This is a genomic window from Agrobacterium deltaense RV3 (assembly GCF_900013505.1).
In the GTDB taxonomy this organism is placed as follows: domain Bacteria; phylum Pseudomonadota; class Alphaproteobacteria; order Rhizobiales; family Rhizobiaceae; genus Agrobacterium; species Agrobacterium leguminum.
Genome location: NZ_LT009746.1, coordinates 926,834 through 984,201 on the forward strand (window position 1 = coordinate 926,834; position 57,368 = coordinate 984,201).

General features: G+C 59.4%; 52 protein-coding genes and 1 tRNA gene (2 of these 53 running past the window's edge). 19 read left to right on the forward strand and 34 right to left on the reverse strand.

What is annotated here, in order from left to right; translation table 11 throughout:
• Window positions 1-303: the 5' end (the start) of a LysR family transcriptional regulator gene (locus AGR7B_RS18615; protein ID WP_065656623.1), read on the reverse strand. Its footprint begins 585 nt before the window's first position; 303 of the gene's 888 nt are visible here — the first part of the coding sequence; the start codon lies at window positions 301-303; the stop codon falls past the left edge of the window.
• 196 nt (window positions 304-499) lie between these two features.
• On the opposite strand from AGR7B_RS18615, the gene AGR7B_RS18620 reads away from it, so the two are divergent.
• Complete coding sequence (locus AGR7B_RS18620) at window positions 500-1,429, forward strand: DMT family transporter (RefSeq protein ID WP_080857553.1); 930 nt, start codon at window positions 500-502, stop codon at window positions 1,427-1,429.
• Here AGR7B_RS18620 and AGR7B_RS18625 read toward each other — a convergent pair.
• Complete coding sequence (locus AGR7B_RS18625; RefSeq protein WP_080857554.1) at window positions 1,398-2,324, reverse strand: DMT family transporter; 927 nt, start codon at window positions 2,322-2,324, stop codon at window positions 1,398-1,400. The two genes, AGR7B_RS18620 and AGR7B_RS18625, sit on opposite strands and share 32 nt — an antisense overlap.
• Window positions 2,325-2,517: 193 nt before the next feature.
• On the opposite strand from AGR7B_RS18625, the gene accB reads away from it, so the two are divergent.
• From accB to AGR7B_RS18655, 6 genes are read left to right on the forward strand one after another with little or no spacing between them, the layout of a single operon-like run.
• Entirely contained in the window at window positions 2,518-2,982 is a 465-nt protein-coding gene (accB, locus tag AGR7B_RS18630; protein ID WP_065656626.1) for an acetyl-CoA carboxylase biotin carboxyl carrier protein, read from the forward strand.
• Window positions 2,979-4,370 carry an acetyl-CoA carboxylase biotin carboxylase subunit gene (accC, locus tag AGR7B_RS18635; protein WP_080857555.1) on the forward strand — a complete coding sequence of 464 codons (1,392 nt, stop codon included), beginning with the start codon at window positions 2,979-2,981 and terminating at the stop codon, window positions 4,368-4,370. Before accB ends, accC begins: the two co-directional genes overlap by 4 nt.
• Complete coding sequence (locus AGR7B_RS18640) at window positions 4,367-4,807, forward strand: acetyl-CoA carboxylase biotin carboxyl carrier protein (RefSeq protein ID WP_080857556.1); 441 nt, start codon at window positions 4,367-4,369, stop codon at window positions 4,805-4,807. Before accC ends, AGR7B_RS18640 begins: the two co-directional genes overlap by 4 nt.
• The gene (gene pxpB, locus AGR7B_RS18645; RefSeq protein WP_080857557.1) at window positions 4,804-5,517 is read left to right on the forward strand and encodes a 5-oxoprolinase subunit PxpB; all 714 of its coding nucleotides are present in this window, start codon (window positions 4,804-4,806) and stop codon (window positions 5,515-5,517) included. Before AGR7B_RS18640 ends, pxpB begins: the two co-directional genes overlap by 4 nt.
• The gene (locus AGR7B_RS18650; protein WP_080857558.1) at window positions 5,514-6,512 is read left to right on the forward strand and encodes a 5-oxoprolinase subunit C family protein; all 999 of its coding nucleotides are present in this window, start codon (window positions 5,514-5,516) and stop codon (window positions 6,510-6,512) included. The genes pxpB and AGR7B_RS18650 overlap by 4 nt, the downstream gene beginning before the upstream one ends.
• Before the next feature lie 25 nt (window positions 6,513-6,537).
• Entirely contained in the window at window positions 6,538-7,305 is a 768-nt protein-coding gene (locus AGR7B_RS18655; RefSeq protein WP_080857559.1) for a 5-oxoprolinase subunit PxpA, read from the forward strand.
• A gap of 148 nt (window positions 7,306-7,453) precedes the next feature.
• On the opposite strand, the gene AGR7B_RS18660 is transcribed toward AGR7B_RS18655, so the two are convergent.
• The 4 genes from AGR7B_RS18660 to AGR7B_RS18675 are packed head-to-tail and all read right to left on the reverse strand — an operon-like array spanning window position 7,454 to window position 11,401.
• Entirely contained in the window at window positions 7,454-8,557 is a 1,104-nt protein-coding gene (locus AGR7B_RS18660) for an ABC transporter ATP-binding protein (RefSeq protein WP_080857560.1), read from the reverse strand.
• Window positions 8,558-8,566: 9 nt separating this feature from the next.
• Window positions 8,567-9,643 (reverse strand): ABC transporter substrate-binding protein, encoded by a 1,077-nt coding sequence (locus AGR7B_RS18665; protein WP_065656633.1) that lies wholly within the window; start codon window positions 9,641-9,643, stop codon window positions 8,567-8,569.
• Between the two features lie 25 nt (window positions 9,644-9,668).
• Window positions 9,669-10,472 carry an ABC transporter permease gene (locus AGR7B_RS18670; protein ID WP_003519698.1) on the reverse strand — a complete coding sequence of 268 codons (804 nt, stop codon included), beginning with the start codon at window positions 10,470-10,472 and terminating at the stop codon, window positions 9,669-9,671.
• Entirely contained in the window at window positions 10,469-11,401 is a 933-nt protein-coding gene (locus AGR7B_RS18675) for an ABC transporter permease (protein WP_065656635.1), read from the reverse strand. The genes AGR7B_RS18670 and AGR7B_RS18675 overlap by 4 nt, the downstream gene beginning before the upstream one ends.
• A 430-nt stretch (window positions 11,402-11,831) precedes the next feature.
• Here AGR7B_RS18675 and AGR7B_RS18680 point away from each other — a divergent pair, with 430 nt between their 5' ends.
• Window positions 11,832-13,034, forward strand: a complete 1,203-nt coding sequence (locus AGR7B_RS18680) for a pyridoxal phosphate-dependent aminotransferase (protein WP_078052162.1) — start codon at window positions 11,832-11,834, stop codon at window positions 13,032-13,034.
• A gap of 10 nt (window positions 13,035-13,044) precedes the next feature.
• Window positions 13,045-13,737 carry an SDR family NAD(P)-dependent oxidoreductase gene (locus AGR7B_RS18685; protein WP_078052163.1) on the forward strand — a complete coding sequence of 231 codons (693 nt, stop codon included), beginning with the start codon at window positions 13,045-13,047 and terminating at the stop codon, window positions 13,735-13,737.
• Window positions 13,738-13,800: 63 nt separating this feature from the next.
• Here AGR7B_RS18685 and AGR7B_RS18690 read toward each other — a convergent pair whose 3' ends face one another.
• The 11 genes from AGR7B_RS18690 to acpP form a co-directional block, all read right to left on the reverse strand.
• Window positions 13,801-14,706 (reverse strand): LysR substrate-binding domain-containing protein, encoded by a 906-nt coding sequence (locus tag AGR7B_RS18690; protein WP_080857561.1) that lies wholly within the window; start codon window positions 14,704-14,706, stop codon window positions 13,801-13,803.
• A 125-nt stretch (window positions 14,707-14,831) separates the two neighbouring features.
• Window positions 14,832-17,036, reverse strand: a complete 2,205-nt coding sequence (locus tag AGR7B_RS18695) for a methyl-accepting chemotaxis protein (protein WP_080857562.1) — start codon at window positions 17,034-17,036, stop codon at window positions 14,832-14,834.
• Window positions 17,037-17,320: 284 nt separating this feature from the next.
• Window positions 17,321-18,820 carry an FGGY-family carbohydrate kinase gene (locus AGR7B_RS18700; protein ID WP_065656640.1) on the reverse strand — a complete coding sequence of 500 codons (1,500 nt, stop codon included), beginning with the start codon at window positions 18,818-18,820 and terminating at the stop codon, window positions 17,321-17,323.
• A complete protein-coding gene (locus tag AGR7B_RS18705) occupies window positions 18,813-19,655 on the reverse strand; it encodes a class I fructose-bisphosphate aldolase (RefSeq protein ID WP_065656704.1) in 843 nt (280 codons plus the stop codon). The genes AGR7B_RS18700 and AGR7B_RS18705 overlap by 8 nt, the downstream gene beginning before the upstream one ends.
• Window positions 19,656-19,657: 2 nt before the next feature.
• Complete coding sequence (locus AGR7B_RS18710) at window positions 19,658-21,382, reverse strand: glycerol-3-phosphate dehydrogenase/oxidase (RefSeq protein WP_080857563.1); 1,725 nt, start codon at window positions 21,380-21,382, stop codon at window positions 19,658-19,660.
• Between the two features lie 120 nt (window positions 21,383-21,502).
• Window positions 21,503-22,501: an aldo/keto reductase gene (locus AGR7B_RS18715; RefSeq protein WP_080857564.1), complete on the reverse strand. Its 999-nt coding sequence runs from the start codon at window positions 22,499-22,501 to the stop codon at window positions 21,503-21,505.
• Window positions 22,498-23,472 (reverse strand): sugar-binding transcriptional regulator, encoded by a 975-nt coding sequence (locus AGR7B_RS18720; RefSeq protein ID WP_162934198.1) that lies wholly within the window; start codon window positions 23,470-23,472, stop codon window positions 22,498-22,500. Before AGR7B_RS18720 ends, AGR7B_RS18715 begins: the two co-directional genes overlap by 4 nt.
• Before the next feature lie 41 nt (window positions 23,473-23,513).
• Complete coding sequence (locus AGR7B_RS18725; RefSeq protein ID WP_080857565.1) at window positions 23,514-24,515, reverse strand: ABC transporter permease; 1,002 nt, start codon at window positions 24,513-24,515, stop codon at window positions 23,514-23,516.
• 12 nt (window positions 24,516-24,527) lie between these two features.
• The gene (locus AGR7B_RS18730) at window positions 24,528-26,048 is read right to left on the reverse strand and encodes a sugar ABC transporter ATP-binding protein (RefSeq protein ID WP_078052168.1); all 1,521 of its coding nucleotides are present in this window, start codon (window positions 26,046-26,048) and stop codon (window positions 24,528-24,530) included.
• A 70-nt stretch (window positions 26,049-26,118) separates the two neighbouring features.
• Window positions 26,119-27,135, reverse strand: a complete 1,017-nt coding sequence (locus AGR7B_RS18735) for a substrate-binding domain-containing protein (RefSeq protein WP_035264955.1) — start codon at window positions 27,133-27,135, stop codon at window positions 26,119-26,121.
• Between the two features lie 349 nt (window positions 27,136-27,484).
• Window positions 27,485-27,754, reverse strand: coding sequence for an acyl carrier protein (acpP, locus tag AGR7B_RS18740; RefSeq protein WP_080857566.1), 270 nt, complete (start codon window positions 27,752-27,754; stop codon window positions 27,485-27,487).
• A gap of 515 nt (window positions 27,755-28,269) precedes the next feature.
• Between acpP and AGR7B_RS18745 the strand changes: the two genes are divergently transcribed.
• Genes AGR7B_RS18745 through AGR7B_RS18770 form a run of 6 tightly spaced genes read left to right on the forward strand, consistent with a single transcriptional unit; the run spans window position 28,270 to window position 35,095 of the window.
• Window positions 28,270-29,313, forward strand: coding sequence for a LacI family DNA-binding transcriptional regulator (locus AGR7B_RS18745; RefSeq protein WP_080857567.1), 1,044 nt, complete (start codon window positions 28,270-28,272; stop codon window positions 29,311-29,313).
• Window positions 29,314-29,329: 16 nt separating this feature from the next.
• The gene (locus tag AGR7B_RS18750; protein WP_080857568.1) at window positions 29,330-30,940 is read left to right on the forward strand and encodes an FAD-dependent oxidoreductase; all 1,611 of its coding nucleotides are present in this window, start codon (window positions 29,330-29,332) and stop codon (window positions 30,938-30,940) included.
• 29 nt (window positions 30,941-30,969) lie between these two features.
• Entirely contained in the window at window positions 30,970-32,229 is a 1,260-nt protein-coding gene (locus AGR7B_RS18755) for an ABC transporter substrate-binding protein (protein WP_080857569.1), read from the forward strand.
• Window positions 32,230-32,277: 48 nt separating this feature from the next.
• The gene (locus AGR7B_RS18760) at window positions 32,278-33,204 is read left to right on the forward strand and encodes a carbohydrate ABC transporter permease (protein ID WP_080857570.1); all 927 of its coding nucleotides are present in this window, start codon (window positions 32,278-32,280) and stop codon (window positions 33,202-33,204) included.
• Window positions 33,194-34,036 (forward strand): carbohydrate ABC transporter permease, encoded by an 843-nt coding sequence (locus AGR7B_RS18765; RefSeq protein ID WP_078052174.1) that lies wholly within the window; start codon window positions 33,194-33,196, stop codon window positions 34,034-34,036. The genes AGR7B_RS18760 and AGR7B_RS18765 overlap by 11 nt, the downstream gene beginning before the upstream one ends.
• 15 nt (window positions 34,037-34,051) lie before the next feature.
• Window positions 34,052-35,095: an ABC transporter ATP-binding protein gene (locus tag AGR7B_RS18770; protein ID WP_080857571.1), complete on the forward strand. Its 1,044-nt coding sequence runs from the start codon at window positions 34,052-34,054 to the stop codon at window positions 35,093-35,095.
• Between the two features lie 89 nt (window positions 35,096-35,184).
• Here the strand turns inward: AGR7B_RS18770 and AGR7B_RS18775 are convergent, their stop codons facing one another.
• The 6 genes from AGR7B_RS18775 to cpdR form a co-directional block, all read right to left on the reverse strand.
• Window positions 35,185-36,795 carry an ABC transporter ATP-binding protein gene (locus tag AGR7B_RS18775; RefSeq protein WP_162934199.1) on the reverse strand — a complete coding sequence of 537 codons (1,611 nt, stop codon included), beginning with the start codon at window positions 36,793-36,795 and terminating at the stop codon, window positions 35,185-35,187.
• 1 nt (window position 36,796) lies between these two features.
• A complete protein-coding gene (locus tag AGR7B_RS18780) occupies window positions 36,797-37,927 on the reverse strand; it encodes an ABC transporter permease (RefSeq protein WP_065656648.1) in 1,131 nt (376 codons plus the stop codon).
• On the reverse strand, window positions 37,920-38,843 hold the full coding sequence (oppB, locus tag AGR7B_RS18785) for an oligopeptide ABC transporter permease OppB (protein ID WP_035265000.1): 924 nt from the start codon (window positions 38,841-38,843) through the stop codon (window positions 37,920-37,922). Before oppB ends, AGR7B_RS18780 begins: the two co-directional genes overlap by 8 nt.
• 54 nt (window positions 38,844-38,897) lie before the next feature.
• The gene (locus AGR7B_RS18790; protein ID WP_078052177.1) at window positions 38,898-40,493 is read right to left on the reverse strand and encodes a peptide ABC transporter substrate-binding protein; all 1,596 of its coding nucleotides are present in this window, start codon (window positions 40,491-40,493) and stop codon (window positions 38,898-38,900) included.
• Window positions 40,494-40,822: 329 nt separating this feature from the next.
• A tRNA-Val gene (locus tag AGR7B_RS18795) sits at window positions 40,823-40,897 on the reverse strand.
• 82 nt (window positions 40,898-40,979) lie between these two features.
• The gene (gene cpdR, locus AGR7B_RS18800; protein WP_003497910.1) at window positions 40,980-41,342 is read right to left on the reverse strand and encodes a cell cycle two-component system response regulator CpdR; all 363 of its coding nucleotides are present in this window, start codon (window positions 41,340-41,342) and stop codon (window positions 40,980-40,982) included.
• 182 nt (window positions 41,343-41,524) lie between these two features.
• Between cpdR and AGR7B_RS18805 the strand changes: the two genes are divergently transcribed.
• Together AGR7B_RS18805 and hisN are read left to right on the forward strand one after the other, a co-directional pair.
• A complete protein-coding gene (locus tag AGR7B_RS18805) occupies window positions 41,525-42,409 on the forward strand; it encodes an N-formylglutamate amidohydrolase (protein ID WP_003519728.1) in 885 nt (294 codons plus the stop codon).
• Window positions 42,410-42,729: 320 nt separating this feature from the next.
• Entirely contained in the window at window positions 42,730-43,506 is a 777-nt protein-coding gene (gene hisN / locus AGR7B_RS18810) for a histidinol-phosphatase (protein WP_065656651.1), read from the forward strand.
• 21 nt (window positions 43,507-43,527) lie between these two features.
• On the opposite strand, the gene AGR7B_RS18815 is transcribed toward hisN, so the two are convergent.
• Window positions 43,528-44,469 (reverse strand): alpha/beta fold hydrolase, encoded by a 942-nt coding sequence (locus AGR7B_RS18815; RefSeq protein WP_078052178.1) that lies wholly within the window; start codon window positions 44,467-44,469, stop codon window positions 43,528-43,530.
• A gap of 380 nt (window positions 44,470-44,849) precedes the next feature.
• Between AGR7B_RS18815 and hspL the strand changes: the two genes are divergently transcribed.
• Entirely contained in the window at window positions 44,850-45,332 is a 483-nt protein-coding gene (gene hspL, locus AGR7B_RS18825) for a heat shock protein HspL (RefSeq protein ID WP_080857572.1), read from the forward strand.
• A 68-nt stretch (window positions 45,333-45,400) separates the two neighbouring features.
• On the opposite strand, the gene AGR7B_RS18830 is transcribed toward hspL, so the two are convergent.
• A complete protein-coding gene (locus AGR7B_RS18830) occupies window positions 45,401-46,420 on the reverse strand; it encodes a bile acid:sodium symporter family protein (RefSeq protein ID WP_080857573.1) in 1,020 nt (339 codons plus the stop codon).
• Window positions 46,421-46,518: 98 nt separating this feature from the next.
• Between AGR7B_RS18830 and AGR7B_RS18835 the strand changes: the two genes are divergently transcribed.
• Window positions 46,519-47,379 (forward strand): LysR family transcriptional regulator, encoded by an 861-nt coding sequence (locus AGR7B_RS18835; protein WP_080857574.1) that lies wholly within the window; start codon window positions 46,519-46,521, stop codon window positions 47,377-47,379.
• 5 nt (window positions 47,380-47,384) lie between these two features.
• Here the strand turns inward: AGR7B_RS18835 and glpK are convergent, their stop codons facing one another.
• From glpK to AGR7B_RS18880, 9 genes are all read right to left on the reverse strand, one after another.
• Complete coding sequence (glpK, locus tag AGR7B_RS18840; protein WP_080858169.1) at window positions 47,385-48,884, reverse strand: glycerol kinase GlpK; 1,500 nt, start codon at window positions 48,882-48,884, stop codon at window positions 47,385-47,387.
• Between the two features lie 69 nt (window positions 48,885-48,953).
• Window positions 48,954-50,675 (reverse strand): ABC transporter substrate-binding protein, encoded by a 1,722-nt coding sequence (locus AGR7B_RS18845; protein WP_003519735.1) that lies wholly within the window; start codon window positions 50,673-50,675, stop codon window positions 48,954-48,956.
• 75 nt (window positions 50,676-50,750) lie between these two features.
• Window positions 50,751-51,044, reverse strand: coding sequence for a DUF2160 domain-containing protein (locus tag AGR7B_RS18850; protein ID WP_003519736.1), 294 nt, complete (start codon window positions 51,042-51,044; stop codon window positions 50,751-50,753).
• A gap of 2 nt (window positions 51,045-51,046) precedes the next feature.
• Window positions 51,047-51,967, reverse strand: a complete 921-nt coding sequence (locus tag AGR7B_RS18855; RefSeq protein WP_035261093.1) for a carbohydrate ABC transporter permease — start codon at window positions 51,965-51,967, stop codon at window positions 51,047-51,049.
• A gap of 3 nt (window positions 51,968-51,970) precedes the next feature.
• Window positions 51,971-52,837 carry a carbohydrate ABC transporter permease gene (locus AGR7B_RS18860; protein WP_065117167.1) on the reverse strand — a complete coding sequence of 289 codons (867 nt, stop codon included), beginning with the start codon at window positions 52,835-52,837 and terminating at the stop codon, window positions 51,971-51,973.
• A 2-nt stretch (window positions 52,838-52,839) separates the two neighbouring features.
• Window positions 52,840-53,910 (reverse strand): ABC transporter ATP-binding protein, encoded by a 1,071-nt coding sequence (locus AGR7B_RS18865; RefSeq protein WP_078052183.1) that lies wholly within the window; start codon window positions 53,908-53,910, stop codon window positions 52,840-52,842.
• Window positions 53,911-53,922: 12 nt separating this feature from the next.
• A complete protein-coding gene (locus AGR7B_RS18870) occupies window positions 53,923-54,993 on the reverse strand; it encodes an ABC transporter ATP-binding protein (protein WP_078052184.1) in 1,071 nt (356 codons plus the stop codon).
• A gap of 36 nt (window positions 54,994-55,029) precedes the next feature.
• Window positions 55,030-56,553, reverse strand: coding sequence for a glycerol-3-phosphate dehydrogenase (glpD, locus tag AGR7B_RS18875; protein ID WP_080857575.1), 1,524 nt, complete (start codon window positions 56,551-56,553; stop codon window positions 55,030-55,032).
• A gap of 108 nt (window positions 56,554-56,661) precedes the next feature.
• On the reverse strand, window positions 56,662-57,368 hold the 3' portion of the coding sequence (locus AGR7B_RS18880; RefSeq protein ID WP_020812079.1) for a DeoR/GlpR family DNA-binding transcription regulator. It continues 67 nt past the right edge of the window; 707 of the gene's 774 nt are visible here — the last part of the coding sequence; its start codon lies beyond the right edge, outside the window; the stop codon is at window positions 56,662-56,664.

Below are 57,368 nucleotides of genomic sequence, written 5' to 3' on the forward strand. Positions count from 1 at the left end.
GGAGGGGATGAGGCTCAGCCGGATCACCCTCTCATCCAGATAGGCCATGGCCCGGATTTCCGCTTCCGCCTGCCGAACCTTCTCGGTAATCTCCCGCGCATGGGAAAGCAGGACTTCACCCTTTTCCGTCGCCTTCACACCGCGCGCCAGCCGGTGCAGCACTGGAAAACCAACCAGCCGTTCCAGTTCCGTAATGTGATGGCTGAGCGCCGGCTGGGCTATCCCCAATTGCCGCGCCGCCGCCGACATGGAGCCGCAATCGGCAATCGCGACCAGATATCGCAGCCTGCGCAAATCCAACATGCCCGCTTAACCTCCCGCCGGTTAGAAATGCGATCATGACACCAAATCACCGCGGGGGCCTAGGGGAAAAGCGTCGTCCGGTGGTCCTGCCGGTCTTCAAGAGAGTAATGGGGTAAGACAAGATTCTTATGACAGCCGGCTAAGGCTTTTCTCAATGTCTTGCCCATGACACGGTCTTGCTGCGATGGGGAGCGGGATGAATCCTAAGACCGGAATTTTGCTCAAGCTGACGGCCATGCTGGCATTCACAGTCATGTCCGCCTGCGTGAAGGGCCTGGACGGGGCGATCCCGGTCGGCGAAGTCGTTTTCTGCCGGGGATTTTTTGCCCTCATTCCCCTCTGTCTCTGGTTCATCGCCTCCTCGGAGCGGATAACCGTGCCGGCCAAAAAGAACATCGGCAGCCTGCTCGCGGGCAGCTCGGCCGGGCTTGGCGGCATGTTCTTCGGCTTTCTCGCCCTCGCCTATCTGCCGCTGGTGAATGTGACGGTGCTGAGCTACACGACACCGCTTTTCACCATCATGCTGGCGGCGCTGCTGCTTGGCGAAAAAGTGCGGATATATCGCTGGTCCGCCGTACTGACCGGTTTCATCGGTGTCTTCATCACGCTCTCGCCGAAACTGATCTTCGATGCCGCCTCAGGCCCCGCTCAAATCGACAGCGTCGCGATGATCGGAACCGCGCTGGCGTTGACCGGTGCGCTTTGCGCAGCCTTTTCCTCCATCGCCGTCCGCCATCTGAACAGCATCGAAAAGCCGTCGCGCATCGTGCTCATCTATACGCTGACGGGTGTGGTGGCCGGCCTCGCCACGCTCGGATTTGGATGGAAGATGCCGGATTTTCACCAGTTCCTGCTGCTCGCCGGCGGCGGCCTTGCCGGCGGCATCGGCCAGATCGCCATGACGCTGAGCCTGCGCCACGCCCAGGCCTCGCTGCTGGCGCCGTTCGATTACACCACCATGATATGGGCAATCGCCCTCGGTTATCTCTTCATGGCCGAAGTGCCGACGGGTGCGACCATCATTGGCGCCTTGACTGTCATCGCCGCCGGGCTTTTTGCGATGTGGCGCGAAAACCGGCTGGCGAAACAGGCTGTCAGGGAGCCGGTAGCGTCAACTGTTCCGTAACGCGCTTTTTGTGCAGCCGCCTTTCCCGCCACAGCGTGAACAAACCGGCGGCAACCACGATGGAAGCCCCCAGAATGGTCGTCAGGGCCGGAACCTGATCCATGAAGGCATAACCGATCAACAGCGCCCATATCATCGTGGTGTAATCGAACGGCGCCAGCAGCGAGGCCTCGGCATAACGCAGGCTGAGCGTCACCAGTATCTGCGCGATACCGCCAATAAGACCGGTGCCGATCAGCAGGGTCCATTGCCACGCGGTCGGCATTTTCCAACCCATGCCGATGCTGGCAAAGCCGATGACGGTTGTAAGCAAAGTGAAATAGAAGATGATCGCTCCGGTATTTTCCGTCTGCGTCAAATGCCGGATCTGGATCATCGATATGGCGGAGAAAAAAGCCGCCGCCAGACCGAACAGGCCGCCGAGCATGGCGACGCCAGAGCCGGAAGCGACATCCGAAACATCGAAGGAAAAATGCGGCGACAGGATCAGCACGATACCGCAGAGCCCGACGACCACCGCCGTCCAGCGGTAAATCCTGACGACTTCCTTCAAAAGCAACACCGCCAGAATGACGGTAAAGAGCGGTGTTGCGTAGCTGATGGCCGTCGCGTCGGCCAGCGGAATGTAGGCCAGCGCCAGATAGCTGAAGACCATGCCGCCGGTGCCGGAAAAACTCCGCACCAGATGGCCGCCAATATGGCTGGTTGCCACCTGCCTTCGGAAACCGCCCTGCGCCGCCATCCACAGACAAAGCGGCAGCATGGCCACCGCCGATCTGAAGAAGACCACCTGCCCGATGGGTATTTCGCCCCTGAGGCTGCTGATGCAGGCGCCCATCAGCACCAGAGCGAGCGCTGCAGAGATTTTAAGAAGAATGCCTTTGCGGGAATCCATGGTTCGTTCCTTCGGAGTCTTCGAACCGTTTCACCACGCGGCGGCGGGATATCAAACCGGAAAGCAATGTCCATAGGAACTTCGTCTGACCCCATCAATCCCGCCCCCATGGTAGCTATTGCTGATGGACAGGGTGCGGATTCCGCTCCGCCCACCTGCCGCCGTGGGGACAAAAAAGACGTTGGAAACCAATATGGATCTGGAAAAGATCAAGAAACTGATCGAGTTCGTTGGCTCTTCGCGAGTATCCGAATTGACCGTGAGCCAGGAGGGAACCACGGTCCGGATCATCCGCGAAAACAATGCCGTTTCGCCGCAGGCACCATCATCGCAGCCCCGGCCCGTTGCGGTAGCCGAAACGGCATCCGCGACACCCCGCGCCGAAGAACATGCGCCGGCATCCGCCGCAGCCGCACCGGCGTCATCCGGCATCGTCGCAGCACCCTCATTCGGCCTTTTCCATCGCGCCCCGAGCCCGGGCGCGGCGCCTTTCGCCGAAGCCGGCGACGAGGTCAGGCAAGGACAGGAACTCTTCATCATAGAGGCGATGAAAGTGTTCAACACCGTTAGGGCCGAACGAAGCGGCAGGATCGCCAGATTTATCGCCAATGACGGCGAAGACGTCGAACTTGGACAGCCGGTGCTGGAGTTCGAATGATGGATGCGACACTCCCAAAGGTGGCTGAGACACGAGCATTCGATAGCGTCCTGATCGCCAATCGCGGCGAGATTGCCTTGCGGGTGCAGCGCGCCTGCCGTGAACTCGGCCTGAAGACCGTCATGATCTATTCGGAAGCCGATAAGGATGCCGACTATCTGAAGGCGGCCGACACCGCCATCTGCATCGGGCCGGCCTCTCCCGCCCAGAGCTACCTCAACGCGCCGGCCATACTGCTTGCGATGGAGCTGACCGGCGCTGGCGCGGTTCACCCCGGCTATGGTTTCCTGTCCGAAAGAGCGTCTTTTTCGGAAGCCGTGGAGGCGGCGGGGGCGGTCTTCATCGGCCCGCGCGCCGACGCCATCCGCACCATGGGTGACAAGATAGCGGCGAAGCGGGCGATGATGGAGGCCGGCGTGCCCTGCGTTCCCGGTCCCGATTCCGCCCTGCCGGATGACATGGCCGAAGTCTCGAAAATCGCCGCCGAAATCGGCTATCCCGTCATCGTCAAGGCGGCTGGCGGCGGCGGCGGGCGCGGCATGCGTGTGGTGCACGATGCCTCCGCCCTTCAGGATGCCGTTCTCGTCACGCGTGAGGAGGCAAGCCGGGCCTTCGGAACGCCGGAACTTTATATCGAGAAATTCCTCGAACATCCGCGCCATGTCGAAATTCAGGTTCTCTGCGATGGTCAGGGCAACGGGGTCTGGGTGGGCCTGCGCGATTGTTCCATGCAGCGCCGCCACCAGAAGGTCGTCGAAGAAGGCCCGGCCATCGGCATCCCGCCCGATGTCGCGGCTTTCGTCGGCAATCGCTGCGTCGAAGCCTGCCGCCAGATCGGTTATCGCGGGGTCGGCACCTTCGAGTTTCTTTATGAGAATGGCGAATTTTATTTCATCGAGATGAATACCCGCCTGCAGGTCGAACATCCGGTCACGGAAATGACCTCGGGCGTGGATCTGGTGCGCCAGCAGCTTCTCGTCGCTCTTGGCCATCCGCTCGAGATTTCGCAGGAGGATATCGTCTGCGAAGGCCATTCGATCGAATGCCGCATCAATGCCGAAGACCCCTATAGTTTCATTCCCTGCCCCGGCCTTATCACGGCTCTGCACTTGCCGGGCGGCCCCGGCGTCAGGGTCGATACCCATGTGACGGCGGGTTATCGGGTTTCGGCTCATTACGATTCCCTGATCGCCAAGCTCATCGTCCATGCGCCGACCCGCGAGCAGGCAATCCTGCGCATGCGGCGCGCACTTGGCGAAATGCGCATCGAGGGCGTTTCCACCAACCTGGCGCTGCACCGGGAAATATTGCAGGACCCGGCCTTTTCCGAAGGCGGCACGGATATTCATTACCTCGAACATTGGCTTGCAGCGCGGGGTGCAAAGTGAAGCGACAGCCTGTTTCCGTATCCCGCTACAGCGAGCCCGGCACAATTGCCGATCTTGCCGCTCACCTCGAGCGCAACAATGTCTCCGCCATTGAAATAGAGACGCCGGATGGATCATTGAAGATCGTCGCCATGGCAGGCGGTCAGACCCCTGCCGCACAGCGGCCCATTGAAGCGGCCAAAGCGCCGGAAAAGGCGGGGGATATTCTCGCCCGTGCACCGATGGCCGGCATCTTCACGCCCGCGCATCCGCAGCGCCCCGATCGGGCGGTTCGGGCACGACAATCCGTAGCGAAAGGCGAGATCGTCGCATTCGTCGCAGCCGGACCCGTGCTTGTTCCGGTCATCGCCGAAAAAGCCGGCACCGTCAGCGAAATCGTGACGGAAGCCGGCGCGCTTGTCGGCTATGGCTCCACCCTTCTCAAGACCGAAACATGATGGTGACGTCGATGAGCAACCTCCCGCTGAAAACGCCCCACCTCACCCCCGCCCATCTGGGCCTGCCGAAAATCTCGATGATCGGCAACAAGACGTTTCTGATCGAAGCGCCCGGCGAGCTGGACCTGCCCGCCCAGCGGCGTATCTGGGCGCTGACGCGCGCATTGAAGGACCGCCCCGAAGTGCTGGAACTCATACCCGGCATGACCAACCTGCTGATCGTGCTACGCAGCACGCCTGAAGATGCCGGGCGTTTGGAGGACGAGCTTCTCGACCTCTGGCAAAGGACTGCGGAGCTCGATCTTCTGGGCAAGACCATCGAAGTGCCCACGACCTATGGCGGCGAGCACGCCATCGACCTTGCAGCGATCTGCGATTATTCCGGCCTGCCGGACAAGGAAGTCGTGCGCCTGCATTTCGAGCGGACCTATACGGTTTTCGCCGTCGGCAGCGCGCCGGGCTTCGGTTATCTCGGCGGCCTCGATCCGCGCATTTTCATGCCGCGCAAGAAAGTCCCGTCGCTCCGCATGTTGAAGGGCATGGTGACGATCGGCGGCATGCAGTCCGGCATCTCGGTTCTGACCGGACCGAATGGCTGGAATTCGCTGGGCTTCACCGAAATCACCATGTTCGACGCGACCGCCGAACAGCCCGCGGTGCTGGCGCCCGGTGACCGCGTTCGTTTCCTTCCCGAAAGGATCGAACTATGATCCATATTCTTGCCTGTGGACCGCTGAACACCGTCCAGGATCTCGGCCGCGCGGGTTATCGCAATATCGGCATCACCGCCACGGGCGCGATGGATCCCATCGCGCTCAGGGTCGGCAATATTCTTGTCGGCAACGGCGAGGACGCCGCTGCGATTGAAATCCAGACCTTTCCGTTCCGCATCGAATTCGAAGAGGCGCTGACCTTCGCCGTAACCGGTGCGGATTGCGCCGCCCGGCTCAATGGTGCCGATCTGCCGCCCTACTGGTGCGCGCGGGCAGAAAAGGGTCAGATTCTCGAATTTTCGACGCCGCTGAAGAATGCGCGCGCCTATCTCTTCCTTCAGGGCGGCATAGACGTTCCCGTGGTGATGGGATCACGAAGCACCTCACTTCGCGGCTCCTTCGGCGGCCATGAGGGACGCCACCTCACCACCGGCGACAGGCTATCCGTTCTGCCATCCGAACCAACGGCGCTGCCGGCAAGCGGCCTCGGCGTCATGCCGCTTGCCGAGGCGATGCCGGACATGTTTCCGGTATCCGAAAATGGCGAATTACTGCTGAGAGCCATTCCCGCCGCCGAACACGATCTTTTCGGCGAAGGTGCGGAACGTTTCTGGTCCGAAGCCTGGAAAATCACCTCGCAGAGCGACCGCACCGGCTACCGGCTTGCCGGCACGCCGATGACACTTGCGGCTCCGGTGGAGCTACGTTCTTACGGCGTCATTCCCGGCGTGGTTCAGGTTCCGCCAAGCGGCGAGCCGATCATCCAGATGAGCGACGCCAACACAGCCGGCGGTTATCCGAAGATGGCTGGTATCATCGACAGCGATCTTTGGCGGCTCGGACAGGCGCGCATCGGCAGTCGCATCCGTTTCGTGCAGGCGACGGTGCGCGAGGCGCTGGAGGTCGAACAGGCAATCGACGCCTATTTCGCCGATATCCGCAAAACCCTGCCGCTGGTTACCGCCGCACTCGGCACGCTCGCAAAACGATAATCCTTAAAAATACGGAGAGGGAACCATGAAGATCGATGTTAATTCCGATATGGGCGAAGGTTTCGGCGTCTATAAGGTCTGCGACGACGAGAAGCTTATGGAAGTCGTCTCTTCGGCGAATATCGCCTGCGGCTTCCATGCCGGCGATCCGGAAATGATGGCGCGCATGGTGCGTCTCGCCAAACAGAACGGCGTCGGTGTCGGCGCCCATCCCGGCCTCGCCGACCGCCTCGGCTTCGGCCGCCGCGAAATTCCCGTCGATGCAGAAGAAATGGAACAGCAGGTTCTCTACCAGCTCGGCGCGCTTTCGGCGATTGCCAGGGCGCAGGAGGTTGCGCTCTCCCATATCAGCTTCCATGCCGCCATGGGCAACATGATCAATCGCGACGCGGCCCTTGCCGAACGGATCATGAAAAAGATCAAAGCGGTCGATCCAAATCTCATTGTGTTTTCTATGCCGGACATGCTGATCGAAAAGGCGGCGCTGGATTGCGGGCTGAAAGTGCTCAACCTCTTTCTCGCCGACCGGGCTTATGATGTGAAGGGCCAGCTCGTGCCACGCAAGCTGCCCAATTCCGTCGTCAAGGAAGAAGGAAAAGTTCGCGCACGCGTGCGCCAGTTTCTGGAAAAAGGCACGGTTACGACCATCGAGGGCGAGACCATCCCCGTTCGCGCCAGATCGATCCTCGTCCACAGCGATACGCCCGGCTCGCTGGAGCTTGCGCGCACGGTGCGCAGCGAAGTGGAAGCCTGCGGCGGCAGCGTCGTGCCGGCTCGCGAAGTGGTTGCCTGAAGCGGCATACGCCTCATATCCAGCACAAAAAGCACGGCACCGCATTCCATTTCAGGAGCGCGGTGCCGTAATTTTGTCACCTATGGATACGGACCGGATTTCAATCCGTCGCCAGCCGGGCCGCCTGAGCGACCCAGCCGCAAAATCATCAATTCAGCCGGATCACGTGATTGCTGTCGGTCGTCCAGCTCAGTCTCACCCGGTCGCCAGCGGCGCTGACGGCATTGGTGAACCCTTCGGTCTGGGTCTGCCGGTAAGCGATCATCGGCTCGCCATTGTCCAGACGCAGGTAATAATGCAGCATGAAGCCGCGATAGACGACCTGCTCCACCCGCGCCGTGGTGGAATTGCCGGTGTTTTCACCTGCGTCCACCGCAAGCGGTGAGACCGAGATTGCTTCGGGGCGAACGGTGACCACGACCTTGTCGCCCTGAACCGCCCCCATATCCTCGACATCGAGCCGCACGCCGGAACCGGTGACCAGCCTTGCGGAACGACCATTGCGCTCTGCCACGCTCGCCTCGAAGAAGTTCGAAGCGCCGATGAAACCCGCGACGAAGCGGGTCAGCGGCTTCTGGTAGATTTCGCCGGCCGGTGCGATCTGCTCGAGATTGCCATCCCGCATCACGGCGATCTGGTCCGCCATGGTCAGCGCCTCGTCCTGATCGTGGGTCACCATGATGGTGGTGAGGCCAAGCCGCTGCTGCAGGCTGCGGATTTCGACCTGCATGCTTTCCCTCAGGCCCTTGTCGAGCGCACCGAGCGGCTCGTCCAGGAGCAACATCGAAGGCTCGATCACCAGCGCGCGCGCCAAAGCCACACGCTGCTGCTGGCCGCCGGAAAGCTGCACCGGCAGTCGGTCGCCGAAGGCGTGCAGCTGAACGAGATCGAGCGCCTGCTTCACGCGCCCTTCCCGGTCAGCCTTGGAAACGCCCCGCATCTCCAGCCCGAAGGCGACGTTTTCGGCAACGGTCATGTGGGGAAACAGGGCGTAGTTCTGGAAAAGCATGCCAACATTGCGGCGGTGAACCGGGGTGCGCGTGGTCGGCTTGCCGCCGACCACGATTTCACCCGAGGTAGGATCGACAAGCCCCGCAATCATGCGCAGGCAGGTCGTTTTACCGCAGCCGCTCGGGCCGAGAAGCGCCAGGATTTCCCCTGCCTTGACGGTAAGCGAAACATCATCGACGGCAACGACCTGACCGTTGTAATGCTTGGTCAGTCTTTCCAGGCGGACTTCTACGGATTTCATCAGCGTTCCTCAGCCGTTAAAGGTCTGGTTGTATTTTTCGAGCCATTGGGCGCGACGCGGTATGATGTATTTCCAGTCCGGTGTGAACAGGTTCAGCGATTCCATCTTCGTTTCCGGGTAGGCAAGGAACTTCGCCGTATCTGCGCCGAACTCGATGCCCTTGACGGAGGGAGCGCTCAGTGTCGCTTCCGAAAGCATCTTCTGCACACCGGGATCGAGGATGCGGTTGATATAGGCAAGCGCGAGATCGCGGTGCGGCCCGCCCTTTACCAGCGCGATGGAATTGATGCCGGTGAATGCCCCTTCCTTCGGGAAGGTCATGTCCAGCGGCACGCCCTTCTTGGTGTGCGGATAAACCGCCTTGGAATATTCGATGCCGCCGAAATCTGCCTGGCCCTGCGCCACCATCATCGTCTGTGCTTCCGCATCGTATATCGAGAGCACGTTCGGCTTCAGCTCGGCGAGTTTCGCCCAGCCGGCATCGGTATCATATTGCGCTTCCTTCAGCGGCTTGCCGGTCGCAAGGGCGGCCGCCACCATCAGCATCAGAACGCTCTGGGTGTTCTTCGGTGTGTTGAGAAGCATGCGGCGGGCATATTTCTTGTCGAACATCTGTTCGTAGCTTTCAAACGGCTTGCCCGTCGTCGGATTATAGAACAGGCCGGCAATCGAGATTGCAAAACCGACGCCGAAATTGTCTTCGAAAAGATAGCGAGAATAGACGTTCTTGAGGTTGGGGATTTCGTCCGCCGGCAATTGCTCGATCAGGCCTTCCTCCTTGGCCTGCGGCACGCCGACATCGTCCATCGACATCACGCTATATTGCGGATTTTCGCGGGTGGCGCGCAGCGTGGCGATATTGGCGAGCGTTGCGCCTTCGGTCGTCAGCACCCGGCACTTATATTCCTTCTCGAAAGCCGGGATCACTTCCTTCTTGATCAGCCCGCCCTGCGCCGAATTATAGACGCCGACATACATGGTGCGATCCTGTGCGGAAGCCGCGGTGTAGAAATAGGGTGTGGCGAGCGCGCCTGCGGTGACTGTCAGGAAACTGCGCCGTTTCATGATGATGGTCTTGTCTGTCATTTCCGGTACCCCTCTTGTTGTTGATTTACATAGCCATTGCCCGGCGCAGACCCACCAGCCTGTCGAGGACGAGCACGACGGTCACCGCCAGAAGAATGATGATGGTGGACATGGTCGCGACCGAAGGATCAAAGACCGTGCCGATCTGGCGATAAAGAACGATGGGCACGGGCAGGTTCGCGGAATCCGCCAGCCACATCGAAACGGGATAATTGTCGAAAGAAACCATGAAGCAGAAGATCGAGCCGGAGGCGACGCCGGGCGCGATCTGCGGAAAGATCACCCGCGTGAAGGTTTTCCAGCGCGTGGCGCCAAGCGTGCGCGCCGCTTCCTCAAGGCTGACATTGACGAGCTGAAGGCTGGTCAGCACCGTGCGGATCACATAGGGCGACGTCACGACGGTGTGGGCGATGAGAAGCTTCAGCTTGGTATCCATCCAGCCATAGCCGGAGAAAAGCTGCAGCAATGCCAGGCCGGTCACCAGCACGGGAAAGATCAGCGGCGAAAGCAGCAGTCCCTTCATCAACGAGCGGCCGATGAATTTTCCGCGGGAGAGTGCGAAGGCTGCCGGAACGCCGAGCGCCAGTGAAAGGATGGTGGTCGCCACCGCCAGCGCCGCACTGAAGGTGAGACCAGCGGTGAATTCCTCGTTCTGCATTACCGCTGCATACCAGCGGAAGGTGAAACCCTGCGGCGGGAAGGTGACGAAATAGCTGTCGGAAAACGAGATGGCGACGACGAGAACGATGGGAGCCAGGATGAAGACCATCATGGCGGCGGTGATCGCATAAAGGACGATGGCGGAAGTGCCGGTCAGCTTGTTGTTCATGACGCGCTTGCCTTGATACGACGCCCGCCGAGCAGCCGCATCGAGACGGCGTTGATCAGAATGACGATGAAAACGAGGATGGTGGCGATGGTGGCGCCGAACGGCCAGTCATAGACCGCGAGAACCTGCTGTTCGACCATGTTGCCAAGCATCTGCGAGCCGGGACCGCCGATCAGAGCGGGAATGACGTAGGATGCGGAAGCGAGCGAAAACACCAACGTGAAACCCGCTAGCAGACCGGGAAGGCTGAGCGGGAAGGTGATCCGCAGGAAAACTTTCCATGCCGGCGCGCCGAGCGTGCGGGCAGCCTGCTGCAGGTTCGGATCGATCTTGCCAAGCGCGGAGGACAGCGGCAGCACCATCATCGGGAAGAAAATGTGCAGGGAGCCGATAATGACGGCGGCATCCGAAAACAGCAGCGTCATCGGACTGTCTATGATGCCAAGATTCATCAATACGTAGTTCAGAAGGCCGGTCGGACCGTTGCCGAGAATGAGCTGCCAGCCGTAGGCGCGCACCACGACGCTGACGGCCAGCGGCGCAATCACGATTAGTGTGATGATACGGGTCGTGACGATATTGCCGCGCACGAGAACGGTCGCGACCGGATAGGCCAGTATCGCCGCAAGAATTGAGGTGATCAGGCTGATGCGGATCGTCGCCCAGAGCACCTTCTGGTAAAGATCGACCTCAAAAAACCTGACATAATGGGCAAGCGTGAAGGGGGAGCCGATCAGCCCCTGCGAATTCTGGGTCATGACGCTGAAACTCATCAGCCGAACCGCCGGCCAGAAGAAAAAGATCAGCAGAAAGATCAGCAGCGGCAGGATGAGGATGCCGGGCGAAAACAGCCGACGCTCGAGGGCCTTCCAGCCGGAAACTCCGCGGCGTGGCGGGGCATGTGGTTCCATGATCGCAATATCCGACATCTATACTCCCGTCGCGTTGAATACGGCACGAGGCATCGCTTTGAGCCGAACGAGATCGTCCAGACCCTATGACTAGAATTTGCTGGGTGTGCTCCCTGTCGAGGCATCCGGTCTTTTGCCGGCGCCTGTCGCATATTTCTGCATTTTCGCGCCGGTTACCTCTCTGGGTAACATTGCCCGACGCGTCGTTCCCTTGTTGTTAAGCCGAGCTTAGGGGCTAAGCCGACGGGCTGCATAATATTTTATTCCTCTGAGGTCATCGCATACGCATATGGACTGCTCACCCCATCTTGGCGGCGATGCATCAAAATCCCGTATGACGTCACATCGAAGTCGTATTGGGGAAATAGCGGAAAATTCCCGTAACCTCTTTGTCATGCACTGGCGTCGCGACGATGCCTGCCTTCACCGTTACAATCGGAAATAATCCATGCCCACTATCGCCCAACGCCTTAACAACGTCACCGTGTCAGCTTCGCTCGCCATGACCCAGAAAGCGCGCGATCTCGCCGCTCAGGGCATCAAGGTCATCAGCCTGTCGTCCGGCGAGCCGGATTTCCCGACGCCTGCCCACGCGGTCGAGGCGGCGCATGCGGCGGCCCTTGCCGGCGACACGAAATATCCGCCAGCTGACGGAACGCCGGCGCTACGGGCCGCGATCCAGCGAAAGTTCAAGCGCGACAATAATCTCGACTACGATCCGAGCCAGATTCTGGTGGCGGGCGGCGGCAAGCAGATCATCTTCAACGCCATCATGGCGACCTGCGACCCGGGCGATGAAGTCGTCATTCCCGCGCCGTCCTGGATCAGCTATGCCGATATCGTGAAGTTCGCGGGCGGCGTGCCCGTGCCGGTGGTTTGCCCGGAGAATAACGGTTTCCGCCTGCGCGCCGAAGATCTCGAAGCCGCGATTACCCCGAAGACCAAGTGGCTGCTTTTCAACTTCCCCAACAACCCGACGGGCGCCGCCTGCTCCCGCGCGGAAATGAAGGAAATCGCCGAGGTCATGCTGCGGCATCCGCATGTCTGGATCATGACCGACGATATGTATGAGCACCTGATCTATGACGACTTCGAATTCTGCACCATCGCCGAAGTCGAACCCCGCCTCTATGACCGGGTCCTGACCGTCAACGGCGCATCGAAAGCCTATGCCATGACCGGCTGGCGTCTCGGTTTCTGCGGCGGCCCGAAGGATCTCATCAAGGCCATCAGCAACGTCAATACCCAGAACAGCGGCGGTGTCGCGACCATCGTGCAGGCTGCCGCCGTCGCGGTTCTCGACGGCCCGCAGGATCTGCTGAAGGAGCGCGCCGATATCTACAAGACGCGCCGCGACTTCGTGCTCGGCAAGCTTTCGGAAATCGAGGGGCTTCGCTGCCACAAGCCGGAAGGCGCCTTCTATATCTTCCCGAATATTGCCGCGCTGATCGGCAAGACGACGAAGGGCGGCACGAAGATCGAGAACGATACCGATTTCGTCATGGCGCTTCTCGCCGAACATCACGTTGCGACAGTGCAGGGCGCGGCCTATGGCCTCAGCCCCTTCTTCCGGCTTTCCTATGCCACCAGCATGGAAAACCTTGCCGAAGGCTGCGCCCGCATCGCCGAATTCTGCAATGGAATGAAATAGGGAGAACAGCATGTTGGGAGGAAGTGGCCGTGTCATCATGGTTTCCGGCGCATCGCGGGGTCTCGGCCTTGCGATCGCCAAAAGGCTTCACGAAGCGGGTTTCACGGTGGCGGCGGGAGCGCGAAATCCGGCCGCCGTTGCGGTGAAGGACCGGCTTTCGGCCGATCGCTACGATGCGGAAGAGGCTGGTTCGGCGGAGGCCTGGGTTGAGGCCGTTGCCGCCAGATATGGCCGGATCGACGGGCTGGTGAATTGCGCCGGCATCAACCCCAAAGTCCGGGTCATGGATGCGGGCGAAGAAAGCCTCGACCAGATGTGGCGTATCAACGTCAAGGGTCCGCTGAGGGTAACCCGCGCCGCCATTCCCCATCTCGTAAAAACCGGACAGGGCAGGGTCATCAATGTCGCTTCGCTGGCGGGACGCCGCGTGGGGTCAAATGTGGGTTATGCCATGACGAAATTCGCCGTTGTCGCCCTCACCCACGGCATCCGGCAGGAATTGTGGGACAGCGGCGTGCGCGCCACCGCGCTTTGCCCTGGCTATATCGCAACCGATATGACCGTCGGCGAAACGGAAGTCAGCCGCGAGGATATGACCCAGCCGGACGATCTCGCCGAAATGGTCGAAACCCTGCTTCGCCTGCCGAACAATCTTTCGGTGGCAGAATTGCTGGTGAACTGCCGCAAGGAAGCAATGCTTTGATCTTTTCCATGCGCGGCACCGGGAAACGGTGCCGCGCGTGGCTTTAGAACCGGCCGGACCCTTTTATTTCAGGGTCTCCGCCAGTTGCAGCAATATCTCCTTCACGGCAAGCGCGGGCTCGGAGAGCGGCGTATTGTCCGATACGCAGAAGGACAGCGTTTCCTCGATCATCGGGCTGGCGATCTGCCTCACGACGATGTCCTCATTGGATTCTGCGACGATGCGGTCGGCAATGGCCTTGGGCGTTATGGTCGCGCCAAGCGCGGCATCCACGCCGCGCGCGATAGTCCTCACCGATTCCAGCTCCGCCATCACGATCAGATCCTTGCGGCTGCGGGTGAAGGCGAGATTGATGGCGCGGCGCACGAAATTATAGGTCGGCGGCAGAAGAAAGGGCAAAAACGCCAGATCGGCGACCGTGATCGGCGCATCGCCCGGTTCCACGCCAAAGCTGCGATGCACGACGAGGACGAATTCCTCACGGAACAGCGGCGTGAACTTGACACCCCGGATCGGCCCGACGCCGTGGATCAAACCCATTTCCAGACGGCCGTTCATGATCATCTGGCTATAGGGCTGGCTGACGCTTTCCGTGATGTGCAGCAGAATGCCGGGATGAAGCCGCTTGGTTTCCTCCATCAGACGCAGCGAAAGCGTGGCGGCGCTGCTGAAGGGCGCAAGGCCCACCGACACCTTGCCGGAAAGCACAGCCCCCGCTTCCAGCGCCTCCGCCTGCGCCTGCTCCATCTGCCGCAAAATGACCTGCGCATGCCTGTAGACAACCTTGCCGGCATCGGTCATGACCACACCCTGCTGGCTTCGGGTCAGCAGTTTCTGGCGGAAATGCTCCTCGATGCTTGCCAGCTGCTGGCTGAGCGCCGGCTGGGCAATATGCAGCACATCGGCCGCTCTTGTTATGCTCCCCATGTCGACAATCGTGATAAACGATTTCAGGCGCCTGATATCCATCTGCTGTTGATCATCCCATTACTTGCTTGCAGGAAATAAGATGCTCAATTTGCAGACAAAGTCCATCTTCCATTTCCTCGCCGTGTCCATCGGAGCCGATGGACACGGCCGCTCAGGGCGTCCAGTCAGGCGGCCTTGAGAGACCCCCGATAAGCGTCCGCTCCCTGACCGAGTTCGAACTGGCCGAGCAGCCGGTTCAGCGCATCGACCTCCGTTGCCAGCGTGTGGCTTGCGGCGGTCATCTCCTCGACCATCGCGGCATTTTTCTGCGTCTCCTGGTCCATCTGGTTGACGGCGACGTTGATCTGCTGGAGGCCGGATGACTGCTCCTGCGCGGATTCCACGATCGCGGCGACGTGCTGATTGATTTCCTGCACTTCGGCAACGATGACATCGAGCGCCTTGCCGGTATCGCCGACAAGATGCACGCCCTCTTCGACCTGCTGGTTCGACTTGGTGATCAGCGACTTGATTTCTTTCGCCGCAGCGGCGGAGCGTTGGGCAAGCTCCCGCACTTCCTGCGCCACCACGGCAAAACCCTTGCCCGCCTCACCGGCACGTGCCGCTTCCACCCCGGCATTCAGCGCCAGCAAATTCGTCTGGAAGGCGATCTCGTCGATCACGCCGATGATGCTGGAAATTTCGTTCGACGATTTTTCGATCCGCTCCATCGCCATCACGGCCTGACGCACGACTTCACCCGACCGTTCCGCGCCGATGCGCGTGCGGGAAACCAGCCGGCCCGCCTCATGCGCACGGTTCGCGGCGTCTTTTACCGTTGTCGTAATCTCTTCAAGGGCGGCAGCGGTTTCTTCAACGGCCGCCGCCTGCTGCTCCGTTCGCCGCGCCAGATCATCGGACGCCGACTTGATTTCATTGGCACCGACGTCGATGCCGGAGGCATTTTCCGATACCCGCAGAAGCGCGTCCTGCAATTTCCCGGCCGAGCCGTTGAAATCGCCACGCACCGCGTCGAGCTGCTCGACAAAGGGATTGTCGATACGGCAGGACAGGTCGCCGTCAGCGAGCTTCGCCAGCGCATAAGCCAGGCTGTCGACGGCAAAGCGGATGCTGCCCGCCTCATCGGCGGCCCTGCGTTCCCGGGCCGCACGCTCTTCTTCACCAAGCGTGCGGTTGGTCTCGGCCTCCTGTTCCAGCGAGGCCTTCTGCCGGTTGTTTTCGCGCAGAACATCGAGAGAGCGGGCAAGATCGCCAATTTCGTCCCTTGTCCCGATATCCTTCAGTGTCAGATGAAGATTTCCCTGTGCAATCTGGGCGGTCTCATCGATGATGTTTGCGATGCGCCCGATGAACCGCCGCGCGATGAACCATCCCGCCAGCGCCAGCAGGACGGTGGCCGTCACTATGGTCAAAGCGGCGTCACGCATCATGGCATGCAGCTGCGCAAACACCGTTTCTTCCGGCACCGAGATGATTGCGTACCATTTCATGTCCTGGGTAAGCATGACCGGCAAGGCGATGGCGAAGGACGCCGTTCCATCCTGTGCGGTGATCTCGCGCTCCGCACCGGGATTTGCAATCAGCTGGTCCCAACCGGCGGTCTTCGCACCGCCGTCCGCGAGGCTTTTTCCCATGATCGCCGCATCCGGATGACTGATGATCTTGCCGCCGCCGCTGACCAGACTGACGAACCCCGTTCCCATGGGCCGCACCGTCGAAAGCGCCTTGCTCGTTTCATCGAGCGACAGGTCGAGGCCAGCGACCCCCTGAGGTTTGCCATCGACCATAACCGGCTTGGCGATCGAGGTAATCAGGACCTCCTTGCCGTCGATTGCATAGGAATAGGGCTCGACGACGACCGTTTTCTTCAGGGTGAAGGGCAATTGATAATAATCGCCCGGACCTGCGGTGGCATAGTCCGTCAAAGCGGTATTGCTTATTTTGCCGCCGCTGCGCACCCAATAGGGTATGTACCGGCCGGTCGCGTCATGCCCCTCCCTGTTGGCGAATTCCGCATCCTTGCCGTCAAACGCATTTGGCTCCCATCCGGTCCAGAGGCCAAGGATGTCGGTGTTATTGGCCAGCATCTGGTGAATGATCTGATCGACCTTACCCCGGTCGGCATCGCCTGACTGTTTCATCGATTCCAGAACCGAGACGAGGCTGTTGACGATATGGATCGTGCCGCCGATATTCTTTTCGGTCGCCAGGGCTTCGCTGTGGGCGATCTGCCGCATACGCTCGAGATTGTTGGCCCTGGTATCCTCAATGGACCGATAAAACAGCACGGCCGAGGCCGCGATCGTCGCAAAGACGCCGCATGCGGCGACCGCAAAAATATTCCGACCCGTTGTCGATTTAAAAAGCATGTCCCATCCCCCAAAACTATGCTGCGACGGTGGCGAGAGTTACGGGTGCGTGCGCAACTGTTGGCGACCGGGCTGGAGGGTGAGCTTAAGAATTTATGTTTAAAATTTACTTTCAATTCTATTTTTAAAGCGCCACATCAAAACATCAATACTTTATAAAGTTGCAATATTGAAGTATATACAAACTATTGCGAGATAATCTTCACCCCTGCACAGATACTTTTGCTCTGCGAAGGGGCTCTGCTCGATGCGGGCGCGCGATTGCGCCCTGCAGAAACCGGAGACTATTGCGGTAACCGCAAAGCGTTCCAGAAGCCACGCAACTGCGCGGTTAATTCTGCATAGAGACCGTAGCGCCGCCCATAGTGCGAGACTTGCGCAGCATCGGGCCGGTAAGCATTCGCAACCCGTGTCATCGCCGCAACCGCCTCCTCATAATCAGGATAAAGCCCGATCGCCACGGCCGCGCCAATGGCCGCGCCGAGCGCGCCCGTCTCGCGGGCCTCCGCGACACGTAGCGGAATTTCCAGAACATCCGCCATGATCTGCGGCCAATGCTGGCTGCGGGAACCGCCGCCGGACATCACGGCGCTTTCCACCGGCAGTCCCGCTTCGCGCAGGACGCCGATATGGCGGCGATGCTCGAAACACACCCCTTCGAACAGGGCCCGCAACATGTGACCTTCGCCGTGCCATCCCGCGAGGCCGTAAAAACCACCACGAAATTCCGCGCCCAGCCGCGAGCCGAAAATGAACGGATGGAAGAACGGATCGTCGGCGCGGGGTGAGACGGAGCCGACCAATTCGTTGCATCGCTCGAAGGCGTGGTCGCCATGATCGCCGCGAACGCGGTGCACGTACCATTCGAGGTTGGCGGCGGAGGTGGCGCTGGATTCGATATTGACATAGCGGTCACGGCCGAAGGTGGTGACCATGAAAACATCGGGACTGATGACCGGCTTGTCCGCGAAAACCTGGTTGATGCTCCAGGTGCCGGCGATGATGGAAGCTTCCCCGGCATTGATGACCCCCGACCCCATGGCGCTGGAGACCACATCGAAGAAACCGCCGATCACGGGTGTGCCTTCGGAAAGCCCCGTCACAGCCGCAGCTTCGCCCGTCACCTGGCCGACGATGTCAGCCGATTCCACGCGACGGGGGAAGAACGCGAACGCGTCCTCAAGATCGTAAAGCGACAGAAGCTCGCGGTCGAGCCGCGCTTCCGGCAAGGCAAGCAGCCCAGCGCCGCTGAGATCGGAAATATCATTGGCAAGGCACCCCGTCAGGCAGAAATTGACAAAATCCTTACAGAACAGGACCGTACCGGTCCGGGCATAGAGATCGGGTGCATGTCGCTTCACCCAAGCGAGAAGGCTGGGTGTTTGCGCAGGCCATGGCCGCTGCAGGCAACGGGCCTGCAATTGTGCTCCGCTTTTCCGGTCAAGCTCGGCCGCCACATCGGCAGCACGGCTGTCGAGCGACTGGATGCCGATCAGGGGCTGCCGGTCCTTGTCCAGAAGATAGAGGCCATTGCCGTGGCCGGCGCAGCCCACTGCCAGTATGCTGCGGGGATCGACGGACGATTTCACCAGAAGCTGGCGGATTGCCTCGCAGCCGTTCCGCCACAATTCCTCGAGATCGCGCTCGACATAGCCGGGCTCAGGAAATGTCGACTGTCCGTCGATGGCATGTTGCGCAACCTGCCGGCCTTCCGTGTCGAACAGCACGGCCTTGATGACCGTGTTGCCGACATCGAGACCCAATATGTAATTTTTGTCAGCCACGATTATAGATATCCCATGCTTCCTCACCGCCCGCACCCTGATGGATGATGGCCATCAAAGCCGCAACGACGGCCTTGGGATTGTCGTGCTGGTAAATATTGCGCCCATAGACCATCCCGTTCGCACCTTCGGCCACAAGAGCCGCCGATTTCGTAAGCACGTTACGCAAGTCCTCACGCCCCCCGCCCCGCACCAGCACCGGGCACCGCGCGGCTTCGATCACCTTGTGAAAATCGCGCGGATCGCTAGTCGGATCGGCCTTGATGATATCGGCTCCCATTTCCGAGGCAAGGCGCACCAGCGTGACGATCTTTTCGGCGTCGCCATCCACCTGATAACCGCCGCGCACATCATTCGGCAGCATCACCAGCGGCTCGATCATCAGCGGCATGCCGAAACGATGGCAATCTGCCCGCACACGGCTGATGTTTTCGACGCATTGACGAAACAGCTCCGGCTCATCCGGCAGCATGAACAGGTTCACGACGACGCAGGCGGCGTCCATTTCCAGCGCACCGATGATCGGATCGTGATGGTTCTGGAGCTGCGACCACATGGTTCTGTGGCGCGTGGAATTGTAAGGGTTGCCCATGTCGATACGCATGACGAGGGCCGGCTTGTCGCGCTCCGGCCTCTGCTGCAGCAGATCCGCCTGCCCATAGGCCATCTGGATGGCATCGGGACCGGCCTCGGCCAGCCTGTCCACGGTCTGCGCCATATCCTCCAGCCCAACGAGGAAGCTCGGTTCGTTGCAAACCCCGTGATCGATGGCCACATCCAGGCAACCGCCATTGCGGAACAGCCGGTTCATGCGCGCCTTTTTCGAAATCCGCATCATCATGCATTCTCCTTGCATCTGTGTTGAAGCATTGCCGGCGTGACTCCATAAAAAGTCTCCAGCTCATGGATAAGCCGCTGCCGTTCCGCCGCCGCCTGGGTGGCCGGCCAGCCAAGCTCGCGGGCCGTAACGGCGAGGATCTCGTCGATCAGATCGGCATCGATGACGCCGGTGATGGCGAGCGTCGTGCGCCGCAGGGCGAGATCGGTCAGGTGGCGCACGTGTTCGAAGCGGATCAGCCAGACCACCTCCGCGGCCGTGATCGGCGATTTTTCTGAAAGCCGCACATCATCCGCACGGCCCCGGCAAAAGCCCATCAGATCGAAGGCACGGGAGCCGTAAGCCAGAGCCAGATGCTCCGCCCGGTCTGTGGCAATCGAAAATTCCTCCGACAGCAAGGCGGGCAGGCTGCTGGCACCGGTTGGAAAATTCCTGCCGCCGCCGATCGGGCGGGCCATGGTGCCGGTCAGCCGTCGGCGTCCAAGAAAGGCCAGAACCTCGTCGGTAACCTGCTCGCCAAAAGCCCTGAAAGTGGTCCACTTGCCGCCGATCATGCAAAGCTGCGGCGGATCGCCCGCAACGCGATGGATGAAATGGCTTCGGGAAATTCTTCCGGTAAAGGCGGCATCGCTGCGCGGCAGCGGACGGATGCCGCTGAAACTGAAAACGATGTCGGAATGGGTAATGGCAATCTGCGGAAAGACCTGCCGGATCGCGTCCAGAATATAATCCCGTTCCTCGGGCTCGCAGCGCACCCGCTCGGGGCGATCCACCTTGATATCGGTTGAGCCCGCGAGAACCCGGCCGAGATAGGGAAAGAGGATACAGACGCGATTATCGTCATTCTCGAAGAAGATCATATGGCCGTTCAGGGCCTTCAAAAGCGCCTCGTTGGCAATGATCAGATGCGATCCCTTGGTTCCGGAGACGGTCGGTTTTGCTGTCTCCGCCGCCGGAGGTGCAGCCAGCGTGCCAATCGTCTCGTCGATCCATGCACCGGTCGCATTAACAATGATCCTTGGGCGGATAGGCAGGGCTTCATCCATGCCCTCCAGCCGAAGACGATAGTCGTCGCCGAGACGGACAAGCTCCGCATAGTTGAGCGCAATGCTTTGCGGCGCATCGGCATGGGTGTCGATCAGAAGCTCCAGTGCAAGCCGTTCGGGCTGACTTATCCAAGCATCGTAATAGGTGGCGGAATATCTGATTTCCGGCGTCAGATCCGGCCAATGCTGCAAAGTCCCGGACGCACCGCGAAACGAATGACGGGGCAGGATACGGTTTTTGCGGGTGACGAAATCATAGAGCATCAGACCCGCCTTGATGGCGAGAGCGCCACGGCTTGCGGGTTTTCCGCCGGAACCGGCAAAGGTTGCTGCCGCATTGAACAGACCGCTGAAAGTCGAAAAGATCGGGATCGTGGTCGGCAGCGGACGAACCATATGCGGCGCGAGCCTCAGAAGCGCATCCCGCTCCCGCAACGATTCTGCCACGAGGCCGAATTCACCGTTTTCGAGATAACGCAGGCCACCATGGATCATGCGTGAGGGTGCGGCGCTGCAACCGGAGGAGAAATCGTTGCGCTCCACCAGCAGCACCCGCAGCCCCTGCAAGGCGAGATCGCGATAGGCGGCAATTCCGTTGATGCCGCCGCCGATAACGACGGCATCGAAATCACCATCGAGCCGGATGCGGCGCAGAGCGTCCTCGCGAAAATTGGGCATAGAAATACCGTTCGCTGGCGGATGACCAGCGTCCCAATGTTGTTGACCGTTTAAAGCGACGTGAGAGACGGGACGAAAATGATGCGCTGTTCGCCTGAAGTCCCGTCTCAGCCTACATAATCAGGTATCGAGCCCCACAAGATGCTCCGCGACACCGGCATTGATGAGCGCCAGCTCACTCTCCGTGAGGCGAAGATGTGCAGCCGCGGCGTTTTCGACCGCCTGGGCCGGATCGCGCGCGCCGCAGAGCGAGAATGTTATGCCCGGCTGTGCAATCGTCCAGGCGATCACCACCTGCGCGACCGAAGCCCTGTGGGCGGCCGCCACCGGTTCCAGCACGCCCATCAGCCGAGCAATCTTCTGACGGTTCGCCTGGCTGAAGCGCGGGTTGCCGTGGCGCTGGTCGTCGTCCGCAAAGACCCGTTCAGGCCCGACCTTGCCCGAGAGGAGACCGAGCGCCAGCGACGAATAGCTGAGAACCGAGACATCATTCTTTCGGCAAAGCGGCAGCAGCGTCGTCTCGATATCGCGCTTCACCATGGAATATTCTTCCTGAATGGCATCCAGCGCGCCGGTGGCTATATAAGCCTCAAGATCGCCGGGCGAGACGTTGCTTGCGCCGATGGAGCGGATCTTCCCCTCCTCTTTCAGCCGCACCAAAGCCCCGACCGTTTCGGCAATAGGCGTCGTGGCGTCCTGCCAATGGGTCACGTAGTGATCGATATAGTCGGTTCCGAGCCGTTTCAGACTTTCTTCGACCTCGAAACGGATAGAGGCAGGACCGAGATAACGATGAACGGGCTTGCCATCCTGATGGAAGAAATAAGCACCCTCGTTCACATGCCAGACCAGCCCGCATTTGGTAACCAGCACCACTTTCTCGCGCCTGCCGACAATTGCCTTGCCAACGATGGTTTCCGCAAGCCCCATGCCATAGGCCGGTGCCGTATCGATCAGGGAAATACCCGCATCGATGGAGGCCTGGATGGCGGCGATGGATTGCCGCTCGTCGGTGCCGCCCCACATCCAGCCGCCGATGGCCCAGGTGCCGAGCCCCACGGCGGATGCGCCGATGCCGCTTCTGCCGATCGTCCGGGTCACTATTGCATTGTCCGTCACGCGGTTTCCCCTTCTTCATGATCCAGTAAATAGCCGGCTATCGCCTCGTCCACGACGAGCGAGGTCAGATAGCGGCCGGCAAGCGTGGCCGCCACCGGTCCGGCCTTGATGGCGCCTGCCGCCACACCGATGATATTCGGGCACCGGGCGAGCTGCTCGGGGTCCAGCGCCACCACGCGCGAGTTGAGATCGATACGCGCCAGCTGCCCGTCCGCCATGGTGAGATGGGCGAGAAACTCGCCGGCAATGCCCGCATCCACCAGCGCCTGTCCGCCTCGGGCCGCATCCGGCAGAAGATCGTAATAGCCGGAGCCAGGAGCCTCCACGGAGCCGATGCCGACCAGCGCCACCTGCGCCTGCCGGGCCAGCTCGAAGACCTCGCGGATCGATGCGACATTCATCAGCAGATCGCGCTGTTCCTCATCCTCGGCAAACAGCGGCGCATGAACGAGCGATGCGCTGCCGCCGAGTTTCTCCGCCAGTTGCGTGGCGAGATGATTGACATCCGTATAGTGCTTGCCCTGCACACCGCCGGTCAGCGGCACCACCCGCACATCGAAACGACGCTCCGCCTCCAGATTGTCGACAACGGCACTCACCGCCTTGCCGCCGGTAATCGCGATCACATCGCCGTCACGAATGGTCTCCAGCAAATGGTTGGCGGCCACCCGACCCACCATCTGCAAGGCGGTTTCCGGATTATCGGAGACCGTCGGCGTCACCACCGATTGCCTGAGGCCGAAACGGCGGGTAATCTCGTTTTCGAGGTCCACCAGCCTCTGATAGGGGCTGGCGATGGTGATCTTCACCATGCCCGCCTTGCGGCCGGCCGCAATCATGCGATTGACCTTGGTGTGGGAAAGATTGAGCCGCTCGGCGATTTCCGACTGCTTCACACCCTCGATGAAATGCAGCACCAGGACGGAATACATCTGCCTCTGTTGATCGAAATCGTCCTTGATATCCAGCATGGTCGTCTTTCTCCAGTTACCCTCGGGCGAGCGAAGGGCGCTCAACGGCGGCGCCTGACCAGATAGTGGTCGAACAGGACCGCAGTGAGCAATATGCTGCCCCTGATGATGTCCTGCCAGTAGACAGACACATTGAGCAAGGCAAGCGAACTGGAAACCACCGAAAGAAGGATCGCCCCAAGGATCGCGCCGAGAATGGTGCCCGAGCCGCCCGAAAGGCTCGCGCCGCCGATGACCGCCGCCGCAATCACGTTAAGTTCCATGCCGACGCCGAAGCTTGGCTGGGCAGAGCCGAAACGGGCCATATAGATAACGCCTGCAACACCGCACAACATCGAACAAAGCGTGGTGGTGGCAAACACTACCCGGCCGACGCGGATACCGGAATAGGCCGCGGCCTTCGGATTGCTGCCGGTATAGAACACCTTGCGGAAGGCGGTCGTGCGTCGCAGCAGCAGATCGAAAACGACAACCACCACCGCGAAGATAATCAGCACCAGCGGAATGCCGCCAAGCGCGCCCTGACCGATGAACTTGAATTCCGGCGGCAGGGAATAGAGCCCAAGCGGCCGCCCGCCCGTCGCCAGCAGGCACACACCGCGCGCAATCACCATGACACCCAGCGACACGATGAAATGATGCAGCCCGATCACCGTCGTCAGGAATCCCATGGCCATGCCAATCAAGGTCGTAAGGCAGATCGCCAGCCCCGCCGCCACCCATGGGTCTACGCCATTGAGGAACAGCCAGCCAGCCGCCACCATCGCAAGTGCGGTGACGGAGCCGACCGAAAGGTCGATACCGCCAGAGATCAGCAGGATCGTCATGCCCACCACGACGACGCTTTCGATGGCGAAGACCATGGCCATGGCCCGCAGATTGTCCACGGTCAGGAAATACGGAGATATGAAGGACATCACCGCAAAAAGCGCGAGGATGATGACGATCAGCCCGGTTTCCCGCGCCTTGAGCGCCGGCTCCCACCAGGCGGTGCGGCGAACCGCCGTCTCAGCTATGCCCGAAGGTGTTTCCGATGTTGCCATTTTCCCGCTCCCTCAGGCCCTTTCCGGGCTATGCACAATATTGATCGATGCGAGCTGCATGATCTTTTCCTCCGTCATGTCGTCGCCCTCGACCTCACCCGTAATCCGACCCTCGCGCACGACCAGCACGCGGTCGCTGACGCCGATAAGTTCCGGCAGTTCCGAAGAGATGACGACCACACCGACGCCCTCACGCGCCAGTTCCCGGATCTGGCGGTGGATTTCGGCCTTCGCGCCCACATCTACCCCGCGTGTTGGCTCATCCAGAAAGATGACCTCCGGCTCCACCGAGAGCATCTTCGCCAGCGCCACCTTCTGCTGGTTGCCGCCGCTCAGGGTCGATACCGCATCGCCGATGCTGTTCGCCCGCAATTTCAGCCGGCGTCCCAGCTCATCGGCACGCTTCATTTCCTTGCGCCGTTCGATGAAGCCCATGCCGTTCGATACCCTGCCGATATCGAGCGCAGAGACATTTGAGGCGATGGACATGTTGAGGAAAAGCCCGTCCCCCTTGCGATCCTCGGACAGATAGACCAGCCCCTCGCGGATGCTGTCGCGATAATCCTTGAGCCTTAATGGCCGGCCGCGCAGCGTAACCTCGCCTCTCGGCTTCCCCTCCAGCCGGCAGACCGCCCGGGCGATCTCGCTTCTTCCCGCACCAATCAGCCCGGCAAGCCCCAGGATTTCGCCGCGGCGCAGATCGAAATCGACATCGAAAACCCGCTTTCGTTCGTTCAGGCCCCGCACAGAGAGAATGACGTCATCCGATTTTTCATCCTCCGAAAGCTTTGGCGGGTAGAGCTTGTCGAGCACCCGTCCCACCATGCTGTTGACGACTTCCTCGGGGGAAATATCGGCAATATTCTCCGTCCTGATATGGCAGCCGTCGCGCATCACAGTGATGCGGTCGCAATGTTCGAAAATCTCCGCCATACGATGCGAGATATAAACGATGGCAATGCCCCGTTCCGCCAGCCGGTGCATGATCCTGAAAAGCGTCTGCGCTTCGGTTTCGGTCAGAGCCGCCGTCGGCTCGTCGAGGATCAGGATGCGGCAATCGAGTGTCAGCGCCTTGGCGATTTCGACGATCTGCTGTTGCGAAATCGAAAGGTCGCCGGCGCGGCGGCTGGGATCGATATCACCGATTTCCCGCAGCACAATTGCCGCCCGCTTTTCGAGATCGCGATAGTTCATGAACCAGGAGCGGCTTTGGCCCGTCTGCGACATAAACATGTTCTCGGCGACCGAAATCTCCGGGCAGAGCGCGATTTCCTGATGCACGAAACCGATGCCAAGCCGGTTCGCCGCATTGGGCGAGGATATCTTGACCGGTTTGCCATCCAGCACGATTTCCCCGCCATCCGGCTGCAGAATGCCGTCGATGATATGCATCAGCGTCGACTTGCCGGCGCCGTTTTCACCGGCCAGCGCATGGATTTCGCCGCGCCGCAACTCGAGTGCCGCATTGCGCAGCGCCCGCACGGGGCCGAACGCCTTGTGAATATTCGTCATGCTGAGGATGACCTCACCCATAACGCCCTCCCGAACCTGCTTCCCCTTGTGGCCGGCGAGGTGCAAACCCCGCCGGGTCCAGAGCGACGCGTCAGCGCCCCTTCATATAGTCGTTGAGATCGAAGGAAGCGGCGTTCGCCTTGGTGATGACAGCGAAACCATTGTCCATCGAAGGAACCTGCATCGGATTGAAGCCGGAAACCTTGTAGTCGTTGAACGGGTCGATAAGGTCCGAATGGGCGCCCAGAAACGTGTTCATGAAACCCATGAAGCCCTGCACACCCTGATTGGGATTGATGGACATGTAGATATTGCCCTGCTTGATATGTTCCAGCGTGGCGGGGGTGATATCCGCATGCAGGATCAGGACCTTCTTCTTCGCCTCAAGGACCGCAGCCGTCGCGCCTTCGGCCGAACCGGCTTCGGGAATCCACAGGGCACCCAGATTGGGATTGGCCTGCAACAATGCGCCAACGGCCTGGTAGGCAAGGTTCGAATCCTGATTGGTCGCCTGGCGACCGACCAGCTTCATCTGCGGATAGGTGCGCCCCATATAGTCGATGAGGGCCGTGACGCGCAGATCGTGATTGCTCTGTCCCGGATTTTCCAGAACGGCATATTCGCCTTTTTCGCCAAGTTTCTTGACGATTTCATCCGCCGCAAATTTCGCCTCGGCGACATTGTCCGAAGTGATATAGGCGGTGCGTTTCGACTTCGGGGAATCCGCCGCAAAAGTCGTCACCGAAACGCCGGAGCCGATCGCCTTGTTGATCGGTTCGATAAAGGGATCGGCCTGCATCGGATGCAGCAGAATGCCCTTCGGCTTCTTCACCAGTTCCTGCTCGAAAGATGCGATCTGCTTGGTGATGTCATATTCCGGGGTGCCGGTGAAAACGGCCTCGCAGCCGAGCGCCTTTGCGGCCTGCTTGAACCCCTCGAAGACCGGCACCCAATAGGGGTGGCTGGAAACCATGACGTTCATCACATAGGTCTCACCCGGCTCGCAGGCAAATTTGCCCGCAGCAGCGGTGGCCTGCGAACCGGCACCAGCGGCAATCGCCACGGCTAAAACACCCGCGGCAGCGGTCGATTTCAGAAAAGCCAACATATTCCCCTCCCAAGGACAATGACTTAGTCCGCAATAAATTTTATTCGATGTAATTTATTGCATGCGAATTGGGATAGCCGGAAACCGAGCGGCCGTCAATGCTGTTTGAATTTTATTTTATGATGTGAAATTTATTTCAGTTCATGCGGTAGGATGGAAAATACGGCTTCTCGTCGGGGAGCTTCAAGGCAAACCGGGGCCGTAAGGCACGGAAGCGATGGCCGGCGCCTAATCGGCGCCGAGCAAATAGAGGATGAATTTATAGAGGACATAGGCGCCGACAACGGCGGGAAGAAAGTATATGAAGGGATGGATTATCGCCATATCGAACGCGCCCTTTCCAGATCGACTACGTCGTTGCCAACTGAATGAAGCGAATGGCATCACCGACAGTGGAAAGACTGTCTGCGGCAGCATCGGGAATTTCGATGTCAAATTCCTCTTCGATCTCCATGACGATCTGAACGACCTCAAGCGAATCGGCATTCAGATCTTCGGAAAAATCAGCTGTATCGGCTATTTTATCATCAGCTATTCCGAGCTGCTCGCCGATGATTTTTGTCACCCGGTTTCTTATCTCGGCTACTGCGGTATCTGTCGGGACCGAAAAACTCACCATCTCGATTCCGACTTCCTGTTTTCCGTGCCGATGCCATCCGACATCCATCGATAGAAGGCGAAAATGCCTATCGCGAAGACAAAAAGGGATATGAGGCTACCCAGGTTCGACATTGCTCTCTCATTTCTCCCCCCGATAAAATCTAAGCTTCGGAATGAGTGACCTGCAATGAAGATTTTGTAATTTATTGTTGCCCGCAACCGGCTTTTAGGCCGCTCTCTGTCTCGGAACTTTTCCGGCTTTCATGAATTGTATCCGGCTCGCAGGCGCACTCCGGTGACATGGATAGTCATGCTTCATCCGGCCCTAAGCGAAATATCTGGGAAAGACTGTCTCGGTGAGGGGCCGCGCGGACGCTGGATCGTATGTGCCGGAAACCGTTTAGCGGCACCACGCTCCGTACCGGAACCAACACATCGTCGCGGAGTACCTCACTCTTGACATCCTCTCGCAAACCTTGTTTATACGCATAAGCAGCTAATACGAATTAGCAGTCGACAGGAAACGAGGTTTCGATGGTTAGGCGCTTGACGCAACGGGACATTGCGATCTTCGCGGGGGTCAGCCAGGCGACGGTTTCGCTCGTGCTCAACGAGGCGAAATCCGCTGAGGGTCGTATCCCGCCTGAAACGCGAGAGCGTGTGCTGAAGGCCATTCGGGATACCGGTTATGTGGCGGACCCCATCGCGCGCAGCATGGTCAAAGGCGCCAATCGGATTCTGGGTGTTTTCACCTATCAGCCGGCTTTTCCGATCGCGCAGGCGGATTTCTACACGCCTTTCCTGATGGGAATAGAGGAGGAAGCGGAGAGGCTGAGCTACGACCTTCTGCTGATGACGGCTGCGGCGCGCGACGATAACGGCCGCAAGCGCATCTTCGGGGAAACAGGTCGGCTTCGACTAGCTGACGGATGCCTCATTCTGGGCAGCCAGTTCGACCGCGATGAATTGGCCCAGCTGGTTGCCGGGGACTACCCCTATGTTGCAGTCGGTCGTCGTGACGATGCCGGCGGGCCGGTGCGTTATGTTGGCGCGGACTATGTGACAGCCACGCATGCTCTTGTACGAGAGGCACTTGCCGCGGGCCATCGCCGCTTCGCCTTTATCGGCGCGACGGGCCCGGCGGAATCCATCAGCGACCGCTGGCGTGGTTTTCTCGCCGCAATCGAGGGCGCGGCGGAGCTGGTCTATTCCCACGAAAGCGAAAATGGCGATCCGGCCGAGCAACTGGCCGCCGTTCGCGCCAGCGGAGCGAGCGTCGTTTTTTTTGCCGAAGTGGCCGAAGCGGTGGTCTTCGACAATCAGGCCCGCGCCCAGGGGGTCAGCGTCCCCGGCGATCTTTCCATCGTGGTGCTGGGCAGCGGCACCCGCACGCATACGCTCCGGTCGCAACGCGTCTTCACCTCCTATGCCATCCCCCGCGAAGAGATGGGCAGGCAGGCGACCTCCATGCTGGTCGAAACCCTCACCAGCCCCCCCGGCCCGGTACGGCAGATACTGCTGGGCTGCGACATCGTGGCGGGCGAAACGCTTGGCTCCCCAAATCAAAACCCAACTTAAGGAAAGAGAACCTGACGTGAGAGAATACAATGCAGATATTCTTGTGGTTGGCGGCGGGCTTGGCGGCGTGGCCGCGGCACTTGGGGCCCTGCGCAATGGCCGCAGCGTTATCCTGACCGAAGCATTTGAGTGGATTGGCGGCCAGTTGACCAGCCAGGCCGTGCCGCCCGACGAGCACAGCTGGGTCGAACAATTCGGGATCACCGCCAGCTATCGCGCCCTGCGCACGGGTGTGCGGCAATATTACCGTGACCACTATCCGCTGACGGACGCCGCGCGGGCCGATCTGACGCTCAACCCCGGAGACGGCAACGTGTCTCGCCTGTGCCATGAACCACGCGTTTCGCTGGCGGTGATGGAGGCAATGCTTGCGCCTTACGCCGCCGGCGGCAAGCTGACCGTCCTCAAGCCCTATGAGCCGATATCAGCGGAGGTCGACGGCGACACCGTGCAGTCCGTGACGCTACGCCATTGCAATACCGGCGACCTCATTTCCTGCTCGGCCCGCTACATCATCGACGCCACCGAACTGGGCGATCTGCTGCCTCTGACAGCTACTGAATACGTCACGGGTTTCGAAGCCCAATCCGAAACCGGCGAGCCGAGCGCGCCGACCGAGGCGCAACCGCACAATCAGCAGGCCGTATCGATCTGCTTCGCCGTCGATCAGGTTGACGGCAATCATGTCATCGACAAGCCCGCCCGTTATGACCACTGGCGGCAGGTTGCTCCCGAATTCTGGGGCGGCCCGCTGTTGAGCTGGGACTCTCCCAATCCGCGAACACTGGAACGCAGCCGCCGGTTCTTCGATCCCAACCCAACCGACAATGCAACACGCGACGTTGCCGACCAGCGACAGAGCGCGGGCGATATGAGCCTGTGGATATTCCGGCGCATTGCCGCCCGCCACACATTTCGGCCCGGCGCCTATGCGAGCGATATCTGCCTCGTGAACTGGCCGATGATCGACTATTTCGAGGCGCCGATCATCGACGTTACCCCCGAACAATATGCCGAGCGGCTGGCCGATGCGGCAAGCCTCTCCTATTCCATGTTCTACTGGATGCAGACCGAGGCGCCTCGCCCGGATGGCGGTCAGGGTTTTCCGGGCCTGCGTCTGCGCGGCGACATTACCGGCACGGAGCATGGCCTGGCCATGGCGCCCTATATTCGTGAAAGCCGTCGTATTCGCGCCCTGACCACGGTGGTGGAACAGGATCTGTCGCTTGCCGTGCGCGGCGATCGCGGCGCGGTGCACTACCCTGATAGTATCGGAGTCGGTATGTACCGCATCGACCTGCACCCCTCGACGGGCGGCGATAATTATATCGATGTCGGCGCCTGCCCTTTTGAAATTCCGCTGGGTGCCCTTATTCCCCGCCGTAAAACAAATCTGCTGGCGGCAGCCAAGAATATCGGCACCACGCATATCACCAATGGTTGTTACAGGCTGCATCCGGTCGAATGGAACATCGGCGAAGTGGCCGGCATGCTGGCCGCCTATTGCCTCGAAAGGGGCGAGACCCCGCATGGCGTGCATGCCGATGAAAAGCGGCTGGCGGAGTTTCACACCCACATCGAACGCCAAGGGGTGGAGCGCCATTGGCCTGATATTCGCGGCTACTAGCTAATACGTATAATCTGGGAGGATTATTCATGCGCAGGAGTATAGTGAAAATTGCAGTGGCCGGTTTTCTGGTCACATCCGGGCTGGTTTCGCCGACTTTGTCGCAGGAATTGCGGATGGCCATCTGGAGCGCCAACGAAGCCCATCTGGCCCTGTTCAACGAGATCGCCGATGAGTTCGAGGCGAGCCATCCCGGCGTCAAGATCACCTACGATTCGCTTGCCTACGAAGGCTATGCGACCACTCTGACCACCCAGATCGCGGGTGGCAATCCCCCCGATCTGGCCTGGCTGTTCGACACGACCGCGCCTGACTTCATGGCGGCTGGTGCGCTTTATCCCCTTACCGAAACCTTTGCCAATACCGATGGTTACGACATGGGCGACTTCCCTCCGGCAACACTCACCGCCTGGTCGTATGAAGGGGTACAATATCTCTATCCCTTCTCGACATCGCCCTTCGGCGTCTTTGTTAACAACGACATGATCCGGGCGGCAGGCGCAAAGACGCCCGCCGAGATGATCACTGCCGGCGAATGGAACTGGGACAATGCCATTGCGACGGCCGCAAAAGTGGCTGCCACCGGCAAACAGGGATTGATCATTCGTGATTTCGAATACAAGGCGTGGGAGAATCTTGCCGAAATCTATACCGGCTGGAATGCCTATCCCTGGTCGAAGGATACCAAATCCTGCGCTTTTGCCAGCCCGGAGATGGTTGAGGCCATGCGCTTCATCCACGATGCGATCTTCGTGAAGAAGGCCATGCCGGGGCCTGGCGTTTCGGCCGATTTCTTTGCCGGGGATGCGGCGATGACGACCACCCAGATCAGCCGCGCATCGCTGCTGCCGAAAGGCGACAAGACCTTCGACTGGGATCTCGTGCCATTGCCTACAGGACCTGCAGGCGACTATGCCGTTACAGGTCGCGCAGGCATTGGCGTCATGGCCAGCGGCAAAAATCCCAAGCTCGCGGCAGAATTCCTGGCGTTTTTCTCCTCCAAGCCTAATGTAGCCAAGCTCGCGCGCTTTTTCCCGCCGGCACGGAAGAGCCTGCTCACCGCTGATGTGCTCGCGGCCGCCAACCCATTGCTGTCGCGCGAGCAGATAGAGGCCGTGGTCATTCGCGGCGTCGCCACCGGTCAATCAACGCAGCAGGTTCTCAATTTTGCCCGGCTGCAACAGACCGTTCGCGCTGGCCTCGATGGTCTCTGGCGACCCGATGCCGATGTCGCGGCTGTTCTGCAAGCGCTTTGCAGCCGTCTTGACCCATTGCTGGCGGCCAATTGACGCTTCGCAGTCATCCGGTGGATGCGAAAGGCAGAAGGAAGAAAAGCCATGACGCTTGCCCTCCAAACAGCGCAAACACAGGCCCGGCGCGGTTTCTGGACCATGGCGCGGCGTGACGCCGCCACCGGTTATCTGTTCATCGCGCCGCAACTCATCGGTATCGTTGTCTTCGTGCTCGTGCCGCTGGTGCTGGTCTTCTGGTATTCGCTGCATGAGTGGAACGTGCTGGCGGGATCGTTCCGGTTCACCGGCGTCGCCAATTACCAGAAGCTGCTCAGCGACCCGGCCATAGGCGAAGTACTGGCCGTGACCGCCGTGTTCTCGGCCGGGCTTGCCGTGCTCAATATGAGCCTGGCGCTGGGGCTTGCGTTGCTCTTAAACCAGAAGCTGGCCTTCATGACCGTGTTCCGCACACTGTTCTTTTCGCCGGTGGTGGTGTCGCTGGTCGCCTGGACAATCGTCTGGAGTTTCCTGTTGCAGAACAATGGCGGTATCAACGGCCTCCTGCAAATGATCGGCGTCGAGGGTCCCAACTGGCTGCGCCACCCAACGACCGCGATGATCTCGGTCATCGTCGTGCAGGCGCTCAAGAATCTCGGCCTCAACATGATCCTGTTTCTCGCAGCACTGCAGGGCGTGCCGCGGGAACTGTTCGAAGCCGCGCGCGTCGACGGTGTGCCGCGCTTCAAGCAGTTCTATCGCATTACCCTGCCGATGATCAGCCCGACGATCCTGCTCGCTTCCATCGTCACCATCGTCGGCGCGTTGCAGGTCTTTGCGCAGATCATGATCCTCACGCAGGGCGGGCCGGGTTTTTCCACGACGGTTCTCGTTTATTACCTCTATCAGCAGGCCTTCCAGTTCTACCTCTTCGGTTACGGTTCGACACTCTCCATCATTCTGCTGGTCATTGTCGGCGCTCTCACCTTCATCCAATGGCACCTGCGCAGAAAGTTCGTATTCTATGAAAACTGAACTCAGCCCACGCGCGCAGGCGCTGATCTATTTCATACTCTGCGTGCTGCTTGTCCCCTTCGTCTTTCCGACCTGGTGGATGGTCACGTCGTCGGTCAAACCCGTCAGCCAGATATTTGCCTTTCCGCCGGACATCTGGCCGCGCGCCTTCGATTTTTCGTCCTACTCCGACGTTTTCAGAATACAGCCCTTTGCGCTGCAATACTGGAACTCCGCCTATATCGCCGCAATCGTCACCATCGGCACCATGGCAGTGGCCTCAATGGCCGGATATGCCTTTGCGCGCATCAGGTTCCCCTTCGCCAACGCCATCTTCATGGTGGTGCTGGTGGGGCTGCTGATCCCATCCGAAGTGACGCTTGTTCCGCTGTTCCGGATGTTTCTCAAATGGGGCATGATCAACACGCACTGGCCGCTGATCCTGGTGCCGATCTTCGGTGCGCCGGCGGTCTTCGCCACCTTCATCATGCGCCAGTTCTTCATCTCCCTGCCCGTGGAACTGGAAGAAGCCGCACGGGTCGATGGCCTCGGCCGGTTGAAGATATTCTGGACCATCGCCCTGCCGCTTGCCCGTCCGGCGCTGGCCGCCGTTGCGATCTTTACCTTTCTCGGCAGCTGGAACCTCTATCTCGAACCCATCGTCTTTCTTTCCAGTCCCGACAAGTTCACCCTGCCCCAGGCACTGACACAATTTACCGACGCCTACGGCGGACCGATGTGGAACATCCAGCTTGCCGCCGCGACGATGACCGCCATCCCCGTCCTCATCGTCTTCATCGTTGCGCAGAAACAATTCGTCGAAGGCCTCGCCCATACCGGGCTTAAAGGCTAATCGAAAGGCTGACCCATGGCACCCGTTACCCTTAGATCCGTCAAGAAAAGCTATGGCGCATTCGCCACCATCCATGGTGTCGATATCGATATTGCCGATGGCGAATTCGTTGTCCTCGTCGGCCCTTCGGGCTGCGGCAAATCCACCCTGCTGCGGATGATCGCAGGCCTTGAAACCGTGACTAGCGGCGATATCTCGATCAGCAGCCGTGTCGTCAACGAGATCGAGCCGAAAGACCGCGACATCGCCATGGTCTTCCAGAACTACGCGCTTTATCCGCACATGAGCGTAGCGAAAAACATGGCATTTTCGCTGGAGCATCGCGGCGGCAGCAAGGCCGAGATCGCCGAACGGGTGAGCTGGGCAGCTGAGATATTAGGGCTGACACGGTTGCTCGAACGCTTCCCCCGCCAGCTTTCCGGCGGGCAACGGCAGCGTGTCGCCATGGGCCGCGCAATCGTCCGCAATCCTCAGGTTTTTCTGTTCGACGAACCGCTCAGCAATCTCGATGCCAAGCTGCGTGTGGTGATGCGCGGTGAAATCAAGGCGTTGCATCAGCGTCTGGGGGTCACGACCGTTTATGTCACGCATGATCAGGTGGAAGCCATGACCATGGCCGACAAGATCGTGGTGATGAATGCCGGACGGGTCGAGCAATGCGGAGCGCCGCTCGAGCTTTATGACCGGCCCGCCAATCCCTTCGTCGCCGGTTTCATCGGTTCCCCGGCAATGAATTTCATCAAGGGACGATTGACCGCCGATGGTTTCGAGGCTGACGGCGTCGTCCTGCCCCTCCCGCCCGGCCCTGCCACAGGCGAAGCGATCTACGGCATCCGCCCGGAACATTTCGAACTGGTCAACCATGGCCTCACCGCAACCGTTTTATTGGTGGAGCCGATGGGGTCGGAAACGCAGGTCACAATGATGATCGGCGATCACCATTTCATCGGTGTCTTCCGCGAGCGCGTACAAGCGCAGCCGGGCGCGACCATCCAGGTTCAGCCGGATCTGGCATCGATCCACCTGTTTGATGCCAGAACCAGTCAACGCCTCAACTAGCGTCGATGAAAACCGGAAGCGTGCGTATAGAACCGTCGCGGAAATCGCGGCGCAGGGCCAGAGAGGGTCTGCCACGGCCGTGCGATAATCTATGGTGCCGCCTCCACTGAAAAAGCAGATTTGATGAGTGTTTCGGTATATTCAGCGGTCGGATTGTTGAATATCGCATCCGTTTCCCCTTCCTCCACAATCTTGCCGTTTCTCATGACGATGACGTAGTCCGAAATCGCCTTGATGACAGAAAGGTCGTGGCTGATGAAGATGTAAGAAAGGCCATGCGTCTTCTGCAAATCACGCAGCAGATCGATAACTTGTCCCTGAACGGATCGGTCCAGTGCGGATGTGGGTTCGTCGAGAATGACGACATCCGGTTTGAGGATGATCGCGCGGGCGATTGCGATACGCTGACGTTGTCCGCCCGAGAACTCATGAGGGTAACGGTTGCGAGCGGCGGGATCGAGACCGACTTCTTTCAGTGCTTCTATTGCCCGCTTGTCCCGTTCCGCTCTGCTCAGTCGTTGCTCATGCACAAACAGGCCTTCCGTGATGATCTCTCCGACCGTCTGTCTTGGCGAAAGCGAGCCATAGGGGTCCTGGAACACAAGCTGCAAACGCCGCCGCAATGGCCGCATTGCCTTCCGATCAAGTCCGGTAATTTCCCTCCCGTCGAAGAAAATACGGCCATCTGCCACAATTAGACGCAGAAGCGCACGACCGAGCGTGGACTTGCCTGATCCGGATTCACCGACGATGCCTATGGTCTGTCCCTGGTGAAGGTTGACATTGACGCCGTCTACGGCTCGGAACCTGCGAGACTTCGACAAGAAGCCACCAGGAATTGTATAATCGATCGTCACGCCCTGGCCGGAGAGCACGACCGGCGCCTCTGTACTAATTGCCAGCTTGTGTCCCTTGGGTTCGGCGTCGAGAAGCATCCTGGTGTAATCCGCCTGCGGGCGATCGAAGATATCTTCCGTCGTACCGGACTCGACAATCTCGCCACGGCGCATGACAGCCACACGATTGGCAAAATGGCGGACCACGCCAAGATCATGCGTGATCAGGACGATGGCCATGCCGAAGCGTTGTTGCAACGACTTCAGGAGGTCGAGGATTTGCGCCTGGATCGTCACGTCCAGCGCAGTGGTCGGCTCATCCGCAATCAGAATATCCGGTTCATTCGCGAGAGCCATGGCGATCATGACACGCTGGCGCTGGCCACCGGAAAGTTCATGGGGATAGCTGTCTATGCGCCGCTCCGGATCGGGAATTCCCACGAGCTTCAGAAGTTCGAGAACGCGGGCGCGCGCCTCTTTTTTACTGCCGCCCCTGTGGTGCAGGATAGGTTCGGCGATTTGGGCGCCGATCCGGTAGAGAGGATCGAGCGAGGTCATCGGCTCCTGGAAAATCATGGTGATTTTCGCACCCCGGATATTGTTCAGCTCGCCAACCGGCAGACCGATCAGCTCGCGTCCGCGATATTTTGCCGAGCCTTCAATAACGCCGTTAGATGCCAGCAAGCCCATGATGGCCATCATGGTCTGGCTTTTGCCGGAACCGGATTCTCCGACAACGGCAAGCGTTTCACCCTGCTTGACGTCAAGATCGATGCCCTTGACGGCTTTCACCGTGCCGTCCGGCGTCGTGAAATCGACCTTGAGATTACGGACGGTGAGAATGGTTTCAGATGTCGTATTCATGTCAACGATCCTTGGGATCGAGTGCATCACGCAACCCGTCACCCACGAAATTCAGCGAAAACAGGGTCAGTACGAAGAAGATCGCCGGAAATATCAGTAGCCATGGGGCTGATTGGATATTGTTGGCACCTTCGGAAATCAGCGCACCCCAGCTCGTCAGCGGCGCCTGCACGCCAAGACCGAGGAAGGAGAGGAAGCTTTCCAGAAGAATGACCTTGGGCACGACGACCGTGACGAACACGACGACGGGCCCGATCGTATTCGGGATGATGTGACGGCGGATGATCTGCCAGTCGCTCAAACCCAAGGCCTGTGCGGCGCCCACAAATTCCCGCCGTTTCAGGGCAAGCGTCTGACCGCGGACGATACGCGCCATGTCCAGCCATTCCACCGCACCGATGACCAGGAAGATCAGGATGAAGCTGCGGCCGAAAAACACCACCAGCACGACCACCAGAAAGACGAAGGGCAGCGAATAGAGAATTTCGACGAAACGCATCATCACATTGTCGACACGCCCACCGATATATCCCGCGGTTGCGCCGTAAAGAACGCCGATTCCGAGCGAAACGAGGCTGGCGAGAACGCCGACGGCGATCGAGATTTGCCCACCCAGCATCACGCGCGCCAGCATGTCGCGACCGTTGGAATCGGTGCCGAAGAAGAAGTATTCGCGGTTGACGTCGCCTTCCAGCTTCAGCGTTCGCCCCTCATCTTCTGTGGCGATGACCTTCGTATTTTCGAATTCGTTGGCGCGGTCGAAATAGCGTGTGGTGCGCGGGTCAATCGTGCTGCTGGAGGTGACGGTTGCCGTGAAGGTCTGCCCTTCGACGGAAAATTCCTTCAGCTCGACGCGCGCCCGGCTGGCAACGCCCTCCATCACGTCTTGCAGGTTGTTCACATCCGGGCGTGGCTCAAGGCTCGGCGGGACGGAGACATAGGACGAAAACACCTGATCGTAGGTGTGCGTGAGGAAATGCGGGCCGATGAACGAGAAAAGCGTGATCAGCAGCAGCATGACGGAACCTGCCATGGCGGCCTTGTTTCGTTTGAAACGCAGGGCTGCCAGCTGGAACAGGCTTCGGCTTTTTACCAATGGTTGAGGGGCAATATTGCCGGGGATATCAGTCATGTCTGACCCTCGGATCCAGCAGGCCGTAGAGAATATCGACCACGAGATTGAACAGGATGACAAAAATGGCGACGAGAACGACGGTTCCCATCACCAAGGTATAGTCACGATTGATCGCACCAAGAACGAAGTAGCGGCCGACACCCGGAATAGTGAAGATCGTCTCGATGACTGCTGAACCCGTCAGCAGTGCTGCGGCGCAGGGAGCCAGATAGGAAACGACCGGAAGCATCGCTGCGCGCATGGCGTGGAATACCACCACGTTGCGCGCCGGAAGACCGTAAGCCTTGGCGGTGCGGATGTGGTCCATTCGCAAAGCCTCAATCATCGCGCCGCGTGTCAGGCGCGCGATAACCGCAAGCTGCGGCAAAGCGAGCGCGATCATCGGAAGGATGAGATATCGCAGCGATCCGTCGCCCCAGCTGCCGGCGGGCAGAAGCCCGAGTATGACGGCAAAGACAAGCGTGAGAACGGGTGCGACAACGAAGTTCGGCACGGTAACGCCAACCGTCGAAATCGACATGATCGAAAAATCGAAGGCACTGTTCTGCCTGAGCGCGGCCAGAGTGCCGGCAAGAACGCCGCCGACCAGCGCCAGCAAAAGAGCATAGCTGCCGAGTTCCAGCGAATAAGGCAGACCCTTGCCGATCAACTGCGCGACGGTATTGTCCTTGTAGACGTAGCTCGGACCGAAATCGCCGGTGACGGCATTGCCGAGATAGATGAGATACTGGCGCCACAATGGTTCATCCAGATGATAGGTTCTCATCAGGTTTTCCATCGTCTGCGGCGGCAGGGGACGTTCAAGATTGAACGGACCGCCCGGTGCGAAACGCATCAGGAAAAACGAAATCGTGACGACGATAAACAACGTCGGCACTGCACTCGCCAAACGGCGCAGGATAAACGAGATCATGCTTTTTCGGGCTCCGGCATGGCACGGTGGTGTGAGCCACCGTGCCGACGCTGCTTATTCGGAAACGCTCAGGAAGCGGCTGAGGTGTGCGTTGGCAGCGTTGTCGACCCAACCCTTGACGCGGTTGGAAACCAGCCAGAGATCGGCCTGCGTCAGAAGCGGAACAACCGGCTGTTCCTTCATGAGGATGGTTTCTGCCTCATGCAGCAGCTTGGAGCGAGCGGCAGGATCCTTCTCGTCGTAGGACTTCTGCATCAGCGCGTCATATTCGGCGTTGTTGAACTTGGAATAGTTGAAGGTCTTGTTGGAAGATACCGAAAGCGCCAGGAAGTTTTCGGCATCCGCATAGTCCGCAACCCAACCGGCACGCGCCACGTTGAATTTGCCGCCTTCCTGAAGGTAGCCATAGTGCGAGGCGACGTCGAGGTTCACCAGCGACACCTTCGCGCCGAAGGTGTTCTTCCACATATCAGCGATAGCCGTCGCGACGCGTTCATGGTTCGGGTTTGTGTTGTAACGGATTTCGATGGAAAGCGGCTTGCCACCCTCACCGTAACCAGCGTCCTTCATGAGCTTGAGGGCTTCGTCTTCACGATCAAGCTGAGACAGCGTGGCAAAGTCGGCCTTTGCCGGCTCTTTGTAAGAATCCATGCCCGGAGGAACCATGGAATAGGCCGGAATCTGAGAACCGCTATAGATTTCCTTGGCGAGGAAATCGCGGTCCACTGCCATGGAGAGCGCCTGGCGGACACGGACGTCATTATACGGCGCTTCGCGGGTATCGAAGGTGTAGTAATAGGTGGCAAGCGTCGGCGAAACGTGAACCTGTTCGCCATAGGCCTTGCGCAGACGGTCGATCTGATCCGCGGAAAAGTTGTAGGCGAGGTCCATTTCCTTTGCTTCGAAACGACGAACGGATGCGGCCTGATCGTCGATCGGGTAGAAGATGACCTTGTCGATCTTGGTGTTGGATGCATCCCAGAAACTGGTGTTCTTGACGACCGTCAAGCTGTCATTGGGAACATGCGCTTCGAGTTTATAGGCGCCGTTCGAGACCATGACGCCGGGCTTTACGAAGTCGGTGCCATTCTTTTCGTAGCTTGCCTTGGAGATTGGCAGAGCCGCCTGATGAGAAAGGAGTTCAAGGAAGAAAGGTGTCGGGCGCTCGAGTGTGATCTCCAGCGTCTTGTCATCCACCGCCTTGACGCCAAGCTGGTCAACCGGAACATCGCCCTTGTTGATCTTTTCGGCGTTCTTGATCGGGTAAAGAATATTTGCATATTTTGCTGCAGTCTTTGGATCTTCGACGCGCTGGTAGGAGAACACAAAATCTCCGGCCGTTACCGGCGTGCCATCCGACCACTTCGCATCTGCACGCAGTTTGAACGTGTAGACGGTACCATCCTCAGACAGTGTCCAGCTTTCCGCCGTACCGGGAACGATCTTGCCGGCGGCATCGTAAATGGTGAGACCTTCATAAAGGTCTTTCAGGATAAAGGCTTCGATGTTGATGGAGGTCTGTGCCTGATCCAGCGTCTGCGGTTCCCCGGCATTGCCGCGGTGTAGAACTGTTTCTGCAAGTGCAGAACTCGCCCCAATCAGAAGCGATCCTACCAGCAGAGTGGCGCGAGTTGTTGTTTTTATGGACATCGTTTCTCTCCCCGTGAAGATTTTGAGTCTACAAACAAGGCGATATTGCTCCGAAGCGCAACAACAATAAATTGTGAGTTGATGGGAAGCCTTGACCTCGTCGGTGCTCTTTCAATGCCAGGACTGTGGACAACTGTTCTGAATACCCCCGGCGCGAAAATCGCAACCCGGGTGTTGCTCTGTCGTGAAAGACCTGCGCGATACGAACCTTATCTACGAACCGCGTGGCATCGAAGACGGTAAGGCAGACGCAAGTGTCACTCGCTGGGGGCCACTATGTAAAAAGGCCCTGCGATCTCTCGCAAGGCCTTGATACTTAAGAATTCGGATGGTGGGCGTGACAGGGATTGAACCTGTGACCCCTACGATGTCAACGTAGTGCTCTCCCGCTGAGCTACACGCCCTCCGTGGCGGCGGATAGACCACAAAACCGGTTCATGCGTCAACTGCTTTTTTTCGGTTTTGTGAAGGTTTTTTTGAGAGGCCTTACGCCACAAGGAGTTTGTTGACCTCATCCACCAGATCGCGCAGATGGAACGGCTTGGAAAGCACCTTGGCGTCCTTCGGAGCCTTCGAATCGGCATTCAGCGCAACGGCTGCAAAGCCGGTAATGAACATGACTTTCAGGTCCGGGTCGAGTTCGGTCGCGCGCCGCGCAAGCTCGATGCCGTCCATTTCGGGCATGACGATATCGGTCAGCAGAAGCGAAAAGGGCTCTTCGCGAAGCCGGTCATAGGCGCTGGCGCCATTGTCGAAGGAAGAAACCTTGTAACCGGCTTTTTCCAGCGCCTTGACGAGGAAGCGGCGCATATCGTTGTCGTCTTCAGCGAGAAGAATTTTCTGATTCATCATAAGTGACCGTAACTACTCAATGTTTGGAATACCCTAGCCCGATTATAGGATTTTCACGGTAAATATCCTGTGAACGCGTGAATCGGTATAGCGCTGATTGGGCGATAGTATGGACTTGCCGCGCCGTAACTGGCAACATGAACATCCTGATAGTTTTGCGACATGGTAAATGACCCTGAATGGACTGGATAACGGGTGAATATGAGCTGTTTGAAGTAACGGAACCTGCCGTTCAAACCCTGCCATTCGTCTATAATTCCCCCCATAGCGGCCGCTGCTACCCCATCTCCTTCCTGGAATCGGCAAGGCTCGATTCGCATGAGATCCGCCGCTCCGAAGATCATTTCGTCGATGAGCTGTTCGCGGCGGCACCGGAGATCGGCGCGCCGCTTCTCAAAGCGAATTTCCCGCGCGCCTATCTGGACGTCAATCGCGAGCCCTACGAGCTCGATCCCCGCATGTTCGAAGGCACGCTTCCGCCTTATGCCAATATCGGCTCCATGCGGGTCGCAGGTGGCCTGGGAACGGTGCCACGCATCGTCGCCGAGAATATGGATATCTATGCCCACCGCCTGCCGGTCGACGAGGCGCTTTCGCGGATCGAGACGATCTACAAGCCCTATCATGCCTGCCTGCGCCGCCTGCTGTCTCGCACCCACGCCAATTTCGGAATGGCGGTACTGATCGACTGCCATTCCATGCCGGGCAATATCCGCGTTGCCGGCTCGAATCTCAGGCCGGATGTAATCATCGGCGATCGCTACGGCACCAGCGCATCCCAGGAAGTCTCCCGCGCCGCGCTGCATTTCCTTGAGGAACTGGGTTTCGTCGCGGTCTGCAACAAACCCTATGCCGGCGGCTTCATCACCGAACATTATGGCCGGCCCATCCGCTCTCTCCATGCGCTGCAGATCGAAGTCAACCGGGCGCTTTACGTGGATGAAAAGACGCTTTTGAAAAAAGCCGATTTTCCTGCCATTCAGGCGTCGCTTGAAATCTTCATGCGCCAGCTCGGCGCCTTCGTTTCCGAATACGCGATAGAAACGTCGCTCGCCGCTGAATAGCAGTTCAAATCATCCGCTATCTCAATCTTTTATCCCGGATCGTCTGGCAGCCCGCCGGACAAAAAAAACCGCGCCTTGGCGCGGTCAAGTCTAGGGAGGAAACACCCAAGGAGGGTATTTACAGTCAAAGACTGTAGGATCACGCTACGCAGTAATTGCACAATTGTCAATCATTTTATTTTATGCATATTTTTTGGGCTTGTGCTGAAAATATGGAAACACCGGCGCCGTCATTCGTATGAGTGGACGGCGGATGCGATTCCGGTCTATGCATTGCCGCAATAGAATTCAGACCCAATATTCAGGCAATGAGGTTTCGCATGCTGCCCGACCGGGATTTCTTCTTCAAACTTGCCGATGCCGCCAGCGCTGAAACGCTTCCCCGCTTCCGCACGGGCATTGCCGTCGCCAACAAAGAGGATGGCGGCTACGATCCGGTGACGGAAGGCGATCAGGCCGCAGAAACAGCCATTCGCGCCCTGATCGAGGCCCGGTTTCCACAGCATGGCATTCTGGGCGAAGAACACGGCAATATCGGTCTCGACCGCGAGCATATCTGGGTCATCGACCCGATCGATGGCACCCGCGCCTTCATTTCCGGCGTGCCGGTCTGGGGCACGCTGATCGGTTTCCAGTCGGCCGGCCGCGCCTCCATGGGCATCATGGACCAGCCTTTCACGAAAGAGCGCTATTTCGCCGATGGCGAGACAGCCTGGTATTTCGGACCCGACGGCGAAAAGAAACTCCGGACGCGTGATTGCGCGTCTTTGTCGGATGCGGTGCTGTTCACCACTACCCCGCATATCTTCACTGCGGAAGAAAAGCCCTTCTATGAAAAGGTACAGGATCAGGTTCGCCTTTTCCGCTACGGCGTGGATTGTTACGCCTATTGCCTGCTTGCAGCCGGCCACGTCGATCTGGTGATCGAATCCGGCCTGAAGCCCTATGATGTCGGCGCGTTGATCCCTGTCATCGAGCAGGCCGGCGGCATTATGACGACCTGGGATGGCGGGCGTCCGGAAAATGGCGGCCGCATTCTCGCAGCCGGCTCAAAGGCAGTGCACGAACAGGCGCTCGCCATTCTCTCAAAACTCTGAGGCAGCGCGCTTAAGCGGCCATCACTCCGGCGCGAAAAACGCGTCGATGGCCGCCAGCGCCTGTTTGCGGAAAACGTCACGCTCATGCAGCAATTCGTGGCGCGCACCGGTGATCGGAAGAAGCTGCGCTGCCCGGAAATTGCGTGAGAGTTCCTCCTGCGCCTTATAGGGCGTGATGGTATCCAGCATCGGCGCCAGAATAAGGGTCGGAATGGTGATATTCGTCAGATGATCCTGACGGACCACCCGTCCCATGGTCTTCAGCGCCTCATACACCCAGCGCGCCGTCGGCGCACCGATGAAAAGTTCCGGAAACTGCCTGTGCAGCGAGAGATTTCTTTTAAAACGTCTGGGGTCCGAGGTGAGCGGATTGCCGTCGAAATCCCGCTCGCGCTGATCCTTGCCGAGCTGCACCCGCCCAAGGCCAACGAGACTTAAAGCCGTCGCCACCGCCCGAATGACGGATGAGGGGACGGATTGCTGGCTGTCCAGCTCGATGAAAGGCGAACAAAGCGCCAGACGGTCGATCCGGTTCGACAGGCCGGGTGCAGCGGCAAGCGCTGCAAGCGCGCCGGTGGAATGCGCGATCATGAAGAATGGCAGCCGCGTATCCGGCAACACCACCTGTTCGAGAAAAAGGCCGATATCACGCTGATAGTCGGAGAACCGCCGCACATGCCCGGCACCCGGTTTTTTCAGCAATCTTTCGGAACCGCCCTGCCCGCGCGTATCGAAGGTCGCAACCCAGAAACCCATGGCGGTGAGATCGCCGACCGTTTCGAAATATTTCTCGATACATTCGTTCCTGCCATGCAGCAGAACCACGGTTCCGCGGGCCACCTGGCGGCTGGCGCGAAAGATCGCGTAGCGAAGCTGTTTGCCGCGATCGCCGGTAAAATAACCGACGGTATGGTTGCCGGGAACCGGGTTGTCTTCGCTGGCGCGCAATGTGGCTTCGATCATCGGTCTTTTCCGGCTTTTCTGCCTTTTCGGGATAGGTCGGCGGCGCGGGAAGGTCAAAGAAAAAATTGCCGGAACCGTCGGTTAAAGCAGTCGCGGTTCCGGCGAATAAGACAGAAGAAGAAGGGACGTTATTGCTTCTGTCCACGGAGAATGTCTCCGATGACCGATGTTTTATGGCTCTCAAACTGAACGATGCCGGAACCTGACGTTCAGCCATGGTTCATGTTTCTTTCGCCTTTTCACGCCCCCCTTGACGCAGCGGCAGGCCATTCCCATCTCATTCATGCGGTCGCCAGAACGGGACCGCGCCACATGTCCGGCCGTTGCCAGAACGGGACGCCGGGCTTAACCGCAAACAGTCGCTTCTTAAGGAGGACACCATGCGTCACGTTGATTTTTCCCCCCTCTATCGTTCCACCGTCGGCTTCGACCGTCTTTTTTCGATGCTTGACGGCCTCGGCCAGCCTGAACAGGCCCAGTCCTATCCGCCCTACAATATCGAGCGGACCGGCGAAAACACCTATCGCATCACCATGGCCGTTGCCGGTTTCGATGAAACTGAACTCAGCATCGAATCCCGCGCGAATACGCTGACGGTGAAGGCCGAGAAGGCCGCAGATGAGAAGTCATCCGAAGGTGAGTTCCTGTATCGCGGCATTGCCACACGCGCTTTCGAACGCCGCTTCCAGCTTGCCGACCATGTCGACGTCCAGACCGCTTCCCTGAAGAACGGCCTGCTCCACATCGATCTCGTGCGCAATATTCCGGAAGCCATGAAACCGCGCCGCATTGCGATCTCGTCCGACAGCGCCGATGCCCCGAAGACCATCGAAGCCCAGATTTCGCCCGCTCAGGTCAACTAAACCGATCCGGACCTCAAACGAACGGCCCCGTAAAGGGGCCGTTTTTTTGTTTGATGAAAATTCGCTCTTCAGCGGGTGGAGACTGCCGCACCTTCTGCGGCAGCGGCTTCCGATATGGCCGCTTTTTCATGGGCCTTTCTGGCATAACGTTGGGCCAGCACCGCGCAGACCATCAGCTGGATCTGGTGGAAAAGCATGATCGGCAGGACGATTGCACCAATGCTTTGGCCGGCGAAAATCGCGCCCGCCATGGGCACGCCACTGGCGAGGCTCTTTTTCGAGCCGCAGAAGGTGATGGTGATTTCATCGGCCTTGTCGAAACCCAGCAAACGGCTGCCGAACATCGTCACACACAGGACAAGCGCCAGCAGCAGGATATTGATGACGATGACCACACCGATATCCCTGAGCGAAAACGTGTGCCAGATGCCTTCGATGACCGCATCGGAAAAAGCCAGATAAACGACCATCAGGATGGAGCCGCGATCGACCGGAGCCAGCAGTTTCTTGCGCGCCCTGATCCAGTCGCCGATCCACGGCTGCAGCACCTGACCGACGATGAAGGGCAAAAGCAGCTGCAGGAATATCTGCAGGAACGCATCCAGCGAAAATCCACCGCCATGGCCTCCCACCGTAAACAGAAGGCCGACCAGCAGCGGGGTCAGGAACATGCCGAAAATATTCGAAGCGGAGGCCGAACAGATCGCAGCCGGCACGTTTCCGCCCGCCATGGAGGTGAAGGCAATGGAGGACTGCACGGTGGATGGCAGGACGCAGAGGAACAACACGCCCATATAAAGCGGCGCAGGCAGAATATTCTCGGGAATTAAGCCGATTGCCACACCGAGCAGCGGGAACAGGCCGAAGGTCACGAGAAGGATCGCCAGATGCAGGCGCCAGTGCAGGATACCGGCAATCACCACATCCCGGGAAAGCCGCGCGCCGTGGAGGAAGAACAACAAAGCGATCGCGAGTTTTGTCGCCAGCCCGAAGTACTCCGCCGGCTCACCGCTGATCGGCAAAATGGAGGCCAAAATCACGGTGGCCACCAGCATCATGGTGAAGCGATCAGGTAGGAAGCGGGTCATGGGAGATCTTTCCGGCATCGGTTTTGCTTGAAACGCGCGCTACTATCGCTCATCATGAATTCCGATGCAAAGATTAACAGTTATCGCGATTCAGGATAATGCTGAACCTTCAACATCTTGCCAGCTTCGTGATGCTTCAGCAGACCGGCAGCTTCACGCTGGCGGCCGAACGGCTGGGGATTGGCCAGTCCACTGTCAGCCAGCATATTCAAAGGCTTGAGGCCGTACTTGGCCGCCGGCTGATTACCCGCAGCACCCATCAGGTGAAACTGACGGGCGAAGGTGAGGCGCTGCTGGGTTACGCCCGCAACATGCTGGAAATCGACAGCAAGGTGTCATCGCTATTCAGCGAGAACCGTCTGCGCGGACGGCTGAGGCTTGGCGTTTCGGAAGATTTCGTCGCCAGCCGGCTGACCGCCATTCTGGAAGAGTTCATCCGCCTTTATCCCCTCGTCGATCTGGAACTGACGGTTTCGTTGAGCGGCGTGCTTTACCAGATGCAGGACAATGGCGAACTGGATGTGGTGCTTGCCAAACGCCGTCTCGGCGACAAGCTCGGGCACTTTCTCTACCGCGAACCGCTCGTGTGGCTAGCGCGCGACCCGGAGCGAATGCTGAACCAGCCGGACGCCCTGCCCCTGATTGCCTTTCCGCCGCCGAGCATCACCCGAAAGGCGGCGCAGGAGGCGCTAGACCGGGCCGGCCTCGCCTGGCGGATCGTCTGCACCTGCGGCAGTCTCAGCGGACTGACCGCTGCGGCAAGAGCGGGCATGGGCATTCTGGTGCAGCCGCGCAGCATGGCGCCGGCAGGTCTGAAGGAGATTGCCGCAGGCGTGCTACCACCGCTGGAGGACGTGGAATTTGTGCTTCAGCCGAGCAAGGGCGCGGATGCGAAGCTGGTGCGCGCCCTTTCCGATCTCGTTTCCAGCAAGAGCATCGCACCCGGCAGTTTCGTATAGCCTGTTCAATTCTCCCGCCGCGACAGGCAGCGGCCGACACTGTCACGCCAGCCGGCAATGGCGTCTTTCCGTTTAGCCTCTTCCATTGCGGGGCTGAAACGGCGGTCACGCCGCCAATGTTCAGCAAAGGCCTTGCGATCCGGCCAGATGCCGGCGCGTGAGGCGGCAAGCCAGGCCGCTCCGAGAATGGTCGTTTCCAGGAAGACCGGCCGGTCGACGGGTGCCGCAAGAATATCCGCCAGCCGTTGCATGGTCCAATCGGAAGCGACCATGCCACCATCGACCCGGAGCACCGTCTTGCCATTGTCACCCGCCCAGTCCTTGCGCATGGCGTCCAACAGGTCGAAGGTCTGATAGGCGACGCTTTCCAGCGCCGCGCGGGCGAATTCCGCCGGACCGGTGCCACGCGTCAGCCCGAAAATAGCGCCACGCGCCTCCGCGTCCCAATAGGGTGCGCCAAGGCCGGTGAAGGCCGGAACCAGATAGACACGCTGATTGGCGTCAGCCTTTTCCGCAAGCGCGCTGACCTCGGAAGCGACCGAGATGAAACCAAGCTCATCGCGCAGCCATTGCACGGCGGCACCGGCAATGAAGATGGAGCCTTCCAGCGCATAGGTGGTGACGCCGTCAAGACGGTAAGCGATGGTCGTCAGCAGCCGGTTGGTGGAAGCGACGCGATCCGTGCCGGTATTGAGCAATGCAAAGCAGCCTGTGCCGTAGGTGGATTTCATCATCCCCGGCTCGAAGCAGGCATTGCCGATCACGGCTGCCTGCTGATCGCCGGCGACGCCAAGGATCGGAATTTCCGCGCCCAGAAGCGACTTGTCCGTCACGCCGAAATCGGCGGCGCAATCCAGCACTTCCGGCAGCATGGCGCGGGGGATATCGAGGATCGACAGGAGTTCATCGTCCCATGCATTTTCCTCGATATTGTAGATCAGCGTTCGCGAGGCATTGGTGGCGTCGGTCACATGGCGGCGGCCGCCGGTGAGACGGTAGATCAGGAAACTATCGACCGTGCCGAAGCAGATTTCGCCCTTCACGGCTTTTTCGCGAAGGCCGCTGACACTATCGAGAAGCCATTTCAGCTTCGTGCCGGAAAAATAGGGATCGAGCAGCAGACCGGTCTTTTTCGAAAAAAGCGGCTCCAGCCCCCTTCTTTTCAGACCCTCGCAGACGGGAGCAGCGCGGCGATCCTGCCAGACCACGGCCCGATGCACGGCCTCGCCCGTGTTCCGGTCCCACAGTACCGTCGTTTCGCGCTGGTTGGTAATGCCGATCGCCTCGATATCGGAGGCGGCGATGCCGGCATCGGCAAGCGCCAGCCGGATGGTTTCGAGCACGCTTTTCCAGATATCCTCTGCATCGTGTTCGACCCAGCCGGAGGCCGGAAAATGTTGCGGAAATTCTCGCTGTCCGACACCGATGACCCGCATGTCGCGATCAAAGACCATCGACCGTGTCGATGTCGTTCCCTGATCGATCGCCAGAATATAACCGCCCATCATGCTACTCCCTTTCAGACGCAATGACCGGGGCGGCAAGCCGCCCCGGTTTCAGATTTTACGCAGACATTACTTCTGCCAGCTTTTGACCAGTTCGTCGTAATTGACGGTGACCGGCTTTTCCTTTTCGTTGGCAATCTTCAGCTGCGGCGCCAGATTGCCCTTCGAAACGGCATCCTTGTTCCAGTATTCGATATCGTGCTCTTCCGCCAGTTTCGGGCCGATATCGCCCTGCACGCCAGCGCGTTCCAGACGGCTCATGACCTTTTCCTGCTCGGCACAGAGAGAGTCCATCGCCGCTTGCGCGGTTTTCGCACCCGACGAAGCATCGCCGATCGCCTGCCACCACAGCTGCGCCAGCTTCGGATAATCCGGAACGTTGGTGCCGGTCGGCGACCATTGCACGCGGGCCGGCGAACGATAGAACTCGATGAGACCGCCGAGTTTGGACGCCCGATCCGTGAAGCTCTTGTGGTGGATGGTGGTGTCGCGAATGAAGGTCAGGCCCACATGGCTCTTCTTCACATCCACGGTCTTGGAGGTCACGAACTGCGCATAGAGCCAGGCGGCCTTGGCACGGTCGTCGGGGGTGGATTTCATCAGCGTCCACGAACCCACGTCCTGATAACCGAGCTTCATGCCGTCCTTCCAGTAGACGCCATGCGGCGAAGGTGCGACGCGCCATTTCGGCGAACCGTCCTCGTTCACGACAGGCAGGCCGGGCTTGGCCATATCGGCGGTAAACGCCGTGTACCAGAAGATCTGCTGGGCGATGTTGCCCTGCGCCGGCACCGGACCGGATTCGGAGAAGGTCATGCCCTGCGCTTCCGGCGGCGCATATTTCTTCAGCCATTCGAGGTATTTCTCGATGGAATAGACCGAAGCCGGACCGTTGGTATCGCCGCCGCGCGCCACGCAGGAGCCGACCGGCTGTGACTTGTCGTTGACCTTGATGCCCCATTCATCGACCGGCAAACCGTTCGGCAGGCCCTTGTCGCCGTTGCCGGCCATGGAGAGCCAGGCATCGGTGAAGCGCCAGCCGAGCGACGGATCCTTCTTGCCGTAATCCATATGACCGAAGACCTTCTTGCCGTCGACATCGCGGCCGGTGAAGAATTCGGCAATATCCTCATAGGCCGACCAGTTGACCGGCACGCCGAGGTCATAACCATATTTGGCCTTGAAATCGGCCTTGTTCTTTTCGTTGTTGAACCAGTCGTAACGGAACCAGTAGAGGTTCGCGAACTGCTGGTCGGGAAGCTGGTAGAGCTTCTTGTCCGGCGCCGTCGTAAAGGCGCTGCCGATGAAGTCCTTGAGGTCGAGGCCGGGATTGGTGACGTCCTTGCCTTCATTGGCCATGAAGTCGGTCAGGTTGCGCACCTGCTGGTAGCGCCAATGCGTGCCGATAAGGTCGCTGTCGTTGACCCAGCCGTCATAAAGGTTCTGGCCGGTCTGCATCTGGGTCTGGATTTTTTCGACGACGTCGCCTTCCTGGATCAGGTCGTGCGTGACCTTGATGCCGGTAATGGCGGTGAAGGCCGGAGCCAGAACCTTGGATTCATATTCATGGGTCGTCAGAGATTCGGAAACGACCTTGATTTCCATGCCCGCGAAGGGTTTCGCGGCATCGACAAACCATTGCAGCTCCTTTTCCTGATCGCCACGCGAAAGCGACGAAAGATCGCCGATTTCCTTGTCCAGAAACTGCTTTGCTTCCTCCATTCCGGCGAAAGCGGAACCCGTCATTGCCAGCAGCATGGCCGCCGTCGTCGTCATCAAATGCCGTCGCATATCAGTCCTCCCAGGGGTTTGCGATTGCATGAAGTCTGCGGGTGCGGTTTTCCTCCGCCGCACCGTTTTCCTGCTCTAGACAAAACGGAAAACGCCGATGGCGTAAACCAAGGATAGAGCGAGAGCCCACCACAGGTTCGGGCCGACCAGCCCGAGCCATGCGAGATGAATGAAGGCGCTGCCGAGCAGCGAGATAAACAGCCTGTCGCCGCGCGTGGTCTCGAAGCGCAGGAGGCCGAAGCGGGGATTGCCGCCGGGCGAGAGATATTCCCAGAACCACATACCGACGAGCAGCAGGGCGATGGCGCCGAAAAAGGCCGCCGTCTGCCAAGTCCATGCCATCCAGGTAAAATCGGGCATCTTCGTCATGGTCAAACCCTCCCGAGCGCAAAGCCCTTGGCGATGTAATTGCGCACGAACCAGATCACCAGCGCGCCGGGGATCAGTGTCAGCACGCCGGCGGCGGCAAGCAGGCCCCAATCCATGCCGGCGGCAGAAACGGTGCGCGTCATCGTCGCGGCAATCGGCTTGGCGTCCGTCGTCGTCAGCGTGCGGGCGATCAGAAGCTCGACCCACGAGAACATGAAGCTGAAGAAGCAGGCGACACCGATGCCGGAAGCGATGAGCGGCATGAAAATCTTCACGAAGAATTTCGGGAAGGAATAGCCGTCAATATAGGCTGTCTCGTCGATTTCCTTCGGCACGCCCGACATGAAACCTTCGAGAATCCACACCGCCAGCGGCACGTTGAACAGGCAATGCGCCAGCGCCACGGCGATATGCGTATCGATCAGGCCAAAAGCCGAATAAAGCTGGAAGAACGGCAGCGCGAAGACGGCGGGCGGCGCCATGCGGTTGGTCAAAAGCCAGAAGAACAGGTGCTTGTCGCCGAGAAAGCGATAACGCGAGAAGGCGTAAGCCGCCGGCAACGCCACCGCGACCGAGATCACCATGTTCATGACGACATAGATGATCGAATTGATATAGCCCGAATACCAGGATGAATCCGTGAAGATCGTCCGGTAGTTCTGCAACGTCGGCTGATGCGGATAAAGCGTCATGGAGGAGACGATTTCCGTGTTCGTCTTGAAGCTCATATTGACGAGCCAGTAAATGGGAACCAGCAGCAGCAGGATATAGATCGTCGGCACCAGCCAGGAAAAACGCGACGGCCCATGGTGGCGACGCCGTGCATTGACGGCAAGGCCGGATCGTCCCGTCGCAGTGGCTCTCACCGGCGAACTGCCGATGCCGTTACGCTCCACGCTTGTGGTGACATTCGAGGCGCTCATGTCTCAAGTCTCCGCGTCGTGGCTGGTCATGACGGTGTAGAACACCCAGGACAGCAGCAGGATGATGAGGAAGTAGATCAGCGACATGGCCGCCGCCGGCCCGAGGTCGAACTGGCCGAGCGCCATCTTCACGAGATCGATGGACAGGAAGGTGGTGGAATTGCCCGGCCCGCCGCCGGTGACGACGAAAGGCTCCGTATAGATCATGAAACTGTCCATGAAGCGCAGCAGGAAGGCAATGAGCAGCACGCGCTTCATCTTCGGCAGCTGGATGAACCGGAATACGGCGAAACGCGATGCCCCATCGATCCTGGCTGCCTGATAATAGGCATCCGGAATGGAGACGAGGCTGGCATAGCACAAAAGCACGACAAGGCTCGTCCAGTGCCAGACATCCATGATGACCACGGTGATCCAAGCATCGACCGGATCATTGACGTAGTTGTAATCGAGCCCGAGCTGATTGGCGTAATAACCGAGCAGGCCGATATCGCTGCGGCCGAAAACCTGCCAGATGGTGCCCACAACATTCCACGGCACCAGCAGCGGCAGCGCCATGGTGACGAGGCAAACCGGCACGCCGATGCCGGATTTCGGCATCTTGAGCGCGATGAAGATGCCGAGCGGAATTTCAATTGCAAGGATAATGCCGGAGAACAACAGGTTGCGCCCCAGCGCATCCCAGAAACGGTCCGAGGCCAGAATTTCCTCGAACCATTGCGTTCCAGCCCAGAAGAACTGGTTGTTGCCGAAGGTGTCCTGCACCGAATAATTCACGACGGTCATCAGCGGAATGACGGCGGAAAAGGCGACCAGCACCAGCACCGGCAGCACCATGAACCATGCCTTGTTGTTCCAGCTCTTTTCCATGGTCAGGCCCCCATCTTTACACGCCACGAGTCGGCGAAGACGCCGATGGCGGCCGGATCGAAGCGAACACCCGCTTCCGCCGGGATTTCCTCGTCTTCGGCAACGACGATCGCGAGTTTCTGGCCGGCGAACCGGGCGCGCACGATCTTCTGCCGGCCGATATCCTCGACCTTGTCGACAGTTATGGGCATGCCGCCCCGTTCCAGCCGGACGAATTCCGGGCGGATGCCGATCTCGATGCGTTGCGCTCCTTCAACCTTTGGCGCACCGGCGAGCGGCACACCAAGCCCGCCGACCATTGCAGTCGCGCCGTCGATACTGGCGGGCAGCACATTCATGCCGGGCGAGCCGATGAAATAACCGACGAAGGTATGTCCCGGCCGTTCGAAAAGCTCAGCCGGCGTGCCGATCTGGACGATCTGCCCGTCATACATGACCACAACCTTATCGGCGAAGGTCAGCGCTTCGGTCTGGTCATGGGTCACATAGACCATGGTGAAACCGGACTGGCGATGCAGCCGTTTCAGCTGCGAGCGCAGCACCCATTTCATATGCGGATCGATCACCGTCAGCGGCTCGTCGAAGAGGATGGCGTTGACATCGGACCGCACCAGCCCCCGCGCCAGCGAAATCTTCTGTTTTTGATCCGCCGTCAGACCACGCGCATGGCGTTTGGCCATGCCGGAAAGATCGGTCATTTCGAGGATTTCCCGCACCCGACGGTCCACCTCGGCCTCCGGCACATGCCGGTTGCGCAGCGGAAAGGCCAGATTGTCATAGACCGTCATCGTGTCGTAGACGACCGGGAACTGGAATACCTGCGCGATATTGCGGTCTTCCGTGGCGAAATCCGTCACGTCGGTTCCGTCAAAGGCGATGCGGCCTTCGGAGGGGCGCAGCAGCCCGGAAATGATGTTGAGCAGCGTGGTTTTGCCGCAGCCGGAAGGGCCGAGCAGCGCATAGGCGCCGCCGTCCTCCCATTCATGATGGACTTCCTTCAGCGCATAGTCGCCGGCAGCCTGCGCCTTTGCGTTATAGGCGTGGCGGATGTGATCGAGCGTGATGCGTGCCATGACCGATCTCCCTCAAGCCGCTTCGCCGATGGCGCGGCCATTCGCGTCAAAGGCCATCAGGTGTTTTGTATCGAGAAACAGCTCTATGTCCCTGTCCGGCTCGATGTCGTGAATGCCATGCGCGAGCATGACCCAGCGCCGGCCCGAAAATTCCACATGCACGAAGCTTTCCGATCCGGCGATTTCCGAAATCAGCGTCCGCGCCCGGATCGACTGCCGGGCCTCGCCCTTCGCCTGCGGGAAAAGATGATGCGGTTGGAACGCAATGGTCAAAGGTCCATCCGGCACGGCGGCAAGATGCGCCGGCACCGCAATCACCGCCTGGTCGGCACGGGTGAATGCACCGCCCGCCTTGATGACCTCGATGGTGTTGAGCGGCGGGTCTGCAAAAATTTCCGCGGTGACGATATCCACCGGACGCCGGTAAACCTCGATGGTACGGCTGAACTGCGTTACCCTGCCCTCGTTGAGCGTTGCGGTATTGCCGCCCAAAAGCAGCGCCTCGGAAGGTTCGGTCGTGGCATAAACGAAGATGGCGCCGGATTCGGCGAAAATGCGCGGCAGTTCCTCGCGCAACTCTTCGCGCAGCTTGTAATCGAGATTGGCCAGCGGCTCATCGAGCAGCACCAGATTGGCGTTCTTGACGATGGCGCGGGCGAGTGCCGTTCGCTGCTGCTGGCCGCCGGAAAGATTGAGCGGCGTGCGGTCGAGATAGGGCGTCAGCTTCAGAAGCTCGGCGGCTTTCCTCACTTCCCTGTCGATGGTCGCCTGGTCCTTGCCGGCAACGCGCATCGGCGAGGCGATGTTTTCGTAAACGCTGAGCGCCGGATAGTTGATGAACTGCTGATAGACCATGGCGACGTTGCGCTTCTGCACCGGCCATCCCGTCACATCTTCGCCATTGAAAAAGATCGAGCCGGCGCTCGGCTTGTCCAGCCCGGCCATCAGCCGCATTAGCGTCGTCTTGCCCGAAAGTGTCGGTCCAAGCAGGACGTTCAGGCTTCCGCGCTGCAACGTCAGATCGGTCGGGTGAATATGATATTCACCGCCAACCATCTTAGAGACGTTTCGCAATTCAAGCATGGTGATCCAAAGCCTCCTCCGCTTTTATCCGGATCGTCAGATTGCCCTTAAGCGCCCACCTGCAATGTCTTCGACATAATCCTCCAGCTCACGCACCTCTTCCGGGGTAAAAAAGAGCCCCTGCTTGGTGCGACGCCACAGAATATCCTCCGCCGTCAGCGCCCATTCCCGCGCCATCAGCCAGCGAACCTCAGCCTCGTAGAGCGTACCGCCGAAATACCGCCCGAGCGCCGCCGCCTCCGTGGCATTGCCGATCAGCACCGCCGCATCCGTTCCGTAGCAGCGCACAAGCCGCTCCGCATGACGCTCTTCAAGAAAGGGGTAACGCGACCGCAGCGCCGAAACTTCCGCGGTGTAGGCCTCGGCACCGAAACTTCCACCCGGCAAATGCGAGCCCGCCGTCCATGGCGCACCCTTTTCACCCAGCGCATCGCCGATTTTTTCAAGAGCATGTTCGGCAAGCCGCCGATAGGTGGTGAGCTTGCCGCCGAAAATATTGAGAAGCGGCGCTTCACCTTCCGCCCCTTCGGTTTTCAGCACATAATCGCGGGTCGCTTCCTGCGCTTTCGATGCCCCGTCATCGAACAGCGGGCGCACACCGGAATAGGTCCAGACGATATCCGCCGGCTCCACCGGTTCAGCGAAATATTCGCTCGCCGCATTGCAAAGATAGCTGATCTCCTCATCGCTGATCTTAACAGCCCGGGGGTCGGCGGTATAGTCGCGATCCGTCGTGCCAATCAGCGTAAAGTCCTGTTCATAGGGAATGGCGAAGATGATCCGTCCGTCCGGATTCTGGAAAAAATAGGCACGCGGATCGGAAAATTTCTTGCGCACGATGATGTGGCTGCCCTGCACCAGGCGGACATTATGGACATTGTTTTTGCCGAATGCCGAGGACAGCACCTTGTCCACCCAGGGACCCGCGGCATTCACCAGCATGCGCGCCCGGTAGGTTTTGGCCTCTCCGGCCGCATTTTTCGTTTCGACATGCCAGAAGGTGCCTTCGCGCCGGGCCGAAACCACCTGCGTGCGGTTGAGGATGAGCGCGCCGCGATTGGCAGCGTCGCGGGCATTCAGCACCACCAGGCGGGCATCGTCCACCCAGCCATCCGAATATTCGAAGGCGCGGGCAAAAATCGGTTTCAAAGGTTTCCCGGCGGGATCGCGGCGCAGATCGAGCGAGCGGGTCGCGGGCAGAAGCTTGCGGCCGCCGAGATGGTCGTAAAGAAACAGCCCGAGACGCACGAGCCAGGCCGGGCGCACGCCACCTTTCTGGAACGGCAGTACGAAGCGCATGGGCCAGATGATGTGCGGCGCCATGGCCCACAGCACCTCACGTTCCATCAGCGCTTCGCGCACCAGACGAAACTCGTAATGTTCGAGATAACGCAAACCGCCATGGATAAGCTTGGTAGCGGCGGACGAGGTGCCGGAGGCGAAATCGTTCATTTCCGCAAGCGCGACGGAATAGCCCCTGCCGGCAGCGTCACGCGCGATGCCGCAGCCATTGATACCGCCGCCGATCACGAAAATATCGTGGATTGCCTCGTCAGACATGGACCCTCCCGCGCTTTCATCGACGCTCTCCTCATCGATATACTGAAAGCACGGACATCTAATTCGAAGATAAAACGAATGTCAAACGAAATTCATGGGCTGTCCCGATCAGGACTCGACCATCTCGGTTTCGATCAACCGGACGTCATGATCGGCACAGATGGACCGGATCGAATCCACCGGACAATGATCGGTAATGAAAGTATGAACCTGGGAAAGATGGCCGATACGAACCGGAGCCGTGCGCTCGAATTTGAGCGAATCCGACACCAGAATGACATGGCGCGCATTGGAGATGATCGCCTGTGCCACCTTGACCTCACGAAAGTCGAAATCCAGCAAAGCGCCATCCTCATCGATGGCCGAAACGCCGATGACCGCAAAATCCACCTTGAACTGGCGGATGAAATCCACCGCCGCCTCACCGACGATACCGCCATCGGAACCGCGCACGACACCGCCGGCAATCACCACCTCGATACCTGGGAAGACACGCAACCTGTTGGCAACATTGATGTTGTTGGTAATGACCATCAACTCGTGATGATCCGCCAGCGCTTCGCCCACGGCTTCGGTGGTCGTGCCGATATTGATGAAGAGTGACGAGTTGTTCGGGATAAGGGCGGCGGCGGCGGCGCCTATCGCCTGCTTTTCGGAAGAGGCTATCGCCCGACGCGCCTCGTATTTGACGTTTTCATTGCCGCTTGGAAAAAGCGCGCCGCCGTGGATGCGGGTTAAAACCCGCGTATCGCAGAGATCGTTCAGATCCTTGCGGATCGTCTGGGGAGTGACGGAGAACCGCGCCGCCAGCTCGT

Excerpts from the sequence above, each read along its gene's own strand:
- accB (WP_065656626.1), top strand. The coding sequence starts at position 2,518 with ATGGATCTGGAAAAGATCAAGAAACTGATCGAGTTCGTTGGCTCTTCG.
- AGR7B_RS18770 (WP_080857571.1), top strand. The coding sequence starts at position 34,052 with ATGGCACCCGTTACCCTTAGATCCGTCAAGAAAAGCTATGGCGCATTC.
- AGR7B_RS18845 (WP_003519735.1), bottom strand. The coding sequence starts at position 50,675 with ATGCGACGGCATTTGATGACGACGACGGCGGCCATGCTGCTGGCAATG.
- AGR7B_RS18705 (WP_065656704.1), bottom strand. The coding sequence starts at position 19,655 with ATGCGGATTTCGAAAAAGGCGCGCATGAACCGGCTGTTCCGCAATGGC.
- cpdR (WP_003497910.1), bottom strand. The coding sequence starts at position 41,342 with ATGAATCAGAAAATTCTTCTCGCTGAAGACGACAACGATATGCGCCGC.
- AGR7B_RS18775 (WP_162934199.1), bottom strand. The coding sequence starts at position 36,795 with ATGAATACGACATCTGAAACCATTCTCACCGTCCGTAATCTCAAGGTC.
- AGR7B_RS18765 (WP_078052174.1), top strand. The coding sequence starts at position 33,194 with ATGAAAACTGAACTCAGCCCACGCGCGCAGGCGCTGATCTATTTCATA.
- AGR7B_RS18675 (WP_065656635.1), bottom strand. The coding sequence starts at position 11,401 with ATGTCGGATATTGCGATCATGGAACCACATGCCCCGCCACGCCGCGGA.
- AGR7B_RS18865 (WP_078052183.1), bottom strand. The coding sequence starts at position 53,910 with ATGGCACGCATCACGCTCGATCACATCCGCCACGCCTATAACGCAAAG.
- AGR7B_RS18655 (WP_080857559.1), top strand. The coding sequence starts at position 6,538 with ATGAAGATCGATGTTAATTCCGATATGGGCGAAGGTTTCGGCGTCTAT.
- hisN (WP_065656651.1), top strand. The coding sequence starts at position 42,730 with ATGCTGCCCGACCGGGATTTCTTCTTCAAACTTGCCGATGCCGCCAGC.
- AGR7B_RS18620 (WP_080857553.1), top strand. The coding sequence starts at position 500 with ATGAATCCTAAGACCGGAATTTTGCTCAAGCTGACGGCCATGCTGGCA.
- AGR7B_RS18720 (WP_162934198.1), bottom strand. The coding sequence starts at position 23,472 with ATGCTGGATATCAAGGACGATTTCGATCAACAGAGGCAGATGTATTCC.
- oppB (WP_035265000.1), bottom strand. The coding sequence starts at position 38,843 with ATGATCTCGTTTATCCTGCGCCGTTTGGCGAGTGCAGTGCCGACGTTG.
- AGR7B_RS18855 (WP_035261093.1), bottom strand. The coding sequence starts at position 51,967 with ATGAGCGCCTCGAATGTCACCACAAGCGTGGAGCGTAACGGCATCGGC.
- AGR7B_RS18665 (WP_065656633.1), bottom strand. The coding sequence starts at position 9,643 with ATGACAGACAAGACCATCATCATGAAACGGCGCAGTTTCCTGACAGTC.
- AGR7B_RS18625 (WP_080857554.1), bottom strand. The coding sequence starts at position 2,324 with ATGGATTCCCGCAAAGGCATTCTTCTTAAAATCTCTGCAGCGCTCGCT.
- AGR7B_RS18735 (WP_035264955.1), bottom strand. The coding sequence starts at position 27,135 with ATGTTGGCTTTTCTGAAATCGACCGCTGCCGCGGGTGTTTTAGCCGTG.
- AGR7B_RS18755 (WP_080857569.1), top strand. The coding sequence starts at position 30,970 with ATGCGCAGGAGTATAGTGAAAATTGCAGTGGCCGGTTTTCTGGTCACA.
- AGR7B_RS18850 (WP_003519736.1), bottom strand. The coding sequence starts at position 51,044 with ATGACGAAGATGCCCGATTTTACCTGGATGGCATGGACTTGGCAGACG.
- AGR7B_RS18725 (WP_080857565.1), bottom strand. The coding sequence starts at position 24,515 with ATGGCAACATCGGAAACACCTTCGGGCATAGCTGAGACGGCGGTTCGC.
- AGR7B_RS18805 (WP_003519728.1), top strand. The coding sequence starts at position 41,525 with ATGGACTGGATAACGGGTGAATATGAGCTGTTTGAAGTAACGGAACCT.
- acpP (WP_080857566.1), bottom strand. The coding sequence starts at position 27,754 with ATGGTGAGTTTTTCGGTCCCGACAGATACCGCAGTAGCCGAGATAAGA.
- AGR7B_RS18835 (WP_080857574.1), top strand. The coding sequence starts at position 46,519 with ATGCTGAACCTTCAACATCTTGCCAGCTTCGTGATGCTTCAGCAGACC.
- AGR7B_RS18815 (WP_078052178.1), bottom strand. The coding sequence starts at position 44,469 with ATGATCGAAGCCACATTGCGCGCCAGCGAAGACAACCCGGTTCCCGGC.
- AGR7B_RS18690 (WP_080857561.1), bottom strand. The coding sequence starts at position 14,706 with ATGGATATCAGGCGCCTGAAATCGTTTATCACGATTGTCGACATGGGG.
- AGR7B_RS18745 (WP_080857567.1), top strand. The coding sequence starts at position 28,270 with ATGGTTAGGCGCTTGACGCAACGGGACATTGCGATCTTCGCGGGGGTC.
- AGR7B_RS18870 (WP_078052184.1), bottom strand. The coding sequence starts at position 54,993 with ATGCTTGAATTGCGAAACGTCTCTAAGATGGTTGGCGGTGAATATCAT.
- glpD (WP_080857575.1), bottom strand. The coding sequence starts at position 56,553 with ATGTCTGACGAGGCAATCCACGATATTTTCGTGATCGGCGGCGGTATC.
- AGR7B_RS18680 (WP_078052162.1), top strand. The coding sequence starts at position 11,832 with ATGCCCACTATCGCCCAACGCCTTAACAACGTCACCGTGTCAGCTTCG.
- glpK (WP_080858169.1), bottom strand. The coding sequence starts at position 48,884 with ATGGGCGGTTATATTCTGGCGATCGATCAGGGAACGACATCGACACGG.
- AGR7B_RS18830 (WP_080857573.1), bottom strand. The coding sequence starts at position 46,420 with ATGACCCGCTTCCTACCTGATCGCTTCACCATGATGCTGGTGGCCACC.
- AGR7B_RS18730 (WP_078052168.1), bottom strand. The coding sequence starts at position 26,048 with ATGGGTGAGGTCATCCTCAGCATGACGAATATTCACAAGGCGTTCGGC.
- AGR7B_RS18670 (WP_003519698.1), bottom strand. The coding sequence starts at position 10,472 with ATGAACAACAAGCTGACCGGCACTTCCGCCATCGTCCTTTATGCGATC.
- AGR7B_RS18790 (WP_078052177.1), bottom strand. The coding sequence starts at position 40,493 with ATGTCCATAAAAACAACAACTCGCGCCACTCTGCTGGTAGGATCGCTT.
- AGR7B_RS18780 (WP_065656648.1), bottom strand. The coding sequence starts at position 37,927 with ATGACTGATATCCCCGGCAATATTGCCCCTCAACCATTGGTAAAAAGC.
- AGR7B_RS18660 (WP_080857560.1), bottom strand. The coding sequence starts at position 8,557 with ATGAAATCCGTAGAAGTCCGCCTGGAAAGACTGACCAAGCATTACAAC.
- accC (WP_080857555.1), top strand. The coding sequence starts at position 2,979 with ATGATGGATGCGACACTCCCAAAGGTGGCTGAGACACGAGCATTCGAT.
- AGR7B_RS18685 (WP_078052163.1), top strand. The coding sequence starts at position 13,045 with ATGTTGGGAGGAAGTGGCCGTGTCATCATGGTTTCCGGCGCATCGCGG.
- AGR7B_RS18860 (WP_065117167.1), bottom strand. The coding sequence starts at position 52,837 with ATGGAAAAGAGCTGGAACAACAAGGCATGGTTCATGGTGCTGCCGGTG.
- AGR7B_RS18710 (WP_080857563.1), bottom strand. The coding sequence starts at position 21,382 with ATGCCCAATTTTCGCGAGGACGCTCTGCGCCGCATCCGGCTCGATGGT.
- AGR7B_RS18695 (WP_080857562.1), bottom strand. The coding sequence starts at position 17,036 with ATGCTTTTTAAATCGACAACGGGTCGGAATATTTTTGCGGTCGCCGCA.
- AGR7B_RS18650 (WP_080857558.1), top strand. The coding sequence starts at position 5,514 with ATGATCCATATTCTTGCCTGTGGACCGCTGAACACCGTCCAGGATCTC.
- pxpB (WP_080857557.1), top strand. The coding sequence starts at position 4,804 with ATGATGGTGACGTCGATGAGCAACCTCCCGCTGAAAACGCCCCACCTC.
- AGR7B_RS18760 (WP_080857570.1), top strand. The coding sequence starts at position 32,278 with ATGACGCTTGCCCTCCAAACAGCGCAAACACAGGCCCGGCGCGGTTTC.
- hspL (WP_080857572.1), top strand. The coding sequence starts at position 44,850 with ATGCGTCACGTTGATTTTTCCCCCCTCTATCGTTCCACCGTCGGCTTC.